Genomic DNA, 55,630 nt, shown 5'->3' on the forward strand with positions numbered 1-55,630 from the left:
TATGGAGTCTGATGAATACTTCCCCGATTCCTATACGCTTACCATGCTCGCGTATTCTCACAGTTGGCGCACACCGGAAAACATTAAAATGCTTGCCAATTCACTCAATCGAATAAACCAAATAATGAAGCCGGACAACACAATGAGCATAAGAATTAATGGTAAGTTTGTAGGCCCGTGCTTTGCTCTTAACAGACCATTCCTACCATTCCGTGTTGATACGGTGGATAATATCCTATATCGCCGGTGGCTGACAGAGATTGCCATGCTCGGCGTGGGCGAAAGCGTTGGAATTATACGCCAGTCCGTGGTTAATGTGGAGCAAGCGCTTGACGATGGCGGAATACTGAGAACATTCTTCGATTTACCCAAATATAAACGCAAGTTAGCAAAAAACATTGAGTATCCTACTGCATATGCTGACGTAAGGCTTGAGCCGGACTACAACCGCAAGTATGCTTTAGAGTGTGATTTGACATTCTGGGCAATACAATTTCTGACGCTTGTTGAAGAAGGAAACCAAAAGCTTGTTACTCAGAAATAGTGTACTTTCTTTTCCGGGTTGTGCCAAATGTACTGAGGGCAGAGGTGACTACAGTACACTCTCCAGCAGTGTTGAAAACGTATTGACTATGTGGTCAATGATTTTATATAATTGTAATAGGCATTGACTACATGGTCAAAAGAGGGAGAGGATACTATGAATGCAATAGAAGTAACCGGACTTTCCAAGCACTATGGAAATTCAAGAGGTATTATTGATGTAAATCTGGAGGTAAAGGAGGGGGAGGTTTTTGGTTTTATCGGACCAAATGGTGCGGGTAAATCCACAACCATCAGGACTTTATTAAACCTTATTCATGCTGAAAAAGGTGAAGCGAGGATTTTTGGACTGGACTGCTTTGCCCAGAGCAGGAAAATAAAGGAGCAGGTCGGCTATCTGCCTTCAGAAGTTCATTACTATGACGATATGAAAGTAAGAGAGCTTTTAAAGTATTCTTCAGGCTATTACAAGAAGGATTGTTCGGAAAGGATAGACCAGCTCTGTACCGCACTGGAGCTCAATGTTGACAAAAAGCTTGAGGAGCTGTCCTTTGGAAATAAAAAGAAAGTAGGTATTGTTCAGGCTTTGCTGCATCAACCCAGGCTGCTTATTCTGGATGAGCCGACCAGCGGCCTTGATCCGCTGATGCAGAACAAATTTTTTGAAATATTGAGGGAGGAGAACCGTAAGGGAGTAACCATATTTTTCTCCTCGCACATCCTGACCGAGGTTCAGAGAATGTGTGACAGGGTGGCAATAATTAAGGAAGGCAGAATTTTGAAGACCGAATCCATTGATACATTGAGGTCGACTACCTACAAGAGAATTAAGATTGAATTCGTGAAGCTGGAAAATACTGCGTTTGAAGGATTCCCGGGGGTAGTGGACAGAACGGATTCTGAAAACGGCATGGAGTTTTTATATAACGGGCCCATTGAGGCAATTGTTAAAAAACTGTATGAATATGAGCTGAGAAATCTATGGGTAGAGGAACCGCAGCTTGAAGAGATTTTCATGCACTATTATCAATAATAAATTCGTCTTCAAAGGAGGTCGTCATATGCTCTTATATAAGAGAGAAATAATCAGGAACGGAAAATCGACAATGCTCTGGACAGCTATTCTGCTGTTGTATAACATCTCCATGCTCCTGCTTTACCCTTCAATGACCGGAGCAATGAAGGATAAGATGAACTTAATGCTTCAGGCCTTTCCCAAAGAAATGATTATTGCTATGGGTCTGGACAAGGTCAGTATTACTGAACTGTTGGGCTTTTACAATACATACTGCTATCTCCTTGTTACCATTCTGGGAGGAATATTTGCCATGCTGCAAGGTATTTCAGTGCTGTCAAAAGAGGAGGATGAGAAGACCATCGAGTTTTTGTTGTCAAAACCCATTACCAGGAACAGGATTATATTTGAAAAGGTAAGTGCAGTTTTGACCAATATTCTCATTTTGAATATAGTTGTAAGCATGATATCCTATGTGGCAATAGAACTTGTCAGCAGTGAGGCATACAGCCTGAAGGCCCTGTTACTGCTTTTCCTTGGGCCCGTTCTGATGCAGGTTACTTTTGCGGCAGTGGGTTTGCTGATTTCGATATTTATAGTAAAGGCGAGGATTAACATACCTGTGGGTGTGGGAATAGTGCTCGGCTTGTATTTTATAAGTATCTTGGCAACAGTTTCTGAAAAAGCGGACTTTCTTAAATATGTAACACCTTTCAAATATGTGGATGGCGCGGACATAATCAACAGCAAAGCCATTGAGCCCGTATATCTTGCCATAATGACAGCGGTAACTTTAGCATGTACATTTATAACCCGCCTGATATATAATAAAAAGGATATAGTTGCCTGAGCACCAGACAAAAGAACAAATTAAAAGGTATAGTATAAGGAGAGAGTTAATTTTGAATCCTGCTTTTGAAAATCTGAACGCGGAAAAGAAAACCAATATCATACGCGCCTGCTTGGAGGAGTTTGCCCAAAACGGCTATGAAAGGGCCTCCACCAATAGTATGGTGAGCAGGGCAGGAATATCAAAAGGCTTGCTTTTTCATTATTTCGGCAGCAAGAAGGACCTGTATCTGTACTTGCTGGACTACGCCATTGAGCATTTTATCGGCAGGTTTTATGATAATGATGTCAAAGCTTCCTCGGATTTATTCGAAAGGATAATGAAGCGGGGGATTGTCAAAATGAAAATAGCAAGTGAGCAGCCCTTTATGTATAAGCTGGTTATGGAGGCTTTTATGGACACTCCCGGTGGAATGGAGGAGGAAATGAAAGCAAGGTATGATAAAATTTACAGCCAGCATATGCCGGCAGTTTTTGAGGATATAGATTTTTCCCTGTTCAGGGAGGATATAGATAAGCAAAAGGCCATGGAATTTATGCTTTTAAGCTTTGACGGAATTTACAACAGGTATATGAAACAGGCTAAGGAAAAAGCTTTGGACTTAAGCCTTGAGGAAGTAGATAAAATTGTGAGTGAATATTATATATTTATTGATATGATAAAGTACGGGATATATAAGAAGAATTAAAAGGGTCAAGCTGTTAAGGAGGTAAAAATGAAATCCTATAGAAAAGAACTGCACTTTAATACTCCCGGCCGCAGAGCCTATGTAAACATTACTTCCCAGGTTCAAAAGTGTATTGATGAGAGCGGTATAAGTGAAGGTATGGTCCTGGTAAATGCCATGAATATTACTGCCAGCGTATTTATAAACGATGATGAAGCCGGTCTCCATCAGGATTTTGAGAAATGGCTGGAAGCCCTTGCTCCTGAAAAGCCTTACAGCCAATACAGGCACAACGGTTTTGAGGACAATGCTGATGCTCACCTGAAACGGCAGATTATGGGGCGTGAAGCAGTAGTTGCGGTAACCGGCGGCAAGCTGGATTTTGGCACCTGGGAGCAGTTGTTCTATGGAGAATTTGATGGAAAAAGAGACAAACGAGTGCTTGTAAAAATAATTGGAGAATAGTTTCTGGCTTTATTTATGAAAATTATATTCATTTTATTATCAGAGGGTATTCGGTGACGAAGGGAAACGGAAAAATATATGAAGATCTGTGTGATTCATGGCAGTCCCAGAAAGGGAAACACATACAAGGCGACAAAAATTATGATGGCTCATATGGAAGGAATGGGTGAAGTTGAATTCAGCGAATTCTTTCTCCCCAAAGCAATGCCGGTGTTCTGCTGCGGATGTTACAACTGCTTTGACAAGGGGGAGGAAATGTGTCCGCATGCGCAGTATACCCAACCTGTGGAGCAGGCTATCAAAGCAGCGGATGCTGTCATAATAACCTCTCCTGTTTATGTACTGGCCGAAAACGGCGCTGTCAAAACGCTGCTGGATCACTATGGATATATGTTCATACCTCACCGGCCAATGGAAGAGATGTTTTCAAAAGTCGGAATGATTATTTCTACAACTGCCGGTGCCGGCACCGGAAAGGCCATTAAGGCCATTTATAACAGTTTGAATTTCTGGGGAGTAAAAAGAATTTTTAAATTGGGGCTTACTATTTTTGCCAAGGACTGGGAGGATATGAAGCCCTTAAAGCAGCAGAAATTTGAAAAAATCATTAAAAAAAAGGCAGAAAGGTTTCATGCCTGTATAGTCAAAAGAGAAAAGCTACATACCAGATTGTTTACAAGGTTCATGTTTTTTATTATTCGAAAATCCTTAAGCAGCTATAAAGACGGGCATCCGGATAAAAAATACTGGCTGCAGAAGGGCTGGCTGAACGGCCGGAACAGGCCGTTTCAGCATTGAGGGCGAGTTTTCCGGAAAACTGAAAGCACAGTTGCTTTCAGTTTTTTTAAGGTATTTTTTATATAAAAGATTTGAAAAATTATGTCCAATAAATGTAAAGTATGATATTATCTAAAACATAGAAATTAAAAATTATTTTATTAATGGAGAAGAATATGGAAAACCAAGAGTTGGATACTGTAGTTGAGAATACTGTAGTTGAGAATACTGTAGTTGAGAATACTGTAGCTGAGGATGCTGTAGCTGAGGATGCTGTAGCTGAGGATGCTGTAGCTGAGGATAATGAAAATGCCGGTATCAATGAACCGGCGGATATTTTGGCAGAAGGCCGGAACCCCGATTTTAATCCATATGGAAGGGTATATGAAAATAATTTGCCAAATCAGTATCCGGCAACCAACCTTGATGGTCCTGCAGGATTGGGAGGCTGGTTGGTGCTGGTGGCTATCGGAAGAATTCTTGGGCCATTGATGCTGCTGAATGCTATTTACCAGGTCTTCTCCATATATTTCAAAAGCGACTTACTGGCACAGCTTTCAAGCCCGGATAACAAGCTGTACAGTGCATTGTGGAAGCCCATGATTTTTTTTGAGCTTATAGGCAATATATTGCTGCTCGGTCTATCTGTACTGCTTATAATTCTTTTTTTTCAAAAGAAAAAACAATTTCCCAAAGCATATATAGGTATGATGCTTATAAATGTATTAATTATGCTTATTGATTTAATATTACTTTACCAGATACAGAGGACATTGACTGTAGATCTGAATATAACAGCAACTTCACAGCTTATTACAGCCATTATTACCAGTGCAATCTGGATACCCTATATGCTTATATCAAAAAGGGTCAAAAATACCTTTACAAGGTAAGCTGCCTGTAATTATTACCGGCTTCATACCTGGCAAGGAGAGTATATGAGTAAGAAATACGGTAAACACAATTCATTAAAGCTTGTTTTGCTGCTATTTGCAATGGCATTTACAATGAGTGCCTGCTCGGTGGATAATAATTATGCGCTTGACAAAACGCAACCGCCGGCAGCGCACACACCGGCAGCGAAATCTACAGCTCCCGGTACAACGGCTGAGGAAGAGTCTCTTGATACCCAAGCCGGAAGCATGAGCATGGAAGAAGCAGTCCAAATAATCAGGGAAGCTGGTAACACTGAGGTTATTAAAACCTGGGAGCAGTATGAATCCGCAAAGATTCCCCTTATTGCCGCCCTTCCTGAGAGAAATCTATACCTTTACGGATTGAAGGATAAAGTAGGAGTTATTCTTTACTATAATGGCGCCGGGCATTTTTATGAATGGAATTATCTGACTCCCAGGTTCATTTTGCCTGGTCTGAAGATAACAGATTTTGACGGCGACGGTAAAGAGGAGCTGGGAGTTATTCTTTATGTGGGTTCCGGAACCGGCCTTTCAGTTGAAGAACTGCATATGGTGAAGATTTCCGAGACGGAAGTGGTTTCTGATAATCCCAAGGATAAGAATTACCTTGTGCCCAATAAAGAATATTTTAAGGATTATTGCTATTCTGATTATTCGGAGCAGCTTAAAGAGCAGGTTAAGCTCAAAACCCATGTTGAAGGGGCAGCACTCTGGGCAGATGTCACTGCCGGACAGAAGGCAAGTTCTTTTGAACTTGAGAATCCAACCGATGATATTGATAATGAAAATATAGTTTTCGGAAATATTGTCCGATTTGAATTCAAGGACAAGAAAATCACCGCACAGTTTGCTCTGGGAGCCATTAGAAAATCCTACGCATCTCCTGATTTTATAGGAGAGCTGAACACAGAGGTCGTGTTTAAAGCCGGGAATTTTAAACTTGAAAATATAACGTTTCAGCAATAGCTAGAAATTTGCAGTTATTCTGTATTACTCACTTAGGCCGTAATATATTTATTTGAAGCATGTCAGGCATAGAATTTGAAGTTAACTGGCCGGAAGGAGATAAGGCATATGCATGATACTTATGAAAAGTATGAAGCATTAATAAGTAAAATTGCTGTTTTCGCCCATGAAAGAGAGGACATAAGAGCTGTGATTGTCCAAGGATCGAGAGCCAGAGAGGATATGCCTGCCGATGACTGGCCGGATTTGGATGTCAGTATAATTACAACCGCCCCAGAATTTTATATTTCAAATGAGACCTGGCTGTCCCAGTTGGGAGGTTACTGGTTGACTTTTACTGAAAATACTGCTGTGGGGGGCGGCAAAGAGCGCAGGGTTCTTTTTGAGGATGGCCTGGATGTGGATTTTGCCGTAATACCATATGAATTTGTACGCCATATTATGCTGAACGGAATTCCAGAGGATGTAAAGTATTCTTTGGGACGGGGCTTCAGGATTTTAATTGATAAGGATGGGGCTTTTAAGGACTTTCCCGGAACGGACATGAAGCCGGCACTGCCTGAGCCGCCATCCGGCCGGGAGTACCTGGAGTTTGTAAATGATTTTATTTACCATTATGTCTGGACATTAAAGAAGCTGAACAGAAAAGAAATCTGGGCAGCCATCGGTTGTTCCGACGGATACTTGAAGGTAAGACTGCTTAAGCTCATTGAGTGGCATTCCCGGGCTTTCAACGGAAGAGGATACGATACCTGGCATGCCGGACGTTTTATTGAAAAATGGGCAGATCCAAGAGTGGCAGAGGGGTTGAAACATTCCTTCGGGCATTTTGATCAGAAGGATATTTTTCGTAGCTTGAAAGAAACTTACAAGCTTTTTAGAATGTTGGCCATAGAAGTGGCGCAGAAGCTTGATTATGATTATCCCTATGAGAATGAGCAAAAAGTCTTGCTGTGGTCGGGGGAAAAGCTGGAGAAGCTCCAATAACCGCCAATTACCTGGCAAAGTGAGGAAGCAGGTTTTCCGCTGTTTTTAATGGATAGTCCGGAAGGCCGGGTAACTTGTACTGCATGGAGTTCCTATTGTAAAAAGAATGGCAGGGAGGTATAAAATGTTTTATTTCCAGGCAACTGATGACATTCAATTAAGAGTTCTTGAACTTAAAAATGCCAAGGAGCTGTACCGCCTGATTGATGATAACCGTTTGTTTTTGAGGGAATGGCTGCCGTGGGTCGGGTCAACGACTGGTGTGGAGGTTATAAAACAGTTTATCAAATCCTCAAAGAAACAGATGACGGATAACAACGGATTTCAGGCAGGCATCTATTACAGGGGTGAAATTGCAGGCTGTATAGGGCTTCACAGCATTGACTGGAGTAATAGGAAAACTACCATAGGATATTGGCTGGCCTCGGATTTTCAGGGCAAGGGAATAATGACACAGTCCTGCAAAGCCATAATAAATTATGTTATTAAGGATCTGGGCTTGAACCGGGTGGAAATAAGGGCTGCAGAACTAAATTCAAAGAGCAGGGCCATTGCACAAAGGCTTGGATTTACACAGGAGGGCATATGCAGACAGGTGGAATGGCTGTATGATCATTATGTAGACCATGTCATTTATGCCGTGCTGTCAGAAGAATGGAAAAACCAACAATAAGGAGGCTGGAAGTATGGTTGATTGGAGTCCCGTAGTGGGGGCATTGGGTTTTACCGCATTAATTGCGGTAATGGTAATAGCAAACAAGGTAATTAAATATAAACTGGAACTGGCGAGAATAAATGCTGAAACAACCATAAAGGCCGAAGAAATACGGGCAAATAACCAATTGGAAATAGAGATGCTTTTAAGGCAGGAAAATCATGGCCGGAAGAGCAGGTTTCAGGAGGAAGCCAATTCTGAGGAAACGCCGGACAGGATAAGAAGAAGGGTGTAACCAAAAGGAGAATTAAATGTTACCAAAGGCGATTCTTTTGGATTTGGACGATACTATAATTTCATACAATGGTGCTGCTGATGCGGCGTGGCAAATATCCTGCAGCAATTTTGTCAGTGCTTTAGAACCTTCTTTTGATGAAGCTGCGCTGCTTGACAGCGTATATAAGGCAAGAAACTGGTATTGGGGAGACCCGGACAGGCATAGAACAGGCAGGATGGATTTGCAGCAGGCTAGAAGGGATGTAGTAAGAATAGCTTTGGAAGATTTGGATTATTTCCATGCGGAAAGCACCCTGCAAATGGCGGACGGCTATAGCAGGCTTCAGGAGGAATTGATATGCATGTTCCCTCAATCGGAGGAAACACTGGAAAAATTAAAAAGCATGGGTATAAAAATGGTTCTCGTTACAAATGGAACGACTGAAAAGCAGAGAGGCAAAATTGCAAGATTCAATCTCTCACGCTTTTTTGAATTTTGTCTTGTGGAGGGTGAGGTCGGTTTTGGAAAGCCTGACACCAGAGTATTCCAACTGGCACTTGAAAGATTGGATTTATCTCCCCGGCAGGTTTGGATGGTGGGAGATAATCTGGTATGGGATGTAGAAGCACCGCAGAAGCTTGGAATCCATTCAATCTGGAACGATTACCGGAAAGAGGGCCTTCCCGCCGGAACCAGGGTAAAGCCGGATAGAATAATACATTCCATAGCCGAACTTTTGGAATAATCCGGGTAAGGATTTGGAGCAGACATAAGCTGTTGTTATATTGTAATTACTATTGATTATAAAAAGAACAAATGTTCTGATTTTTATTGTGTTAGTGCAATTCTTGGTATATAATGGGGTTAACAGCAATACTTTGAATCCCGGTGATATTTATCGCCGGGAAATATAATAAAGCAGCGCTTTGACTCTATTTATTCAGCATATGTATTGGGGAGGGTAGATATATGGCGGTTGTGAAAATCGTAAAAGTGGATTTTGTACCAAAATGCCCATACTGTGAAAGGGAGCTTGAAGAGATAGGGAGCCTGAGTACAGGTGTTTTGTCGGTTACCAAGGTACTTGTGTGTCCACATTGCCGGAAGATTTTGGGTTCCGTATATAAAGGCTGAGGTTTTATGGTGCCAGTGCATTGGCATAGGGTTATAAGGCTTGAAGGAAGGTTGCCATGAAGGTTGGAATTGTTGGGGGTATCGGACCGGAATCCACGGTTGATTACTATAAAAGCATTATTATGGAATACCAAAGAAAATTCCATGATGACAATTATCCCCGGATTGTCATTGACAGTGTGAATATGAAGGAAATGCTGTCATATGTGCGGGCAAGGGATTGGGATTCGTTGACAGACATGCTGGTAAAATCAGTGGGGTATCTGTCAGCGTCCGGAGCTGATTTTGCTGTCATAGCATCAAACACACCACATGTGGTGTTTGACAGGGTGAGCAGCAAGGTGGGGCTTCAGATGCTCAGCATTGTTGAAGAAACCTGTAAAAAGGCCAGGCTGCTGGGCTGGAAAAGGCTTGGACTATTCGGCACCGGATTTACCATGAAGGAAAATTTTTATAGTGCAGCATTTGCTGCCGCGGGAATGGATATAGTTTTACCCAACATTGATGAACAGGAATACATACACAAAAAATTGTTCAGTGAGATAGAATTTGGTGTTATAAAAAATGAAACCAAGTACGGGCTTTTGTCAATAGCCGGCAGGATGTGCGAGGAAGATGGGATTGATGGTCTGATTCTGGGATGTACCGAGCTTCCCCTTATATTAAAGGACGGAGAAGGAAGTGTTCCTTTCCTGAACACTGCTCAGATACATGTAGAAAGCATTGTAGAGAAACTGGCGCAGTTACGGGATGGAGCAAAATTATGATAAGTGTTGCAAAGGATTGGAATTCAAAGCAGTCCAGATTAAGGGAAATAATACTGAAACCTGATGCTTTCCCTGAAACAATAGCTTTAATACTTGAGATGCATAGCCTGGTACATACCTCCCAAATGTCGGGAACAGACGTTATAACATATGAAGACCAGTTGTGGGAAGGACTTGAACCTGGGACATTCCGCTCCCAGATTAAAAATTCGGGTTCCACTATTGCATGGAATTTATGGCATCTCACCAGAATTGAAGACATTACTGCAAATATTCTTATGGCGGAAGAGAGCCAGGTAATTAACGGTGACAATTGGCTGCAAAAAATGAAAGCCTCGGTATGCGATACCGGAAACGCCATGAGTGACCGCGAGATAGCTGATTTCAGCTCTAAAATAGATATGGCTGAGCTGAGAAACTACAGAATAGAGGTCGGAAGTAAAACAAGGGATATAATAAATTCACTCAGGCCTGAAAAAATGAAAATGAAGGTTAAAGCTGAAGGTATAGAGAGGATTTTGCTTGAAGGTGGAGTTACTGAGGCCGAAGGATCCAGGTGGCTATTGGATTTCTGGAGTAAAAAGAACATTGCCGGCATAATACTTATGCCCATTACAAGGCATCAGGTAGTACATTTGAATGACAGCTTAAGGCTTAAAAGCAAACTTTCAGACCGATAAAGTTTAAGTTGGATAGATGACAGCAAAAGGAAGACTGCATATGAGGATGCAGTCTTCCTTTTGTCATAAAGCCCCCATATATTTTTATAAGCTGATTTCCACGTATATTTAAGGATTATTTAATAATTTAAACGCTATACTTGTCTCATAAGCCAGGAAAGGAAGTTGAACAGTGTTTATAAAAATATTAAAAAAAGATATCAAAAGAAAGAAGGCAATGAATATAATACTATCCTTGTTTATGATAGTAGCCAGCATGTTGATTGCCAGCAGTACAAGCCTGCTTTATACTACTACAACTGCCTTGCAGCATTTTAAGCAGGTTTCAGAAACCTCGGACAACTTGATAGTTACATTTTCAAGTCCTGAAAATGACAGGAGGATGCTGGAGTGGGGCAGAAAATGCCGCAAGGTGAAAGAAATAAGCTCAGAGGATATGATACTTGCCCTGGCCGAGAAAATAACCATTCCGTCGGAGGGCAGGAAGCTTGAGGACGGGGCGACTCTGACAGTGGCAAAGATTCCTGTAAAAAACAATCTTGTTTTTAATGAAAAGGAGGAGCTGTTTGAGCTGAAGGCAGGAGAGGCAGCCTTACCAAACATTATAAGGGAAAGTGCCGGACTGAAAATAGGGGATACGGTTAAAATCAGTATCGGTGATGTTGAAAAAGAACTTCTGGTCAAGCACTTTTTGAAGGACGTTTTATTCGGCTCAGGCCTGATGGGATTGAAAAGAATAATAGTCAGTGATGAGGATTATGATGATTTCCATGGAACAGAAGATAAAAGCATAATCAAGCTGTGGTCCGTTATGAAGACTGAAACGGCAACCTATGAGGAGGTCGAAAAAGAATTCAGCAAAACCTCCATTTCTTCAATATCCACCTTTAACAGTAAAACTATTTCGTATACATACATTATGGATTTGACAACCGCAGCCATCATGAGCATTTTAAGCATTTTTCTGATATTTATATCCTTTCTTATCTTAAGGTTTACCATCAGATTTACCATTGAGGAAGACTATAAGGAAATAGGGATTATGAAGGCAGTGGGGCTGAAAAACAGGGCAATCAAAAACATATATCTGGTCAAATATTTTGCAATAGCCCTTCTGGGAGGCAGCCTGGGCTTTGTAGCAAGCATACCTTTTTCAGGGTTTTTAAAAGATAATATATCGCAGAATATTATGATGACAACCGGTATATTAAATTATTTTCTGGCAGGCTTAAGCTCGGTCCTGGTTATTGCGGCAACGCTTCTTTTCTGTTATTTATGTACCGGAAGAATAAACAAAATGACTGCAATCGATGCAATCAGGCAGGGAAGCATCGGTGAAAGATTTTCCGCCTCAAGAAAATTGAAGCTTCATAACACGGGATATATAAGCACTCCCGTCTTCATGGCAGTAAGTGACCTTGTTACCGGTTTCAGGAAATTCATTGTATTGATGCTGACTTTTATAATGGGCACCTTAATCATCATTGTACCCATAAACGATATTAACACCTTGGCCTCGGACGATGTAGTGACCTTGTTCGGGCTTGCCCATTCGGATTTCAACCTGAGACCTGACGGTTATGGTGTCAGCTATAGGGAAGCAGGCGTTGAAAGACTTATGGACTATACATATTCCATTGAAATGGAAATGGAGAAGAAAGGATTTGATACAGACATACATCCTGAGATTATGTTCATGACCAAGATATATGCCGGCAATCCGGACGATAGCAGGAATATACTGGGCATGCAGGCTTATGGCTATCCAACCGGCAATTATGCATACCTTAAGGGTACTCCTCCAAAGCTGGAAAATGAATTGGCCTTAACTGAAAAAACAGCCGGTTATTTCGGCATAGGCATTGGAGACAGTGTTAACTGTATTGAGAAGAATGGGACAAAAAAGTATATTGTAACTGCATTGTTTCAATCCATGAACAATCTTGGCCATTCAGTTCGTTTTTCAGAAGAACATATTATGGACATGCAGGACAGCAGTGCATTTACACTTTTTGGAGAGTTTAAAGACAAAGAAAACAAAACCGGACAGTTTAACGCCTTAAAGGAAAAGTTCCCGGAGCTTAAGATAAGAAACAGCAGAGAGTATGTTGACAGTTTTATGGGGAATATTTCCGGTCAGATTGACATTATTAAAGCCATTATTCTGATTGTTGTGTTAAGCATTAACTTTCTGATTACCTGTCTTCTGGTGAGAATGCTTTTGACAAAGGAAACGGCAGATGTGGCACTCCTGAAAGCTCTTGGCTTTAAGAACGGGGATATAAGGAAATGGCAGGCTGTACGAATTATGATAATTCTGGTTGTATCGGTTATACTGGGCACACTGCTTGCAAATCTCACAGGGAGTTATTTGTCTTCCGGTATATTTAACTTTATGGGAGCTACGCATATCAAATTAAACATTGAACCGCTGCAGGTGTATCTGTTGTACCCGATAATTATTTTGGCAGTCACCATGACAGCAGTTCTGATAAGCCTTGGACAGGTAAGAAGCACAAATATCTGGGAAATAAACAACCAGGAATAGCGGCAGGTGCAAATATGAAAGGAATGAAAAGGCATGAATAAAATATTGAATGTAAATAACCTTTGTAAAACTTATATTGTAAATAAGAGGCAGAACAATGTACTGCGAAATGTAAATTTTGAAATGAACCAGGGCGAGTTCATCTCCATAATGGGGCCTTCCGGCTCGGGGAAATCCACACTGCTGTACACAGTGAGCGGAATGGACCGCTTGACGGCGGGACGGGTTATATTTTGCGGCAGGGATATAAGCAGCCTGAGCCCTGATAAAATGTCGGAGCTGAGGTTGAATGAGATGGGCTTCATATTCCAGCAAATGCATATGTTGAGAAATCTGTCCGCCTATGATAATATCATTGTATCAGCTTACAGCTCTGCTGCAGGAAAGACAGGACAGCAGCGAAAAATAATAAATGAGTATGCTGAGGAATTGATGAGAAAGCTTGATATTATTGACATTGCAAATAATGATATAACCGAGGTGTCCGGGGGACAGCTTCAGAGAGCCTGCATCTGCAGAGCGCTGATCAACAGGCCTAAAATGATATTTGCCGATGAGCCCACAGGTGCTTTGAACTCAAAGGCCTCCAATGAAGTCATGTCCCAATTGAACAAGATTAACCGTGAAGGCACCTCCATACTGCTTGTTACCCATGATGTAAAGGTAGCCGCCAAGACAGACAAGGTACTTTACATAGTCGACGGCAATATACAGGGTGAACTCCTGTTGGGTAAATATTCGGATGTGAACACCCATAAGGAGCGGGAGAGAAAATTAAACGGCTGGCTTATGGATATGGGATGGTGACCTATGGTAGATTTGCTTATAATAGAGGATAATCCGGAACTTGGAACCATTCTTTGCGATTTTCTCGCAAGGGATGGTTATTCCTTATATCTGGCCAAAAGTGGCGAAGAGGGTATGGAATTTATAAGGGAAAATACGGTCAGACTGGTTTTGCTTGATGTAATGCTACCGGGTATGGATGGGTTTGGAGTATGCCAGCTTATAAGGGCTCAGGGCAATATCCCAATAATAATCATAAGTGCCAGAGTAGATAAAAGAGATAAAATCGCAGGCCTGGAACTGGGGGCTGACGACTACGTGGAAAAGCCTTTTGATATTGATGTGCTGTCAGCAAAGATAGCCGCCCAGATTCGGAGGAATTACGAATTTAAAGATAAGAGCAGAGTGCTTTCAGACGGCGATATTACAATAGATTTAAATGCTACCGCCGTATATTTCAGAAATAAACCCTTGGTCATGACCGTGAAAGAATATGAATTAATGCTTCTGTTTCTCAACAACAAAGGAAAGACCCTGAGAAAGGAATGGCTTTTTGACAAGGTATGGGGGACGGACAGCTTTAGCGAGCCGTCAACTTTAACAGTACATATAAACAAACTGAGGGAGAAGATTGAAGCAACGCCCAAAAATCCAAAAAAAATTATAACTGTGTGGGGAGTGGGCTATAAGTATGAGGCACTATAACAGGATTATAGGGGTAATAACGGTCCTTTGGCTGATACTGACAGTGGTATTCACAGTTACCTTATATTCTTCCGGCAATGGTGAAAACAGAAAGGATTACAGGATTGATATAAACAGAATTAATGCCATGCTCTCAAAAGGCGTTCATATTGATAGTATTGATATTAAACAGTTCGCGTATGTAAGCAGGATTGAAGAATTGAAATTGCCATGTTCCGATAAGGAATTAACTGAGTTTTTTGATGGAAGCGGTATTGGCAGAAATGCCGGTTATGCTGTGCAGCCTGTCTTTTTCGGTAAAAGGCCTGTAGCCGGCGGTACCGGATCAGAAAGTGCTTTGGAAGGAGGGACAGAAAACAGCCGCATTTCAGGATATCTGCGTTTTACATATTCCTCGGCCGGAGGTAATCATTTTTTAACAAGGACAATTGTTTTTGCCGATTTGTGCCTGCTGATGATTTTTTTGACGGTTATGACATTATTGATTTATATCAGGCGTTCTATTTTAAAGCCATTTAATGAAATGGTTGAATTGCCGTATGAGCTGTCAAAAGGTCACCTGAGAACTGAGTTAAAGGAAAATAAAAACCGGTTCTTCGGAAAATTCCTCTGGGGGCTGAACCTGCTGAGAGAGAACCTTGAACAGCATAAAAAGCGGGAATTACAGTTGGAAAAAGAAAAAAGGACTCTGATACTTTCCATTTCCCATGATATAAAAACTCCTCTGAGTACCATAAAGCTGTATTCCAAAGCTATTTATGACAATCTCTATGCCACTGCGCAAAAGAAAGCTATGGCTGCAAGGCATATTGAAGAAAAAGCCGGTCAGATAGAAAAATTTGTGGGTGAAATAATACAGGCTTCCACCCGGGACATTCTGGATATTGAGGTGAATTCGGGCGAATTCTATTTGAGCAGGCTTATAGCTCAAATTGAAAAAACATATGCAGATAAGCTTCAGCTTATAAAGACAGCTTTTATTATCTCAAGGTTTGAGGATGTCCTGCTGAAAGGGGATATTGAAAGGTTAGTAGAGGTATTTGAAAATATAATAGAAAATGCCATGAAATATGGGGATGGAAATTCCATTAAAATCGGCTTTTCAGACGAGGACTTCTGCAAGCTGATAACTGTAACAAATTCAGGGAACCCCATTCCGGCTACTGAATTCATACATATGTTCGAAGGTTTCTGGAGGGGGGCCAATTCCCACGACAAGAACGGAAGCGGCCTGGGGTTATATATCTGCAAGAAGATAATGAAAAAAATGGATGGGGATATCTTTGCTGAAAGTACTGCAGATACCATGAGTTTTACCGTAGTTGTCAGGTGCTGTTAGTAAAAAAAGGGGGGACTTTAATGATAATGTTCTGGAACAGGAGAGAGGTATTTATGGGCAGTGATATGGAAAAATTTTCACAGGTACGGTCAATATTGTCCGGAAAGAATATAAAATATCAATATAAGGCTGTAAACAGCCTTGGGTCTTCAAACAGAGGGCATTCCGGAGCTTTTGGAATAAATACGGCCAATTCCTTCCTGTACTATGTATATGTGCACAGGAAGGATTATTTACTGGCAAGTGAATTACTGCACAGGTGATAGTCAGACGAAAACAACTTTAAATCTGGAAATGGGGAAAATATGAACACCGAAAAATTCAACGGAAAAGCAAAAATATATGAAAAATACAGGCCGGCATACCCTGAAGCTCTCATGGATTATCTATACGGAGATATGGGTTTTAATAAATCCAGCACCATTGCCGATGTTGGTGCCGGTACCGGAATATTTACAAGGCAGCTTCTGGAAAAGGGCAGCAGGGTATTGGGGGTTGAACCCAACAAGGATATGAGAACAAGTGCCGAAAGCTGGTTGAAGGCATTTGACAATTTTATTCCGGTTGACGGAACGGCAGAGGCTACAAAACTTGAAAACAATAGTGTGGATTTTGTAACTGTTGCCCAGGCTTTTCACTGGTTTGATGCTGCTGCCTTCAGAAAGGAGTGCGTCAGAATTTTAAAACCTGCCGGGCAGGTAATTCTGGTGTGGAACAGCAGGGTGGCATATGCGGCAGTCGTTGTTGAAAATGCTGCTGTATGTAAACGATTCTGTCCTGATTTTAAAGGGTTTTCAGGTGGAATTGATGAAAAACCTTCGGATTTTTCACTGTTTTATAAAAACGGCTTATATGAGACCAAAAAAATTGACTATAATATTTCATATGATTTGGATGGCTTCATCGGCAGAAATCTTTCGGCCTCATATGCGCCTGATAGTAAAAATGTCTGTTATCATGAATTCATAAACAGCTTGACCGAGCTTTTTTATAAATATGCCCATAAGGGTGAACTGGTCGTTCCCAATATTACCCGGTGCTATGCAGGAGAAGTCTAGTACAACATTCGATAAATAGGGTGCATAAATTTGAAGGAGATTTTTTGGAAATACAAGGCGGAGGAGTGCGGAATAATTGCTTTATTCCAATCGACGACAACGATGTAGTTCAAAAAAATATACCCAAATTATGTGCCAGGATTTACCGAATGTCGTACTATTTGCAGTCAGAGTTACTCACACTGCCTGATTGACTCCTGTTATATGGATAAAATGGGTCTTGTAGGCATTTTTTGCCCAGGGCAGGTTCCAGGAGTCAAAGGAGTGGGTGGCGATTACAGGCTCATACCTCTGTGAACCGCTGTTATATACCTTTCCAACTATTATTGCCGAATGTTTTAACCCAAGAGCTGCAGTAAATTCATACTGGATAATATCCCCGGGAACGACAAACTGACCTACTTCAGCGGAATAGGCCATATCGCCTGTTATTACCTTTTCCATTCCCTTGGGCCCGAATTCCTTCTTGCTGTGATTTCCGGTGAGAACTGAGTTCAGCCCCCTGGCTGTTGCCCAGGTCCAGGAATAGCTGTCGCTCTTTGTGCCGGTATTGCCTTTTCTTATATAATACCATTGAAAAATTCCCTGGGTATCATTTCCGGCACCTCCGGCTCTCATACACTGGGAAATGAAATTTGTGCAATCTCCTCCTTCCCATTCCTGATCTCCCAGATTCACAAATTCAACCGAGTAATTTTTCCAGTACTTTTGAGCCCAATTGCATGCGTCATCCCTGTTATATATTGTTCTGGATTCTGATTCTATCGCCTGTGACTTGGGTATCAGTTGTATCCTGCCAGGACGGCTTGCCTTGGCTCTTTCCAGGGAAGCCACCGCCTCTTTCTTCAATTGATCCACAGTATTTGACATCTTATCATAAGCTGCATTTATGGATTCTTCAGAAGAACCGCGGTCGGTTTCGAATTTGTCACTGGATATAATCCAGTGGTTGTTTTCCTTGCCAAGGCAGAGCTGATGGTTTTCCGAAATCACTCCTACGACAGGGCTGCCCGAGGAGTTTTGTGCATTCCAGTGCAGACGGGCAGTTAAAAGTGCGGTTATTTTTACAGAACCGTCCCGGATTTCAGTATTTAACACCTTTACCGTGGGAAACACCTTTTGAATGGTGTAGTTGTTGCTGGAGTAGGCTACGAGAAAATCCTGCAAAAGCTGCTGCTTGGTAAATAAGAGGTATTTCCTTTGCTCCATGTTCTGATTGGAGTAATACTTGTCCAGGGAATCTACATTTCTTGTTATCAGGGAGTTCATTTTTTCACACAAATACTCTTTTACAAAACCGTCGGGGGATGAAAGACCCTCCGGCCGAGCAGCTATGCTGAAGGCTGAAGTAAAAATTAAAAACATGACAATACCCGGTATTAATATTTTTTTTGTCATATAAACCTCCTCATTTACTGAATGTTGTACTAGTGGTCTGTAACACCTAAAAGTCACACATTCCCGACGGTTAAATTCCTACAGAATTTCGTTGTCGTTCTTGCCAATACATACAGTATTGCCTTCGTCCTCCGCCTTATCCTGCAGAAATTTTCCACGCCGGCAATATACGTTTTAGATGTTACAGACCACTAGCCTATTATTAACTCAGGGGGAGTTTTCCTGACCTCTCTCTTCTTTTTCCTGTTTTTGATTATGGAAATTATCAATATAGCAATGGGGATCAGAAGCTGGGGAAAGATTGAAAGGGTGGCATCTCCCATGCTTTTTGCCCAATGGTACAATTCCACTGCGTCGGGAAAAAACCAGAAGCCCAGCACTATGGGAATCATTGCAAAAGCTGCTATCAGCGGCTTGCAATTCTCTATGCCAACTATCTCCGAGGTTATTTTTGCACAGCCATATATACAAAGTGTTGCTTTCACGCCGCCGCCAATCAGCAGGTTCATATCAACAAGAGGGTCAATGCTTATTCCTGGGATCATCTGAGCTGCCACATGTGAAGGGTATCTGATATAATCTGTCAAAGCAGGGCCTATTAACTGTATGTTTCTGGTGGAAGTGGTAAACATGATTGTAAAAATCACGGCTATTGCCCAATAGGTGGCCTTAAAACGGCCCTTGGCACTGGTGGTATAGGGAAGTACCATAATAAAAATCACAAAATCGCCATAAACATTGCTGATCAGGTCAATGCTGCTCCTTATTACGGGACCCACCTCCAGAAGCATGGGTTTGAAGCCTGTAAAGTCAGAGGCATCCAGCAAAGACAGCGTCACCACCATTACTGCGGCCGGAAGCAGCGGCACCAATACCTCACAGGTTTTGCCAATAACAGACAGGCCGCTTCTTGCGGCGTAAACAGCGCATATTATAAGCAGTGATACCAGAACAATCATAGGTGTCTCGGGATAACTTACAGCAATCATAAATTCACCGAAGGTCCGGGCATTGTAGGTGGATAAATACAGGAAATATAAGATATATACAATGCAAAACAGCTTTCCGCCTATCTTTCCAAAACAATACTCCAGTATTTCTACCAGATTTCTGCCATTATTTATTTTGGAGATATATAGATACAGGGTTATCAGAAGAGTGCCGCCCAGGGTGCCAAGCAGTACTGAAAGCCAGGCGTCTCTTTTGGCAGCCATGGCGGGGTTGGCAATGGAAGTGCTCCCGTAACAAAAGCCTATAACTATAATGGCCAACTGATAATTTGAAATTTTTGCATCTCTTTTCATTCCTGACCCTCCAGTCCCAAGTATTTTAAGGCGCTCATCAAGGCTTTCAGCGGATTTGGCGGCTGAAGCTCAAGGTTAATAAGGATTGCCAGCAATAAAACAAAGCCGGTTATGGAAAAATAAATTATCATTACTTTGACTCGTGATTTTGAATTAATCAGTTCCTTCAGACATATTAAAACTACCATTGCTATTCCGATAATTATTTTAAGTATTGTTACCACTCCATGCTATTTAATCTGGATGTTCTTGCTGATAAGGCCTGTTCTTAGTATCTTTGCCTCCACCTCCACCTTTACCTTTATATTAGGATAGATATCATCATTCCACTTGTCAGAAACGCTTTTCCAATAATCGGGATATTCGTCAAATACATGCATGCCAAAGCCGAAAATATCGCTCTTGAATTCCTGCTGGCTCTTTTTTATAGCATTTTCACAATCTTTTTTTATAGCCTTTTCAAGATTTTCACGGGTACAGCGGCAAAAGTCCAAAATGTTTTTTTCCTGGATAGCCTGCTGTTCTCCAATATTTCCCGAAACTTTGAGTTTAATGGTAATTTCGATTTTTTTATCAGTGGACAGCCCGACTTTTAATTTTGCCGAAGATTTCATGAGCTCCACACCGATGAGCTTCTCAGGCTTTTCGTTATGTGGAACTTCTATTATGGAGCTTTTAATGCGGTTTGTAATAAAACAATAGCCCCTTGTTTCATACTTGTCGAAATAGCCTGTCAGCTTGTCATTGTGAAAAATAGCCAGACCTTCGGTTATAGTTGATTTATCCTCCTTCAGGATGGTGCCTATGGAGAGCTCCCTTCCTTCAGAGGCCAGTTCACGGGCCATTTCCAGGAGATTGATTTCTTTTGTAAAGCCTCTGGCGTCGGAGTTCTTTATGGTATCTCTTATGAAAGCTCCCGGTACCTTGGACAGTTCATACTCCTGCTGTACTATTTCCTTTGCAGATGTTCCCTTTGCAACTATAACCAGAGATTTGAACTGGGTTTCATGATCCCTGAGTATAAAGTCTATATAGTCCTGCACTCCTGAACGTGCCAGTTCCTCACTGATGACTATGACCTGGGAGGAGCTGTAAAAAATTTTCCTGTTCACTTTGGACAACATTCCGCGCAAGGCTGCAAAAATCGTTTTGTCCACATGAGAAACCACAACATAGCTCTTTTTGCCACCGCCCCCACCGGCGCTGCCGGCACCTGAAGAACTTACATCCGTGGGTTTTATTATTTGTGCGGTAACCTCAATCTTGTCTCCCTTTTTATCAATTCCCAGGGCTGTAAGTATGGAGAGCTCGGTCAAATCCCTGTTATTCCAGCACCCGGTACAGTTTATCATGACAGCAGCCATCAGGATCAATACCGCCAGCTTCCTAGCCATCTTGTTCCCCCCTGTTCCTGTGGGGTTTTCCTGTGGTACGGTGATAATCACGCCCCTTTGCAAGAGAAGCCGGCCGTGTGTACATTTTCCATATGGGAGTGATAATAAGAGCGTCCTTCATACCGGACGTACGCAATGGTGCAAATGGAGAGAGATAAGGTACTCCGAAGGACTTCTTATTGCACAGGTATATGGTAACCATAAAGGTGACAAAGCCGATTCCCATCAGCCCCATGATATTTGCGGCTATTAATATGATCAATCTGGTTACTGCGCCGCTTTTCATAAGAGGAGGTACAATAAAGCTGCAAATTCCCGAAAGGGCTGCTATAATTACCAGGGGCGCGGAGGCTATACCGGCACTTACCGCAGCATCTCCCAGCACTATTGCGCCCACTATGCTTACTGCCTGTCCGATAGCCCTGGGCATACGAAGACCGGCTTCCCTCAGTATCTCAAAGGTAACTACCATTATAAGTGCCTCCAGAAACGCTGAAAAGGGTATGCCCTCACGGGTGGCTGCCATGGTCAGCATCAGCTTGAAGGGAATTATTGTCTGGTGAAATGCCGTTACTGCCACATATAGGCCGGGCAGATAAACTGAAATAAAAAATGAGAAAACCCTAAGAAGTCTCATAAGAGACGCAAAATAATATTCACCAAAGTAGTCCTCCTGCGCCTGAAAGCTTTCTATCATCATATATGGCACCGTCAGAACTGTGGGGGTGCCGTCCACCAGAATTGCAACTCTGCCCTCCAGTATTTTTGCTGCAACCTTGTCAGGCTTTTCGCTGTTACCCACAACGGGGAACAGGGGATATCTTCCGTCCTGTATAAACTGCTCCAGGTAACCGCTGGCTATAACTGCATCAATATTTATTTGTTCCAGCCGGTCTTTTACTTCCTGCACAACCTCCTGGGAAACTATCCCTTCAACATAGCAGATAATAATATCTGTATTGGTTTTTCTGCCAATACGCATGCTCTCAATTTTGAATTTTGTATTTTTTATCCTTCTTCTGAGCAGAACAGTATTAGTTCTGAGATTTTCAGAAAAGCCCTCTCTGGAGCCCTTAAGGCTGGTCTCCGTATCAGGTTCTCCCACCGGCCTTTTTTCGGGGGCCTTCAGCCCCAGCTTGAAGGCAGTGTGCTCTCCGTCAATATATACTGCCACATCTCCTGACAGAATACCGCTGACAGAGTCGGAAAAGGAGGTCAGGTCTTTTAAATCACTTATACTCAGAATTTTGTTTTTTAAATGGATTATTAATTCATTTTCCTTAATATCAGCTTTGAAATTTACTATGGGCTCTATGATATTTTCCGCCAGGATGGCCTTGTCAAAATATCCGTCAATACATGCGATAATAACCCTTTTCCCGGTGTTTCCCAGGACAATCTCGCGAACTACAAAATCGCTGCACAATGAAAACTCCTCGTTCAGTCTTTTTTTTACTTCTTCGATTGCCTCCGGGATTTCATCTTCCTTTTTACTTTTTTTAGCTGAAGCTTTTTCGCTTTTTTTTTCACTTGCAGCCTGATTTTTTATTTTATTATCATAAGTTTTTAAGCTCTTAAAAGTAGTCTTTTTCTTAATAAAGTTAAACATACCATCACCTTGGTTAAATTATCTCCAAAGAAATTGTTGTTATGCTGGGTATAAAATGTAAGCATTTTGGAAAATAATTGATAATGGCATAAAAAAATTTTTTTAAACCGGGAGTGCTTCAATAAATGGGTAAAGAAGACGATACAAATATGAAAAACAGCAATAACGTAATGTTAAAAACCCTATTAATTATGTCTCTTGTTGCAACAGCAGTTTTGTCGTTCTTTTGTTTAAGAAGCAATAACATTGTGGAGCTTTACAGGGAAAAATACAACAGTGAATGTGTATCTGCCATGATGATAATGAAATCAAACCATTCTCTGGCAGAAAACAGCAATTCCTATAAAAATCAAAGTCAAAAACTCAGTGTTGAAAATAATGATTTGAAAAAGCAGAATGAAAAATTTAAAAGGGAAATGGAAGCTCTGAAGGAAAAAAATCAACAGCTTGAAGCTGCAAAAAAGGCGTTGACGGGTGACAACCTGGAACTGCAAAAATCTTTAAAAAAGGCTGCTTCTGTAGGAGTTACACCCCAGTCCTACAAATATTATACCGAAGATGCACTAAAAACTACTATTACCAAGGGTAAATACCTGGGTAAATTCCTGGGCACAGCGTACACTCCTTCAAGTGAGGAATGCGGCAATGACAGGGGGATAACCAGTTCAGGACTGCCCATAGTACCAGGGGTGTCAATAGCTGTAGACAAGTCCCATTGGCCCTATGGAACCGTGTTTTACATCAAGGGACTTGGATATACCGTGGCAATGGATACGGGAAGTGCCATCAAGGGGAAGAAGCGATTTGATTTTGCTGTCTTTGATAAGAAGTTTGCCTATGAATTGGGAGAAGAATATTATGATGTTTATTTAGTAAAGCTTGGCAATGGAAAGATTGATGAATCTATATTGTCATAATCCGGTATAACCTCAGCATATAATAGAATATAATTAAAATCAGTTAAAAACGAGGAAATATTGACCAATTTAAAAAAATAGTATATAATATGAATATAAATTTAACTTAATATTATAATCGCTGAGTTACGGCATTTTGCCGTAAGCGGGGGAACCATAAATTGGGGTGAATCCTGAATATTCAGGTAGGGTTAGTCTCGACCAATCCGAATCCGTCAGCTAACTTCGTAAGCGTTGGGGAGAAAGTGAATCTTTATGACTTATGCTTCTTTTCAATGCTGCAGTTTTCTACTGTAGCTTTTTTATTTCGTTCAGTATTACAGAAATAAACCCTATTCATTTTCTTCAGTTAAATTTAATCATCTACTAACCACTATAGTTAAAGGGAGGGGTCTTTTTATGATTAAAGTTTGCATCTCAGGACTGGGACGCACTGGAAAAGAGATAGCCAAGGCCATACTGAACCAAAAGGAAATCCAGCTTGTATCGGTTGTATGCAGTCCTTCAAGCAAGTTGAAGAATCTGGAGCTGGGTAAGGTTCTGGGTATGGATAATACAGGCATAATTATCAGGGGCTCGGATAACCTGGAAGAAATAATTTTCAGAAACAAGCCCGATGTGGTAATAGACTTTTCCAATCCCAAGTCAGCGTTAAAAAATGCAGTTATATTTTCAAAGTACCGGGTAAATCTTGTGGTAGGAACTACAGGTTTTTCTTCCTACGATCTTAAAAGGCTCTTTATACTGTCCAGAAAATATAAAAATGGGATAGTTTATGCACCCAATATAACCCTGGGCGTAAATGTGCTTATGCTGCTGACAAACCTGACGGCAAGCCTTCTGAGCGGCTATGATTTTCAGATTACCGAGGTACATCATAAAAACAAACTGGATTCTCCGTCAGGTACAGCAAAAAAGATAGCTCATGAGATACAGGGAGGGCTTAAAAACACAGGCATCAGTATTTCAGCGTCCGATGTTCCCATAAATTCCGTAAGGGCCGGAGGAGTCATAGGCCGCCACGAGGTAATGATCGTAGGAGAAGACGATAAAATCGAAATAAGCCACGAGTCCTTTTCAAGAAAAGCTTTTGCCCTGGGCGCAATCCAGGCTGCCAAATTCATACACAAAAGGTCCGGTTATTATGAAATGAGAGATGTACTTGATCTTGACAGGGTACTGAAAACCTACATTGAAAGTAATGACAGGCTCAAGAAAAGAAGCATGGAATTAAAGCAAAAATCTGTTTAAAAAAGAATAAATCTGGCTGGTAGATATCTCATGTCGTATCAATCATCCTAAAAAAATGAGGCACCCTATTTTGATATGCTCCCTTTATGAGAGACAGTGAAATAACAAACACTGTTTATCATGAAGGGAGTATATCATTTTTCAGGGTGCCCCATTTTTTTTATCAGTCTGAATAAAAATCTTATTATATAATAAAACATCAGTAGAAATTCAATAATAATCAATATTGAAACGATAATCACCAGGTCTCGGTTTTCATCCAGTATTGTCTTGATTTTTGATTTGTAATCCTGGGGAGCTACAACTTCTCTGTTTGAATACAGGTCTACGTCAATTTCCGTACCATCCTCCAGTATGTATTTGAGGACACCTGCAACAACATCGGTTTTCAGAGGAAGGACCAGCTTCTCATTTTTTATAAAGCCGATATCCTTGATAAAGCTGCGACCTATGGGATAAGTATAAAAAACATCAATTTTGCTTATGAGATTCACATCCATATCCTGCACGTTGATTGTTCTTAAGGGAATGCCCTTGGAAACAAGCAGGCCATTGTAAAAGTTGGTAAAGCCATAGTCGAACAGGCTGGTGGTCTGGGACAGGGCACTGTCTTCATCCTTGTCGAAAACCACTGCCAAAAGCCGGCGGCCGTCCCTGGAGGCGGTAGTAACAGCTATTACACCCTGTTTGGGATTTGTACCTATCTTTCCGCCGTCAATGCCGTTATAACTCCAGAATAGCTTATTCTGATTGGTGAGAATGGAGGAATCCTTGCCGTCAATCCACGCAGTTCCTCTTGAACCGAAAATAGTGTTGAAAACCGGGTTGGCTATTGCAGATTTGATCAGCTTTGCAATATCGCTGACAGAAGTATACTGCTTTTCGTCATACAGGCCGGTGGGGTTGACAAAATACGTATCGTGGAGCCCCAGCTTTTTGGCGGCCTCATTCATATAGCCTACAAATTTGTTTACGTCCCCGTCGCCTGCATATTCGGCCAGCGCTATGGCTGCATCGTTTCCAGGAGTGAGCATGACTCCGTAAAGCAGGTCTTCCACGGTGTAAAGGTTACCCACTGTAAGATTTAAAGAGGCCCCGTTTATACCCGCGGCATTCTTGCTTATGGTGACTTTGGAGTTCAACTGGGTACGGTCTATGGTGATAAGTGCTGTCATCAGCTTGCACATTATAGAGGGAGACAGGCTGATATTGGCTTCTTTTTTATATAAAATCTGCCCCCTCATAGTATCCATAAGAATTGCGGAATTGGCAGAGAGCCCTTCTTCAGGGGTCCAGGCTAATACCGGTACATGGTTAAAGGCTATAAAGATTGTAAGCAATAAAAAGGAAACAAGCTTCTGATGTAGTTTCTTCATCTATTTCCAAACCTCATAGTTTCTAGAATTTTTCTTATGTAAAAGTATCTGAAAGTATCTATATATAATGATAGATTATTAACTATTTTTTCACAAGGTAGAATTTATTATTAAATAATTAAATTACCATTACAAAAATTTGTCAGATTTGTACTATGTATATAAAAATACGTTAATTACCATAATACTCTTAAAAAGTATAAAAATTTTTGAAGGCAGAGGGAGTATACATTGGGCTTTTTAAATTATCTTATTTTCAAGGAGCATAACAAGACAGAGGAATTTGTCCTCAGAGAGAACAAAAGACGTGACTGCGACACGGTTCATAACGCTGCGTCCCTGGATGTGTTTGAAAAAGAGGCTCTGGAGGATGACTTTACAGACTGTACGGTCAGTGATGAAATTCTTAAAAAGAAAATATCGGGTGATCTGGGCTTTAATATTAATGTAATAAAGAAAATATATAAAATCCCTGGCAATAGCGACCTGGTGAGCAGGCAATTCAATATTACCGTGGCCGACAAGGTTCTCAAGGGGTTTATTGTTTTTATTGACGGGCTTACCGACAGGGTCAGTATCAGCAATAACATCCTGCAGCCGTTGATGCTGCTTTCAAATATTGATATCAGGGAAGACGTAAAAAACCTGGGAGAATTCATATATAACAGACTTCTGCCCTTTAATCAGATTAAAAAGGTGGATAATTACAAGGAATTGGTGGGTAATATTAATTTCGGAGGCTGCGGGATTTTCATAGACGGCCTGGATTATGCCTTTGCTGCCGATGTAAAGTCCTGGGAGCACAGAACGGTGTCCTCACCAAATTCGGAGACCGTTATCCGGGGGCCCCAGGAGGCCTTTAATGAACAATTGAGGGCCAATACGGCATTAATCAGGAAGATTCTGAAGGACAAGGATCTCATGGTGGAGGGTACCACTGTGGGCAAACGGAGCAATACCCCCTGTGCAATATTGTATATACGGGATATTGCAAATGATTCGCTGGTGCACGAGGTTATAAGAAGAGTCAAAGGCATCAAGGTGGACTATATATTTGATACCGGTGAGCTGGAACAGCTTATTGAAGATAATACCGTTCTGGCAGCCCCGCAGATCATTGCCACTGAAAGGCCGGACAGGGTAGCTATGATGCTGGCACAGGGAAATATTGCCGTGGTCATGGACGGAAGCCCCTTTGTCCTGGTAATGCCGGCAACCATAACAGAATTTCTTCATACTACTGAGGATACAAATATCAGATATCCCTACGTGAATTTTATAAGAATAATCAGGATAATCGGAGTACTGATTGCGCTGCTGCTGCCCGGACTGTATATTGCCGTGACTAATTTCCACCAGGAAATGATACCCACAAATCTGTTGTTTGCCATAGAGGCTTCAAGAGAAAATGTTCCCTTTCCGTCGGTAGTTGAAATACTTATTATGGAATTTTCCTTTGAACTCATAAGGGAGGCGGGTATCAGAGTTCCCGGGGCAATCGGCTCCACCATAGGCATAGTGGGAGGCCTGATACTGGGACAGGCTGCCGTATCGGCAAATCTGGTAAGCCCCATTATGATAATAATAGTTGCAATAACAGCACTGGGCTCCTTTTCAATTCCCAGTTTCTCCATGTCCTTTTCAATCAGGCTTATACGGTTTGCCTACATCATATTGGGAGCAACGGCAGGTTTCCTGGGAATAGCTCTGGGACTGCTGGTGAATTCTCTTATGCTGGCGGCCTCAAAGTCCTTTGGTGTACCTTTTCTGACACCCTTCGGACCCATAACCAATGGAAAGTATTCGGATAAGCTGTCCAGAAAGCCCATTTGGAAGCAGGAGAACAGGCCTGACTATTTGAATCCCAAGGATATTAAAAGCCAGCCCAGGATCAGCAGGAGCTGGACTGTGAAAAATAACGAGTCAGAGGGTGATGAGGATGAAGACTAGAATAAGCTTTGGTACATGGGAAGCCATAACTGTATTGGTAAACTTGATATTTGTCCAGGTGCTTTTGTCGTATCCCCAGGACATGGCCGCCTTTGGAGGCAGTGCCGGGTGGATGATACCTGTGGTTTCCACCTTGCTGATTTTAATATATTTTTCAATAATTGTTGCTTTATATAAGAATATAGGAAGCATGGATTTACTGGATATCAGTCAAAAGGTGGGCGGAAAGGTATTCATGGTGATTATGGGCTTCCTGACTGCAGGTTTTTTGTTTTTTGAGCTGTCTACAGGGCTTGGGGGATTTTCTCAAGTGCTTAAAATGATTTCTTTGGACAAATCCCCTCTGGGCTTTGTTGAAATACTGTTTTTGTTGGGAATAATATGCTGCGCCTATTTTGGAATAGAGGCGGTGGTGAGGATAAATGCTTTTTTGCTCCCGGCGGCAATAGTTGGCTTCCTGCTTATAACCATAGGTGTCATACCCCAGTTCAAAATAAATAATTTGCTGCCAATTCTGGGCAATGGCTATATGCCCGTTGTCAGAGGGGGCCTGTATAAGCTGTCGGCTTTTTCGTCCATGATAATACTGTTTTTTTTGGTACCCTTTTTTAAAAGCAGGTATATAAAGAGAGTGGGATACATGACCATCCTGATTTCCGGACTGCTTTTATTCTGGGCAACGCTGTCCTTCCTGCTTTTATACCCCTACCAGATATCAGCAGAGAACAAGGTGCCGGTATTTCAGATGGCCAAGCATATAGAATTCGGCAATTTCATTCAACGTATTGAATCGGTATTCGTACTTGTTTGTTCCATATCCTCTCTGCTTTATTTGGGAGTAATTTTTACCTTTATAATCCACATAATTAAAAAAACTCTGAGCTTGAAAAAATCCAGGCCCATAATTCTTCCTGTAGCCATTCTGGCCTTAACCCTGTCCGACAAGCTCAAGGGAATGAAAATAGACCTGGTGAATTCAAGACTCTCAGACCTTATATGGCTTGTGGGCCTGGGCTTGCCCCTTGTTATTCTCATACCGGGAGCCCTTAAGAAAGCAGGAAGAAGAATTGAAGAAGGAGGCGGGGGAAATGAATAAGGCAGGCAGGTTTGCAGCAGTGTTTCTATGCCTGGCACTTTGCACCGGTATGCTGGCGGGCTGCTATGACAACAGGGAAATTGAAGACCTGGCATATGTTATTGCAATCGGTATTGATGAGGCGGATGGAAACAACTTCAATCTGACCTTCCAGACTGCAGTACCCCAGGCTATTACCGGAGGAGGGGGAGAGGGCACCGAGATTACCTCCTACAAGACGGACAATTTTCTGTCAGGCTTGAAAAAGTCCAGTCAATACCTCACCAGGACAATCAACCTTTCACATACGAAGATAATCGTTGTCTCGGAAGCAATAGCCAAGAAGGGGATTACTGCTTTCGTCAACGGTTTGCAGCAGGGTATGCAGATAAGGCAGGACATCAATATAATAGTTGCTGCCGAGGGGGCAAAGAAATATCTTGAATCTATACAGCCAAAGCTGACGTCAAATCCCTCAAGGTATTATGAACTTTTATTCAAATCCTATGAATCGGATTTTCTGGTGCCCAATGCCAGGCTGCAGGACTATCTGTACAGGTCAAAGAATCAGGGAGCACAGCCCATAGCCATATATACAGCCGTTGACAACAGCATTGCAGAAAGCAGTAAGCCCGAAGGCGGCGGAGGAGGCAAGAAAGACTCAGGCGGCGGAGAGAAAAAATCCGGCGGGGGTTCTGAAAAGGAAGGCGGAGGAGGGGAAGGCGACCAAAAGAAAATGTCTTTGGAAGGCCTTGCAGTCTTCAAGCAGGATAAGATGGTAGGACGTCTCAATGCCAGGGAGGCATCCGTATTTGCTTTAATGACCGGTTCAAACAATATAAACCTGGATATTGAAGACCCCCTTGATCAAAAATTTAAAGTACTGAGCATCTTAAAAAGAGAGAAGACCTCAAAAACAGAAGTGAGTATCCAGAATGGAAAGCCTCAAGTAAACATTGAACTGAACCTTGATATAAATGTCCAGTCGGTTCAGAGTGACAACGATTATGATGAACCTGAAAAGGCGGAGAAATTGAGCGCTGCATACAAGGTACAGCTTGAGAAGGAGATTCAGAGCCTCCTCAGAAAGCTGACCTATGATTACAAAACCGATATATTCGGCTACGGCGAGCTGGCAAAAGTAAATTATACAACGATAGACAGATGGGAAAAAATCAAATGGCCTGATATTTTCCCGGAAAGCAAATATAACCTGAAGCTGGAGGCTGAAGTAATAAGACACGGATAGCAGGGAAACGGAGATGTATATATATGATATTCAAGATTGTTATGCTGCTCATTGCAGCGTGGATAAGCATCTATACTTTTAGCTTCGGCGTATGGACCTGGAATAAAAAGAACAGGTTCGGGGCCTTTGTTGTCATGCTTATTGCCCTGGCTGCAACGGTCACGCCGTTTATGTATTTGTTTTTAAAATAGACTAAAGGCACTGTGGGAATGTCAATAATTAATATGTATATCCAACATACAATTTCAAAGCCATGGCAAGCTGGTTTTACAGCCTGTCATGGCTTTGCCTCCTTAATTGAGCTCAATAAAGGAGGGCCAATCACAGGTCTTTGCACCGGTACCGGCATATGTACAGGACAGCTATGGCTGACAAAGGACGAGTTTTTTGAATGAAGGAGTAATATGGGCGACAGTAAATTGTGGAGATACTATGATGTTATTAAATTCCTGTCTCTGATCAACGGGGAACTTTATTTTGCCAGAGCGGACAAATTCAAGGATAAATACGAGGGCGCTATTCCGAGGCAGAATTATCTGCATTTTGCAGAATTGTACCGGGGTAGGACAGGCCTGGAAGACTATAATGCGGATATGCAGGCGGATAATACAACTGATAATAAAGCTGATATCAAAAGAGAATTTCTGGAAGAATTCAGCAAGAGAAAGAAAAAGGTTGCTATCAGTTGCTGGCATTTGAATGAAAGCGAATCGGCAGCCATGTGGGAGGTTTATTCCAGGGCCGGACAGGGCATAGCCGTATGCACTGCCCTTAACAAGCTTCAAAGAATAAATAAGCCCTCCGGGTATGAAATGGAAATGCTTAAAATAGACTATATTGACTTTGAAAATGACTTTCATGAGGGCTATATTGACAACGAGCTGCTTCCTTTTAAAATCAAACGAAAAGAGTTCGAGTATGAACATGAATTCAGAATCCTGCTTTATAAAAATAATCTGGAATATCTCCCGGAAGAGGGCATTAAAATACCCGTGGACACGTGGGAGCTCATAGAGGATATAATAGCTTCTCCTGAAATGAAGGAATATGAAGTCTCTGAAGTTCAAAGGCTCCTTGACCGGATAAACCGTGAGAGGGGTACCGGCTTTAATATAAGAAGGTCCCGGCTCTATGAAAATTTGCGGTATTGAGCCGGATTCCGCTTGCCGGATGCCCTCCTGGAAGGAGAGTTTTCTTTTTATTTGTCTTTGCATTTATTATTTCGGGTGATAAAATAATAACATATTACGGATTATGAAAATTATGGAATATAAGATTTGTTGATTCACAGAGGTGATATTTATGGACAATTTATACCATAGGGTACTGGAAGGTAAGGTGGCAGTTATAACAGGTGCAGGGCGGGGCATAGGCAAGGCGGTAGCCCTTGCCTATGCCGGGGCCGGGGCTGCGGTTGTGTGTGCCGCCCGCAGTCAGGAAGAGCTTGCTGAAACAGTCAGGGCCATAACCCTGGCGGGTGGGCAAGCCCTTGCCGTCAAAACAGACGTGACGGATGAAAATGAGGTAAACAGCCTGTTTGAAAAGGCTGCGGGACATTTCGGAGGCATTGACATTCTGCTGGTAAACGCAGGGGCAAACTATGAGCGTGAAACTGTTGAAAACAGCCGGAGTGACGGCTGGATAGCTACTGTCCAACTGAATTTGTTCGGTGCCTATTACTGTATGCATGCTGCAATTCCATACTTAAAACAGAGAGGGGCAGGGAAAATCATAACGGTGGGCTCCGGCCTGGGGCACCGGGGGTTTCCCGGCAGTTCGGCATACTCCTGCTCAAAAGCGGGGCTCTGGATGCTCACACGCATTCTGGCACAGGAGCTGCTGGAATACAGCATAAGTGTAAACGAGCTGATACCGGGGCCGGTTAATACTTCCATAGACGACAATGCCGGGGAGGGAAAAAGTATAGTCAAAGCCATTGAAAGCGAGTGGCAGAAGCAGCCCGAGGATGTGGTGCCCATGGCTTTATTTCTGGCCGGACAGCCTGATAGGGGTCCCACGGCCCAGAGCTTCAGTCTCATGAGAAGGGATGTCTAGTGTCCTTATATTTGTTTTATGAAGTAAGCTCTCTGCAGATTACAAAATTATAGACAGTTGAAGGTATCGTGCTATAATATGTAATATCATAGTAAAAATGGAGGGGAAGTTATAATATGACAGATGAAAAGAAAACCTTAAGCGTGCTTGTGGACAGCAATGATAATATAAAATATAAATCTGCTCTGCCGGATTTCGGCAATGTGGTACATAAGGCTGTAGACATCAGTACGGAAATATTGCAGGCCAATATAGACAATACATTGAAGCAGGTGTTTTCAATTCTCGAAAAATCCCAGCTTGAGTCGGAGACTCACGAAATAAATGAGGTTGGTTTTAACCTTTCAATAAATTCATCGGGTGAGGTTTCTATTGCTTCGGTTGTTAAAGGAAATCTCAGCGGGCAGGCCGGGTTATCGTTTAAAATAACCAGAAAATAGCCTCAAATTGGTGGGGAATGACTATTGTAAAGCCGTATAACCAGGAGTGTTGCAGATTTGGGGTGGATTATGGATGACAGTGTAAAGAAAGCTACCGGATATTTGGGTTTTTTGCAGGAACAATACAGCTTGAACAGCCAAAGAGGGAAAGCCCTGAAGGATATCCGGGATAACAAGGATAGCTTATTAAAGTCAGTTCAATATGTGGTTGAGGGGCAGTTGAAAGCCATGGAATTGAGCCCGGAGGAGGCGGAACAGTTAAAACCCCGGTTTCTTCAGGCGGTCATGGAGGATATCAATAATATACCTACTGATTATGAAGATCCTTTTTGTTATAGAATAATGAAAGACATTGAACAGGAAATATTTGAGGCTGCAGGTGAGCTGGGCATAAAAATTCCGGATAAAAGACCTGTCATAGGTACCTTGCCTACCCACAGAGTGAATGCCGGAGTAATACCTGTACCTGATTGTGAGGAACTTATAATTGCCTTTGAATCTCAGATTTTTAATTTTGCCAACCTGGCAAGTAAGGTTGCGGCAAGAGCCTTAAGCATTAAGAATAGCACTTCTGAACAACTGCAGTTTTCTGTTGATATTGAGGATATTAAAAAGAACCTTGAACAGAACCCTGAGATTGCGGGCAGATTCCGTGAATTGATAATAGCTTATTTTATTGATGGCTATACGGGATATGCACCTCAATATTTTCTTGATGGAAATTATCTCGGTATTGCAAGCATTCTGAGGCATTCCTTTGAATTGTTTGTCATGGGCCATGAGTATGGGCATATAGTTTGCGGACACCTTGACGACAGCAGTAAAAGAGTAAGGAACATGCTTGGTGAGATAGAGTATGATGAAATCCAGTTTGATGATTGGGAGCAGGAGATTGAAGCTGATAATATTGGAACGAGCCTGATGCTTCACGTCATGCGCAAAGGCGGGTATGATTTGTCTTTAAGCTATATGGGAGTTGATTTTTTCTTCAGCATCATGGACATTGTTGAAAACGGATTCTCTCTGATGCTTACCGGGGAGGAAACAATCATTCCATCGGATTCCCATCCGCCTTCAGTTCTAAGACGTGAAGTGGTAAGGCAGTCAATCAGAAACTCAGTACCGGAAGAAGAGGCTGAAAGTGCCATATTCCTTGGTACTCAGATAGAGCAGATTCTCAAAATCCTCTGGGATAAGACCAAGGGAGTACTGCTGGAGTACTTTGAAGCAAAGCAGGCATAGGTTCAGTTGAAAGAGCAGCGGCCCATCATGGTTCCAGCCGCAACTGAACAGGGTAATTGATATAGATAATAAATAAAGGAAAAATAAAAAAGAGCATTTGGACAATTTAAGTCCTGGTGCTCTTTCTCAATAATGTGCCGGTAAATTCCGTCAGAGCATTTATTTTGCAGAAAATCGATTTGCTTAATGGCTAATTGGGCCCGCCGGAATTAGGAGTGTTGAAGCTGGTAGGGTTCGGATTATCTGCATTAAAATATTGATCTCCCGGCGTGGAGAGATTGAAATATAGTTTTGAATCCTTTGTTACGCCCCAATCTTTCAAAGAACCGGTATCCTGAATCTTGTTAAAGGCCTCTCTGAACATCGTGTTGTGTGCTTCTTCACGGTTTAAAAGAAAATCAATAGTCTGCCTTACACCCTTATCGGGTATTTGCCTGTAAAGATATTCATATACAACTTTGGCCCGTTGCTCCGCGGCTATATTTGACAGGATATCTGCTGCAAGATCTCCGGTTTCCTCTATATATGCCGCTGTCCAGTACTGCCCTGATGCACTTGTAAGCGCCGGAGTAAGGCCTGTGGAAACATGTGCCTGAATGTTTCCTATTGTGGCATTTTTTGCATCCAGGACATGGCCGTTCAGCAGATTCACAGTGGTGGCCACCATTTCCATATGGCTTAATTCCTCTGCTGCAATATCCAGAAACAGGTCTTTTATCTGAGGGTCTTTGATCCGAAAACTTTGTGACAGATATTGCATTGCTGCTTTCAGTTCCCCGTGAGGCCCGCCAAGCTGCTCTTGCATCATTGCCGCATAAGCCGGGTTAGGGCCGTCTACTTTTACTTCCTGAAGAAGTGCCTTATCATGTTTGAACATTTTTTCAGCTCCTTTATTTTTAATCATAACAAATCTAGCTTCCGCATTTTTTTGAAAAATATCCTTTTATATTCGGATGCTTTGCATATAAATGTATACCAGGTTTCGAGACGGACTATTTGACAGATAATCCCATGCGCTGGTATTATCATTTCATAGGGAAAAATTAGATTGCTTTATTTTTATACATCATGGAGGCAGTAAAGCATATGAAACAAATTATGAATTTACTGATCCTGCTTTCTATACTTGGTTTAGCATTAAGCGGATGCGGCAGTACTGCAAGGCAACAAGCCGCTGCTGATACTACGCAGCATCTGGGGAAGGCAGTCAAGGACACTCCACGTCAGATAGGGCAAAAGGGGCAAATATCTGCCAGTATCATTGGTTATTCCTTTGATAAATCGTATGAAAAAGCAGACCTTATAGCAGAGGTGGAAATATCAGAGTGGCTTGAGGAAATGAACGAACCTATTGAGAAGACAGTATTCAGGGCCTCTGTGAAAAAGATTTTAAAGAACAGCGAGAGCAATAGCCCGGAGGAAATAAATCTATTACAGGACGGTAATTCTGACTATACTTTTAATAATTATCCCTTGTTTAAAAACGGCGATAAACTACTGCTGTTTCTGAAAAAGGCAGTGGGTGAGAAATTTGAAAATACATACTGGATATTAGGGGGGACTACGGGGGTATTCAGGCTTATTCACACTGATGAGCAGGCTTACGCCGTCAAGCAGGTTGGTGATTGCCCTGAGTTATCAGAGGCAAAGGCAACAGAAAATGATGACATTGCTGAAATCAGAAAAATACTTAATGAGAGTTACTCCTTTGAATTATCAAAAATATCGTCAATTCCGGAAATATACAATTTAGATATGGTGGAGAGTCTGATAAAAGAACATAAGTGAGGAAAAAGTAAAGAAAAGGTAAGATACGGAAAGGTCACAACTAGGGGTAATTTATTGGTTGCGGGGATTGTTTGTTTAGGGTAATCTGAAGAAGAATATTTATATTTTTGGAGGTCAGGTTTATGGAGCAAGTGGTTGTAGGATTTTTTCTCCCTTTGATTTTTGTTTTTGGCATAAACGGGGGAATAGGAGCTATTGCGGTAAGTATGGCCGGCAAAAGAGGACTGAGAACAGCACCGGCGTTTTTTGCAGGCTTTTTTGGTTCGTTTTTAGCCTTATTTTTTATAGCAATGTTTCCAATACGGCAAAATTATTGATTAAGTGTAAGGTAGAGCCTTAGGGCTCTTTTTCTTTGGGGTGAGAAATTAGGCAGTGGAGAGGTTCCCGATAGTGAGGATAGGCCTCTGGTGACTAACGCTCCTGATACTAGTAGAATTGATTAATATGTAACTTATGATTATTATAGTATATAATTTGTATTGTCTATTTTTTTAGGAGATATTTAAATGAAAAGCAAAACACGCAATTTGGTAATGATCGGTATTAGTACATTTGCTATAGTAGCACTTGCTATTGTGGATATTTCTGAAAATGGTAAATTAACCACCGGCTTTATAGGGGTGGTAGCCTTAGTGGCAGGTGCAATAATTATACCGGCAGCTTTTGAAGTAATTAAGAGTAAAAAGCTGTAGAAAGTGCAGATATATAATAAATTGGTATTTGTCTGATAAAAATATTTATTTGAAGGTATGGGACTTTAATATGAAAAAAATATCGAAAGATTTATTTATACTCATTTTTCCACTGGCTGTTTGTGCAATACTGTATCCTATTCTACCGGACCAGATTCCGAGATCGTTTCATATAAATGGAACAAAATCATACATGGCGAAGGAGTTCATTTTTCTTTTCGGATTGATACCGTATATTATATATCTTAGAAAGAAGAAATGATGATGACTCCGGCGAAATTACTCATTTGAAATCCTCCCCGATAACTATTATTTAATACAAATAGTTACTGGGGGTGAGTGAGATATAATTTGCGAGCCCATAAGACAGATTAAGATATTATTACTTTTCATGTTAACTTCCACAAAAAAATGACCTTTTATGTTATTATATGATTACATAAATTTACCTTATTTATATAATCAGGTGGTCAGGGGGGTTGTTTTTATGCGACTAAAGACAATTAGCAAAGTCGTTATTTCAATTTTTTTCATTATATTATTTATAAGTATTGGAGCAGGATTTACCTATGCAAAAGAAGCAGCAACCTTAACCGTTACTGCAAATATCCTGAATCTGAGAGAAGCCCCAAATACGTCTTCCAGAATAATCAGCCAGCTGACCAAAGGCAGTGAACTGAAGGTTATCAGCAGTTCGGCAGGTTGGTATAAGATTACCGTAAGCGGAAAGACCGGCTGGGTATCAGAAAATTATGTCTCTGAAAAAAGCTCTATAAATAAAAAGGTGAACAATTTAGATAACGGAAAAAACAGTACGAAAAACAGTGATGGAAATAATAGTAATGTAGTCAATTCTTCTGACATTACTAAAAATGATTCAATTCAAGAAGCTATCATAACCGGAAATAATGTTAACGTCAGAAAAGGGCCTGGAACCAATAATAGTGCTATCAAACAGGTGAACAAAGGCCAGAAAGGTACTATTCTTGATAAATCAGGAGAATGGTTCAAAGTCAAATTCAAAGATATGACCGGATGGGTAAGCGGTACCTACGTATCCATTTACCTTGAGGGCAATGATAAGTCTAAAACAGGAACTAATTCTGATTCACAAAATAAAAGTGAAACAAGCAAATCCGACAAAACTGCCAAAACAGCGTCTGAAAGCCAGACTGAGAAAATCGGTGAATCCGGCAAAATCATTAAAGCTGATGAAAATAATATAACAACAGGCTCCGGCATCACGACCGAATCTGGTATAAAAGCTAAAACTGAAACAGGAAATGAAGTTAATGCTGACATAACTGCAATAATAGATTTTGCTAAAACCCTTCTGGGCGTAAAATATACATACGGGGGAACTACTCCTGAGATGGGTTTTGATTGCTCGGGCTTTGTAAAATATGTATTTGATAATTTTAATATTAAGCTTAACCGAGTATCTGCAGATCAGGCTAAACAAGGTTTTGAAGTAGCCATAGATGAATTGTTGCCGGGCGATCTTGTGTTTTTTGATACAAATGGAGGAATTAGTGATATTTCGCATGTTGGCTTGTACATAGGTGCAGGTGAATTTATAAATTCTGTTACAGGTGCAGGCAACGGAAAAGTTGTTATTGACAGTATGAACACTGCTTATTGGCAGCCAAGGTTTATGACAGCAAGAAGAATTATAGAAAAATAAGCTGTCATACTTTTTATATTCTCACAGCCTTAAGAATAAAAATAAGGAAAATCCTGATAAGCTTAGTAGCATCTTAGGTAATAATAAAAAGACTAGGACTAATAAAAAAGCATAGTTTATTAATGCTTATTGCTAACAGTTAACGTATAATTAGTTTATGTTTTTCCCCAATTTTCCCCCAACATACTAAAATCCAATTATTTTAAGAGGTAAATATACAAGCTTAGAGCGTCCAAGCTTTTGTTACATTTGCATTTTAAGGACTTGCCGTATTCATCGGCTATGCCGTGCATACTAATGACGTCGCCTAAAAATATGCATTCAGCATATTTTTTAACGGCTCGTGCCCTCTCGGGTTCAAGTCCTTCAGGGGTTTTAACCCCGCCGGGAGGCTAGGGGGGACTACGGGGGGACTTAGTCCCGCCCGTAAGGCGCTTCGCGTCTTTTTTTAAACATAAAAAAGACGCCTGTGTTTTCCGCAGAAAACACAAGCGCCTTAATGGCAGGGGAGACAGGACTTGCCGTATGCGTCGGCTGCGCCTCGCATACTAATGACGTCGCCCACCAAAACCTGACGGTTTCGGTGCCGGGCTCCTACACTCGCCTGAAAATATGCATTCAGCATATTTTCTTAACGGCTCGTGCCCTGCCGGGTTCAAGTCCAGACATGAAAATACAAAAAACGCCTTGTACAAATGTACAAGACGTTTCTTATGGCAGGGGAGACAGGACTTGAACCCGCAGCCGACGGTTTTGGAGAATGTTTGTCAGCTTCTTGTATTATAATGTGTGCACCTGAAATATGCTTAAATAGGCTATTTGTTATCTTATTGCATATTGGATTATGAGGTATTACAATGCGTTATTTTGATGGGTGTGTCAACAAATTGTCAACAAAAATAATGCTATTAAATATGTTTCAGCCTGAACCTTTTCGTCGTCCTTTGAGGTTGCTCGACTAGTATACTTTCCAAAGCTGCCGCAGGTCTTTTGTCTATATAATTTGCAGCGTGAGAATAGGTATCAAGGGTTGTTGATTTACGGCTGTGTCCTGCCCATTTGCTCACTGTTGCTATGTCAAGGCCAGCTCTTAAAAGTATTGTTAAATTAGTATGTCTTAATCCGTGAAAATTTAAATCCGGCAGAAGATATTTTTCCTTATTTTTTTCAGATATATCCTCGTTATTCATAATTTTGATATTTTGACTCTTTATAAATTTAGGGAGCCATTTTGAGGGCGTATATGGATGCATCGGTAGCCCGTTGTTCTGGGTGAACAGCCTGTTGCTTTCAATCCATTTATTTTTGACTTGCATTTTGTATATGTTCTGCCAGTTTTTGTAGGATTTTAAAAGATTCATAACGAATTTTGGTAAATAAAATTCTCTCTTTGATTCTTCTGTTTTAAGTTCATTTTTAGTAAAAGTACCTTCTCCGGGGATATACTGACTTGCTCTCCTCAAGGTAACGATATAATTTTCAAAATCAATGTCAGTCCACTCAAGCCCCATAAGTTCTTCTTCTCTGACTCCGGTGAAAATTGTCAAAACTATTATTACTTTAAATTTAAAAGGAGCATCATCCAAAGCTTTTATAAGCATTTTTGCATGATGTATATTATAACTCCTTGCCTCTTTCTTTTTTACACCGGGTCGGTCTATACGCATAGCAGGGTTCTCTTTTATTAAGTTCCATTTTACAGCTTTACCAAACATTGAAGATATCAAGGAATGATGATGAAGAATTGTCTGCTCATCTAACCCTTGCTCAGATTGTATTAAATCAAATATCTCCTCAATCTTTATATTTAAAGCTTTTGAAATCCTTTCAGCAACTGCTTTGGTGGTATTATTGAAAGAAATGATATTCTTAAGGGTCCTAGGATTTATTCCTGACTTTATTATTAATTCTTTTGATGAAAGATTTTCTTTTTCAAGTAATTTTTCAAAATCAGGTTTAATCTTGAACTTGAAATCAAGTCTAATTCCGGATTCGCGAAGATTATTATAAAAGTCAAGGAGGATGTCTGGTTTGAGAATAAAGTCACCAAGTGTAATATGGCCGAGAGCAGGATTTATTCTCATGTCTAACATTTCATAATATCGATGCTTTGTTTTTTTACCAAGCTCGATTTCAGCATATTTTGTCTTCCAGCTATCCGATAGTGTTTTAAAAGTAGTATTAAGACCTCTGGATATATTATTATTTTTAACTTCAGCGTAAAATAAGGCTAATTGAGCTTCTCCATAGTCTTCTTGCTGTTTTTCGGTTTTGCCTTCAATAGGGACGGTTTTAGTAAATCGCTCTCTTTTACCCCAGAGACCCTTCCCATTACTAATAGTTAATAAAAGGCTATCGCCCCTTCTTTGTATACTGCCTGGCATATTAATTCTCTCCAATCTATAATTATTCTCAATCGTTATCCTTTTGAATACGACTGGTCCTAAAGTACTAATTAATTCTCTGAGTAATCTTTCTTTTTGTATTTAGACTTAAGATAATCTACATAATTCCGCAACTCTGCCTGAGCCTCTGGAGGCAATTCATCATACCAATCATCGGAACGGTGAGTAGCAAAGGTTACGAAGTTGTTTTTCAATGCAAGTGACCCATTTTCTCCTTCTTCATAATCAAACAAACTTATCTGATTTCTAATTTTAATTTCAATTTGACTACTACCGTAAGCTATCGATGCTTCACCTGTATATTTATCAAGGTTAGTTACATGACCAGCAATAACAATAAACTCTCTATAATCAGCTCCAAGACTTGAAGCCATGAGTTTTAACATTTCCAAAGGTATTGCTCCATCATGTTTGTCATTTTCTATAATATTAATTATTTCACGGGAGACCCCTGATTTTATAGACAATTCCTCTATAGATATTTTTTTATCTACTCTAAGTTTTTTTATATAAGATCCCAAAGTTCCAGTCCATCCGAAAAGTTGCTTTATATAAATATCGTTTTCATTACGTCCTAACAAATAGTCCATAGTCACATTGAAAAAATCAGCTATTTTCTCGAACAGGCTTTGGTCAATTTTATTTTTATATCCATTTTCTAGCTTAGAAATTACTGGTTGGGATGAACCTACTGAGTCAGCTAAGGTCTTAGCTGATATGCCCATTGATTCTCGAAGTTCCTTTATTCTGTTTTTTCTTATTTCCATGAATTTACCCCTTTACGTTTATTCCATTTTAGAATAATTGAAATTCAAAGTAAAGTCAAGGTATTTGAAGAAAATTAATGGCAATTTATGTTATTGATATATATATATTCCAATATGGAATTGCAGTGAAACAAATATTAGTCTATTATAGAATAAAAAAGAGGTGACACAATGACAACAGCGGAAAAAATTAAGTCTTTAAGAGAAATCAAGGGTTATTCTCAAATAAATTTCGCAAAGAAAACTAAGGTATTTACGCAGTCACAAATTTGCAAAATAGAAAATGGCAACAGAAAAATAACTGATACAGATCTTTCCGTATTGGCTCAAGCGCTCGGGGTTTCTATTACAGAATTAATCGGAGACGTGTGTTCAAAGAAGAAAATAATTTAATCAATAAATGATTTTAAGCACGAATTGATTATCAAAAAAAGAGGTGATTATTTAGTGAACGGATTAAAAATAATTCGCAATAACGGCCAGCTTGTAACCGACAGCAGAGATGTTGCGGAAATGACAGAAGAAAGACACGACAATTTGATAAGAAGGATAGAAAATTATATCTCTGTTCTTAACAAAGGCGAAAACTCAATATTGAGGAATGGCCTTAAATCAGCTTCTACAGACTTTTTCATTCTAAGTGAATATGAATCTGGAAAGCCATCAAGAAAATACCCTTGCTATCTTCTCACCCGAAAAGGCTGCGATATGGTGGCGAACAAAATGACTGGTGAAAAGGGAGTTCTGTTCACGGCAGCATATGTCACTAAGTTTGAAGAAATGGAGAGAAATGCACCATCAGACAGCTACATGATTTCAGACCCAATCGAAAGAGCAAAGCGCTGGATACAAGAGCAAGAAGATAAGAAGCTTCTCCAGGCAGAAAATAAGCTCCTGTCGCAACAAAATCTAACGTGGGCGAACCGCAAAGTCTTAGAAGCAATTATAACGGCTTACGGAGCCTCAATAAATATTCCAGAGATAAATGGCTTTCGGGAGGCGTGGCGGGATTTTAAAAAGGAACTGCTTTATGCTCACAGCATCAATCTTAATGCTCGCATTTCAAAGTGGATGGAATCATCTGGCAAAAAGACTAAGCCCAATACTTTGGCTATGATACATGATGAAGAGTTGACAAGGTGCATAAGTACCGCTGTGGCGTTATGTAAAATACACGGTGTTGATATTTCAGAAATTATTAATAAGCACGAAAAGGCGTAGGAGGTATTTGAAATGTTAATCGGCAAAGAAGGACAAGTTCTTGATATAAAAGAAACGGTACAGTTTTTCGACGGACACATCTCAGAATGGATGATTCGCCAAATGGTTGCTTCCGGTGAAATACCCCATTTCCGTATGGGTAATAAGAAACTTTTATTTGACGCAGATAAGTTGAAATTGTGGTGGGAAAATAAATTAAATCAATCTGTTCAACCTTCACAAGGCGGTGGCAAAGAAAAATCAGAACTTTGTGGAACTCTGAGAAAAATTAAAATTTAATTTCTTATAGGAAGTATTTATTATATAATGTTTGTGATTATTATTAATTGGAGAATGTAATGAAAATTATTGAAAAGTTTTCTTTCTGTAGCGCAAATTATCTTACTCTGAAGCTTAAGCACAACCACCAAAAAAGATCAGTGCTTTATTTTGGATTTCAAGCGATATATGGAGATTTGATTAAGTTAATAATTATGGCACTTATTTCTGGAATGGTCGGTTCTTTCTGGACAACCATGCTGATAGCATTTTCGTTTGCCTATTTGCGAAAAAATGCCGGCGGAATTCATATGAAATCAGAGTGGGGATGTATTTTATTTACAACGGGTATATGTGTTATCCCCGGGACTATCGTTAATAGTTTTTCTATCACTTCTTTTTCTTTAACAATCTTCTTTATGATAATGGTACTTATATTTTGTTTGGTGTGTTTATATAAATATTCTCCAATGAGCTCTAATATCGGTGATATACCTAATAAATCTAAAATTGCAAAGTTCAAAAAGAAATCAATAATATCTCTTGTTTCCTTGTATCTTTTAGCAATAGGCTTTATATTTTTCGGTCAGTACAAAAGTTCAATTTCAATTGTAGCTGGATGTATGCTTGAAGTTTTTACAATCTTGCCGTATAAACGAAAAAAGACAATCAAATTGCATTGACTGCCTAAGAAATATTTGATATGATAAATTCGACAAGAAATAATATTTTATTGCAACTTTCTCCGTAAAGTTGCTATTTTTTTGTGTTTTTTACTTTTTATTGTCTTTTAGTGCCTTAGGGGTCTTTGGCTGATGGCCCCAAAGAAAGCTGAAATCATTTGCTTTCTTTGCAGCTATCTCAGAAACTTTCGAATCGATAGCAGATAATATTTTTGAGGTTTTATCCATTGTCATTTACTCCTTTCTAAATGAAATTTAGATACACTGGTTATAACCTTAATGTAATTATATAGTATCACAAAATTTAATAGTCCACTACCAAAACAACACAAACCAAGGAAAATTTTTGTAGTGTAATCAAATGATGTAAAATATGTAATGTAAATTTTCGTAAGATTTACCTCTATAAAAAATAGAATGAAAATTACAGTGATAAATCCGAAGAGCCTTATCTTATATTGCTTGAATTTTTGGATAACAAAAGTAAAGTTCCAAAATGAAGCTATCGCTACAATTTGAATTAATCTTTCAGGCAAAAAGCATAAGAACCTTTTTAATTCAGGGGAATTAAGTAAATTCGCTTCTTGTCCATTATAAAAATAGCGAATGCATAAAGGCACATATAATGATTCAAAGCTAATGATTAAGAGAGAAAATGCTGCAACTCCTAATATTGATTTTAGCCAGGTTGTCTTATAAATATACTTCAATATAATAGAGTATACAACCATAGAAACAATAGATGTGATATTCATATTTGGTATAAAATATCCGACAATCGCACTTATGAATGATACCACAACTGCCGAGACAAGCATTTTAACAAAGTTAGCAATAAATTTACTAGAATCACATTTAAATGGCACTGCATTACTTTCCCCTAGGATTATAAGGGAGAACATAAAGCAGAGAAAATACTGCGGGGTCGATAATATAAATACGTTTAAAACACTAAAGCCTTCCATAACAAACCTCCGTAAATTTGTTTTAATTTAATGACAAGAAAAAAATTAAAGTTTACGTGCAATAATAATATCTTCCAGTGGTATCCCGGAGTCTTTTATTTTTATTGCAATATTCAGATATTCTCTGTTATCTGTATCTGCAGCAAATTTCATAATTTTGTTCTGTTCTATACTATCTTCTGTATATGAATTTGAACCAAGCAACTTACTTACATTCACGCCAGACAGGCTAGCTATTTGATATATGATTTTTACATCAGGGATTATACCCTCTTCTATGTTTTTTACTTCTTTAACTTTCAAATCATTGTATAACGCAAATTCTTTTTGAGATAATTTCATACTTTCCCTTAAATTTTTTATTGATGCAGCGACATAATTTGCGTTTATGGAACTTAATATTTCATTGATATCTTCAATATCACAACCTAATAGATAATCAATACTGACTTTAAAAATCCTCCTTAATTTTTTTAAATTTTCAACACTCGGATATCTTCTATCTCCAGCCAATAATTTACTTATTGCTGAGGGAGTAACCTCCAATTCATTAGCTAAATCGGCTGGTTTCATTCCGAATTTATCCATTAACAATGCAAGCCTTTGAGAAAACATTCCAATTCCTCCACTAAACATACTATTAAATATAATAATAGACTGGCAGTCAACATATGTCAAGATAAATGGAATAAAAGTCTAAGAAAACGAGGAAAAATTGAGTAATAGTCACAAAATAGCTATAAAAGTGAATATTAGTCAACTATTATACTTGATAATAATTGACTGGCAGTATAATATGGTAATGAAAGGAAGTGATGGAAGTGAGAAAGATAAAGGCTGATAAGCTGAATATTTTAGGAAGACTCAGAGAAGATGTTGGGCTTAAGAGGGAAGAAGTTGAGGCGCATATAAAGAAACTTGAAATTCCCGATTTAAGCTGTTCGACTTCATACTTGTGTAAATTGGAAAAGCTCGGCACTGATAAAAAGCCATCATTAGAGTTAGCCATAGAATTGTGTAAAATGTACAAATGCAGACTTGAGGATATATATCCAAATCTCAAGGATAAACTTAAGGGCCTTAAGGTTTGCTAAAAATAAACACTGGGGGGTGAAGCTTTTGGAAGAAATCACTGCGAATGGAAAAGGACGTATAACTTGGGATGCAAAGACCACTGCCATCTATTTGGGAATTTCATACGGGTTACTGCTAAAGCTGGTAAGGCAAAAGAAAATTCCCTTTGTATCAGTTGGGAGAATTATACCATAACAAGTAATGAAAGGAAGTGGGGTCATGCACAATAAAATACGGCGCAGTGACATATTCTATGCAGACCTCAATCCGTATATTGGTTCGGAGCAGGGAGGAGTCAGGCCGGTACTAATTCTTCAGAATGATATTGGCAATAAATACAGTTCCACGGTCATTGTTGCTGCTATCACTTCCCAGATAGACAAAACAAAACTCCCCACACATGTTAAGGTTGATGGCTATGGATTGCGTGAAGGCTCACTTATCTGTCTGGAACAGTTGAGGACAATTGATAAATGTAGACTCCGAGAGTACAAAGGGCATCTTGATAACGAGCAAATGGCCAGGGTTGAGAGTGCAATAAATATTAGCCTTGGAATGCAGCAAAACCAAAAGGAGGGACAAGCAGTGTCAGATTTAATGGTTAAGCAAGTTGAGTTTAATGGAGATATCCTTCTCGCTGTAAAGGATAATGAGACAAATAAGATTCATGTTGCAGTCTATTATGTGTGTCGCGGACTTGGGCTTTCGGATGGTCAGATGAAAAATGAACGCGTAAGAATTCAAGATGATATTGTTCTATCAAAAGGGGGACGAAAAATCATCCTCCCTACAAATGGCGGTTCTCAAGAGGCTTTATGCATAGAAATAGATTATCTCCCATTATGGCTTGCAAAAATCAACGCAAATATTATTCAAGACAAAGCGGTTCAGGACAAGCTTATTGAGTACCAACTAGAAGCTAAAGATGTACTTGCAACTGCTTTTCTCGGACAAACTCAACCACAATTCAATATTCCACAAACTTTACCTGAAGCTCTTAGGCTTGCTGCTGACCTGGCAGAGGAAAACGCAAAACTTCTTCCTAAGGCAAATTCGTTTGATACATTTATAAATTCAGAAGGTAACCTCACCATTGAGGAAACCGCCAAAACATTAAACATAAAGGGTATTGGGAGAAATAAATTATTTCAGGTCTTAGCGATAGAGAAAATTCTTTTCAAGAAAGGCGACAGCTACGAAGCCTACCAAAATTATATAAACAGTGGTTACTTCATACATAAGCAAAACCCAATTAAAAAAGGAGATGTAATTGAGCAAAGAACCCAGGTGTTTGTTACTCCAAAAGGACTTGATTGGCTTAGCAAAAAAATGAAAGAAAGAAGTTATATGGCTTGAACAGGGCAGAATTATAGGTTCTTGCGGGTTTGTCCTTAACAGCCCGATACCAACCCCGGGGAGGTGGTTGACATGAGAAGTTAATAACATCTTTAAGACTTAACACGAAAGCTAAAGAAAGGAGGAACTATGGGAGCAATTTTTGGATTCAACTGGTTTGATTTACTGCAGATGATTTTAATCAATTATTCAAATTGGCTGCAATGCAGAGCTATTATAACCGAACCAATCAATCAATCAGAAGTATCCGGATACCCAACCGGGTTCACTTAGATAATGTGGCCACGCCGATTCACTTTCAGATCGAATTTAAAAATTAACAATTAGTCCAACGGCGGTCGGACGGATACTGCCCGCCGTTTACCTGGAGGACCGCCCGAAAGGGATAAACGCAACGTCGGTTGAGATAAGCAGCGAGAAAAGGATTCCGGAAGTGCAGGAGCCTGATACCCCTTACAAGAAGCTTTGCAGGTTGTAAGGTGAAAGTGAAGTGTATGGGATAACGGTAGACAGCTGACTGCCCATTAAATATGCGGCTGCTGAGGTAGCCAACCCTCAATCCTCCACCAACGCTCAGGACGTTCCCTGTGTCGAGAATAGAGCCATGATTAAACGAGTGCAGCGCACAGCGTTTAAACCGTTGCACGGAACAATGGTGACAGCCGGGAAAGATCGGCAAATAACCGGAAAGACTGCAACATGAATAAGCGGCCATGTGTGCAAAGTGGGATAAACCAATCTCAATAATTGTTGCAGTTTACCGGCCCCATGGAGAAATAGCACAACGGACAGTGCGGGGAGTGTACACTATAAACCTTGACCTTTGATGTGAGTTCGATTCTCACTTTCTCCGCAAAGCCTTCTGTGTAAGAGGTTGGTTACCTCATAAAACAACAACGGCGCACAGAGTCAAAACCATACGTGCTGGCTGTATGTCATTCGGTGGAATAGCGAAAAGGCAGGTAAGCGCCTAAAGCTTACAGATGCTCCATTTGCAGTTGATTGCATCACCAACTCAGCAACGCCGTCCGCCAGAACGCATCTGGCCCAAGCCGAAAGGTTAATAAAATTTTAGGAGGTGCATTATGGCAAAGTTAAATGTTGAGGTCGAAGTAGATTGGTTAGATGAAAGTGAGTCACTGGACGATGTTATAAAATCTGAGGTTCTTCATAAAGTTTCGAAAATGATTGAGGATAGGCTAACAGCAAAAGCCTTGGAAAAATTTGAGTCGAAAGTCGTTGAGTGTGCCGAGCAGATTGAAACAAGAGTGGTTGAACTTTCAAACAAAGTTATTGATGATTTTGTTTTAACCCAAAGATTTCCTCAGCCAAAAAACTCATACGACGACAACCCCGAAACGAAAACTATTCAAGAAATTTTTATAAGTAAGCTGGATAGTTGTTTGACTCGTAGTGTAGATGAAAATGGCAATTATACAACTTCGTCTTATTCTTCCAAGGGAACGAGGCTAGAATGGCTCACGGGGAAACTTGCTGAAAAATATGCAGATGAATTGGTAAAGAAACATGTTAAGGACGTTAAAGGGCATATCGAAAAGTATATTCTTGACAAAGTTAAGGGCGAAATTCTTGTTCAATTATCGGATTCTGTTCTCAGCAAAATCGATTTTTCTAAGATTAAATAAGCCCGCCTGAGCATATCAGGCCCAAACCCAAAAGCAAGAGTAAGCTACACGGGTATTCTTAATTATTTTATTATGTGGGGCCAGATGGCTGCAGCATGCTGGCCCCGAAACCACAAATCTAAACCAAAATTTAAAATTTGGAGGTAATTCTTATGCAAAAGACATTTAATGATGATGGTACGATTACCATCAATATGACGGAACATGAGTATTTTAACAGTGTTTTCGGCAACAAGCAATATGTCCAAGCTTCTGTTAATTCAACCCCGATCAACACGGTTCCTGCAAATACAGACCTCGAAACTCTCGTTACAAATCTTCTCAATAGTATTGGTATGCCCCGCAACATCAAAGGTTTTCACTATGTACGGCAAGCAATATCTTTGGCGGTAGAAAACCCAGACATCGTCGATGGAATGACAAAAGAGCTATACCCGGCTATAGCTAAATCATTTCAGGCAGAACCTTCCCGCGCAGAAAGAGCAATCCGGCACGCCATAGAGGTTGCCTGGGACAGAGGGAATGAACCTGCGCTAAGCTCTTTGTTTGGGTATTCAATCAGCCAGTACAAGGGGAAGTCCACCAATTCAGAATTTATCGCTCTTATGGCAGACAATCTCAGACTTCAGCTTAAGGAGGGAGGCAGAGGAAATGACGGCGAAGTGCAGTAAGTGTGGCGCTCAGTGGAAAGTGAGCATACATAAAGATTTGGATTCCCCGTTTGTTTGCCCAAGATGTTCAAGTAAAACGAAATTCAAAACTACACTTTTCTTTGCCGGCTTAATTGCCTCTTGCTTGATAATACCAAAGCTCAACTGTATTGCAAATGATGCACGAGGATATCAGGCCGTGGGAGGTGAGATATTTATACCGCTGCTTTATCTTCTGGTCGCAGCACTAATTCGTGAGATTGGGGGGTTTTTATGAACAAGCTAAGCGCATTGCATCTGGCGTACTCAATAATTACCGACAGGAGAAATGAAAACAGATACTGTATGTCTCAGATAAGAAACAAAGAGACGCTGCAAATTGAGGCTACTTACCATGATGCAGTAAAAGTTATAGAGGAATTGCGCGAAAAAGAAAGACAAAAAGAAAACGCCCAATAATAAGGCGATAATCAAAATTTCCTACAAAAATTATATCGTGAAAGGCAGGACTTGTAAATGATATTTGAAAAGTTGAAAAAGCTCATTTATGAGCAACTGGGTGTGGATGAGGATGAAGTAATAATGGAATCGTCCTTTGGAGATGACCTTGGATTTGATGATCTGGATATGGTTGAACTGATTATGAATGCAGAGGAAGAATTTGATATTGAAATTGATGCTGCTGGACCAGACTTCAATACAGTTGGTGAAATGGTCAGCTATATTCAGAAAAAGCTGGAATAGGAGGCTGATATGAAACACGAATGTGATGGTTTAAAAACGGTAACTCAGGCGATACAAAAGCAATTCTCTGATTACGAAAATATCGAGCCACCGATTGAATTATTTTCTGGACAGATTTACTTGAATTTCACAGCGGACAAGCCATTCAGAGGGAAGAAGAAGCAGGTTGAAATACCGGTGCTGCTTTCAAAATGTCCGTTCTGTGGAGAGAAATATACGAGCAAGGAGGTAGCAACATGAAAATTGAAGCGAAACCGTATAGGTTAACCACAGCAGAGCTTGAAGCAATTGTTCAAAGTGATTGCAAAGTCACATTTGACAATAAAGGGTTAGGACTCTGGGACAAAAATGGAAGTGTGGTTGCAGAGCTCTACGCGAATACCGAAGATGCAGAACAGCTTGTAAAGCAAATTAATTTATATGACGAACTGGCCAGAACCATAGCTAGGAATCTCACTGCCTGGGACACATCGAGAGACAAAAAAGAAAGCTTGTTGCCAGAAGTTTATCTAACAAATAGGTGGCTTTATAAACAGATAACCGGCGAAGAATACAACTTTACGAAAGCTTGTCAGAAGTTTCATATCGGGCCTGAGTGGTCTTAAGGAGGGGAGAACGTGAAATATTGTTCAAAATGCAAGAAAGTCTATCCGAGTGGAATTGATTGTGAATGTCTTGAAAACAACTATTCGGACAGTTACTTAAGTAAATACAATGCAGAAATGAAAGCAGTTGATTGTGAACCGATTTGCAGGTGCGGATCATCAGAGAGTTTAAAGTACCATCCGCTCCATCAATGGAATTCAATAGGATTAAAAGATGACCCTGCATACTGCACTTGTGCTGAATGTGACAAGAAATTGGAAGCCAGAATCGTCCGGGAAAAGTCAATGAAATATCTCGTATTCGATAGCTGCCAGGACGAAACCAAACTTTGTGATGATACAGACGAGGTTGAGGAATTTCTTGAATATTATGCAAATGATTCTGAATTTGAGTCTGGGCCCTTAAATGATGTACTGATATTGAAGTTGGAGCCTTTTGACGGGAACTTAAAGGAGTCCGATTTCAAGCCTCAGAGAGATTATAAAGACGGCGAATTCACAAACCGTCCAGAGCCGAATACTCACATTGTAGTTTGGGACGGAGATATATACAGAGTTGAGGATGTTATTGTTCCAGAACTGGAATATGACGGAGGGAGGTCGATTAGCTGGTGAGTGAAGTAAAGATAATTCGTAATGATAGAGGGGTAGATTTCAGGCGCATTGAGAAGTTTTTGGAGTTGTTTCAAGAAAGATGTCGCAAGAAAGCTCAGGTATTTACGCAGCAAGAATCTGAGTTAAAGAAAAAACGTGAAACTGAAGCTTTTGCTTATTTTGGCATTGATTCTGAAATTGAAGAAATTAAGCGAATAGATGCTGAAATTAAAAAATTCAAGGAGTTGAGAAGCCAGCACGAAGAAAAAGTCCGCGATTATACACAGGGAAAGGATAAGGAAAAACGATACAACAGCTATGATTCAATAAGAGAAGGAAGCCCGATTCAGGTGTTTATTGATGTCGGAATCGCTGATGTCAGTAAAAATAAAGATGAGATTTGGGCCTTGAATCAGCAGCTTTCAAACGAACTCTGGTATGCCAGGAACTTGGAGCAGGCTATTGAGATTATGCAGGCCTTTCAAAGCAAACTTGATTCAATTAGTTTGGATGGTGATGGTAATGCTTAAAGAAGGTAAATATTGCGAAATCCTCAATGAAGATGCTTTAGCGCTAGCGTTGTTAAAAGTATACGGCAACAAAAGTCATAACCTTAAAATCATAGCTACAGACTTTAAAACAGGTGAGTTTAAATGCGTTGAATTACATTCTGATGGTGAAGTCAAAAGTCTATATCAATTTCTTAAAAAACACTTTGAGGGCGAAGATGGAGAGCGGTTTTCACATAAAGATTACCTTGAATTTGTAGCTGCTATGAAATCTGAGAATTGCACAGAGAACGAAATTCCTTCTGAGGTGCAATGGCGGAAAGAACTTGAAGCAGAGTTTGGGGATGGTGATTGAAGATGGGTAAATTTCAGGAATATATAGACCAAGCAATTGCAGACCTGAAGAAAAAATATGGTCAGGACGTGGAGTATCTGGTCAACGAGCACGAAAATGGGTTCGCTGTAATTACGGTGGAGGGTTTCAATAAATTAAAGGCAAGGCAAAAGGGCTTACTGTTGGGGACTTTGAAGGGGGTAAAGTAAAGATGAGCAAAATAAAAAGGCTTGTAACTCGGCAGGCACTGGGAATCGAAGAGTCAGCCTACAATTTTGGAAAAGTTAATGTGATTTCTGGTGGAAATGCTCGGGGGAAAACAAGCATTCTTGAGATAATCGAAAAGGGTTACTACAACACCGATAGACGAGATAAGTTTGTTCGTACTGGTGCAGATAAGGCCTACATAGAACTTGAGACAGATGATGGAATGAGGGTTGAAAGGACTATAAACGAGGATGGAACCAGTAGCGTAAAAGTCACCAGGGATGGTATTCCGGTCCGGGCACCGCAGACATTTCTTGACCAGTTATTCGGAGTAACTAAGGAGCGTAAAGATGTATTCGCTTTTAATCCGGTGGACTTTATGGACAAGTCACCAAAGGAACAAAGTAAGATTCTTCTTTCCATGATGCCAATATCCGTAAGCCAGAAGGATATGAATGAATGGTTTGAGGGTAATGTGCCGCCGGTTAACCCCAATATGCACGGATTATTAGTGCTGAAAGAATTGGAAAAGTACTGGTATGATGCCCGGCACGAAGCAAATGGGGCCGTCAGAGCTACGTCTGCGGAAGTTGAAGCTTTGCAGAAGCAGCTTCCTGATAACTATGACGTAACTGAATGGGAAAGTTATTCCTTAATGGAATTGTCAGACAAAATCCGTAAAGGTGAACAGACTAATAATTACCGCAAGCAGGCTCAGGTTCTTATTGATGGATTGGATGATAAGAAAAAGTCCATAAATGATAAATACGATCTGCAGGTTAAAGAGCAGGAAGAACTTCGGGATTTTAAAGTTCAGAGAGCGCAAAAGTCCATTGATGATCAGAAACAGGTTATCAAAGATGAAATTGAGAGCATAAAAGTCGATATTAATTCTCATAGATCCGAAATTGAAAGGCTTAGAGCTTTAATCTTTGATGAAGAGACTGCGATTAAGAATTGTGAAACCAAAATCCAGCTCAATCAGAAAGACCTTGATAATTTTGATAATTCCATACTTGCTACGAAAACTGAATCCATAGCAAACGAAATGAATATTGCAGTTAATGCAATTGAAGAGAACCGCCAGAAGGAAATTGAAGCAGCCGAGAAACGCGCAAAAGATGCTGAAAATTATCTTGTCGAGAATCTAGAAATAGAGATTATGCCTCTTGAAGAACAATATTCACAAGCTGAGAAAATGAAAGGTTTTGTTGAGATGGCTCACAACCTTCAGAACGTCCAAACCCGCCTTGAAAATGAAACGGCTGTGGCTGAGAAATACGACAGATTTGTTGAACTATGCCGTAAGAAACCTGCTGAGCTACTGAAATCCATCAAGCTTCCTGTTGAAGGTCTTTCAATTGGAACAATCAAGAACGGCGATAAAGAGGAAAACATTGTCCTTTTTGAAGGCCAGACACTTAAGCAGCACAATACAGCCAAGCAGATCACTACCTGTATAAACATCGCCAAAGCCTATGCAAAAGATACGCCACTGAAACTTATTTGTGTGGATAGAATTGAATCGCTTGATGAAGATGCTAGAGAAGAATTCTTCCGTCAGATTGAGTCTGATGATGAGTATCAGTATTTCGTTACCTTGGTAACTCGTGGGGAAATGAAAGTTGAATCGAAAGGGCAGGTAGGGTAATGAATACAGAATCAATAACAAGAAATATTAATATTCTTTCTGATGTCAGAACTCTCTCAAACGAGCAGTGGCTTACAGTCAGAAAGACTGGAATCGGCGGTAGTGAAATAGCCGCGCTGTTCGGTAAAAGCAATTATGCAAGTCCACTATCCATCTACATGGATAAAATGTCGGATGAAATCAGAGATGAATCCTCTGAAAATGAATTTTTAGAATGGGGGAAGACTCTGGAACCATTAATCAGAGAAAAGTTCCCAGCAAAATTCAAAAAAACTACTGGTATCGATATAGAGGTTCGGGAATTTCCATACATAATGCAGTCGCTTGATTGTCAATTCATGCTTGCCAACATTGATGGACTTGTTGCTCCGCAGCAGGATTATAAATTCAACGTTCAGGTGTCTGATGGTGAATGGGAAGAATGCTTCATACCTGCTGGATTAACCGGAATCCTTGAAATAAAAACAGGCAGCGGCTTTACGGCGAAGAACTGGAAGGAAAATTCACTACCGGACAATTATTTTTTACAGACGCAGAGCTACCTTGGAATTACCGGCTTATCGTACGCATTTGTTGTTGCCTTAATAGACAAGCATCTGCTGTGGCGGTACATTCCGAGAGATGATGAAATCATCACAATTATAAAAGAAAGGGTTCATGAGTTTTGGACTGAAAACATTTTGAAGAAAGTTCCACCGGCTCCGATAGGTAGCGATATTGATACCGGCATCCTGAAATCAATGTATCCTCAGGAGCTAAAGGACAAAGCGCTGAATCTTGACCATATGGCAGACAAGAGAATTCGTTACAAGCAGCTTGCCGAAGAAATCAAGAATCTGCAAAAAGAGCAGGACACAATCAAACAGGAATTCATGTCTGTTCTTGGCGATGCAGAAGTGGGATTCTGCGGTGACAAGAAGGTATCTTGGAAAATGCAGGCTGGCAGTACATATACGGTTACCAGACAGCCGCAAAGGATTTTACGAATAGGATAGGTGCTCTTATGAAAAAAGGTTCAAAGGTTAAGTGCATAAGCACAGACAGAGATCAAAGCCAATGGGGCGGGAATGATTCTGCAGAAGAATATTTAACCATTGGCGATATATACACATTATCACGTGACCCGGAGGTTCATTCATGGCACACAAAGCTATACCTTGAGGAAGTTCCAGGAAAGAAATTCAATTCGGTGCAATTTAAAGAGGTACCTATTGAAAAAAATCCACTTTGCATGAGCTGCGGTAGAAAACAAACAAATCATCCTGATAGCCCTTATTGTCAGGAATGTGAAGATAGGATTGACCGCCCCAAAGAGTGGTTTAGCAGGAGAGCTTAAAAATAGATTGGAGGATTAACTAATATGGCACAAGCAGGTAAAGGAAATGAAGAATTAAAGAATCA

The 55,630-nt window shown here is 40.4% G+C and carries 68 protein-coding genes, 1 tRNA gene, 2 pseudogenes and 1 riboswitch (2 of these 72 cut by a window edge); of the genes and pseudogenes, 59 read left to right on the forward strand and 12 right to left on the reverse strand.

Annotated features, from left to right (window positions below; genetic code table 11):
- The 21 genes from CLHUN_RS00505 to CLHUN_RS00600 form a co-directional block, all read left to right on the forward strand.
- Window positions 1–544: the end of a hypothetical protein gene (locus tag CLHUN_RS00505; RefSeq protein ID WP_080062607.1), read on the forward strand. It extends 605 nt beyond the left edge of the window; the window shows 544 of its 1,149 coding nt (coding positions 606–1,149); its start codon lies off the left edge, out of view; it ends in the stop codon at window positions 542–544.
- A 156-nt stretch (window positions 545–700) separates the two neighbouring features.
- The gene (locus tag CLHUN_RS00510; protein WP_080062608.1) at window positions 701–1,576 is read left to right on the forward strand and encodes an ABC transporter ATP-binding protein; all 876 of its coding nucleotides are present in this window, start codon (window positions 701–703) and stop codon (window positions 1,574–1,576) included.
- Window positions 1,577–1,604: 28 nt separating this feature from the next.
- Window positions 1,605–2,408: an ABC transporter permease subunit gene (locus CLHUN_RS00515; RefSeq protein ID WP_080062609.1), complete on the forward strand. Its 804-nt coding sequence runs from the start codon at window positions 1,605–1,607 to the stop codon at window positions 2,406–2,408.
- Window positions 2,409–2,460: 52 nt separating this feature from the next.
- Entirely contained in the window at window positions 2,461–3,096 is a 636-nt protein-coding gene (locus CLHUN_RS00520) for a TetR/AcrR family transcriptional regulator (RefSeq protein ID WP_165755603.1), read from the forward strand.
- A 27-nt stretch (window positions 3,097–3,123) separates the two neighbouring features.
- Window positions 3,124–3,540: a secondary thiamine-phosphate synthase enzyme YjbQ gene (locus CLHUN_RS00525; protein ID WP_080062611.1), complete on the forward strand. Its 417-nt coding sequence runs from the start codon at window positions 3,124–3,126 to the stop codon at window positions 3,538–3,540.
- Window positions 3,541–3,618: 78 nt separating this feature from the next.
- Window positions 3,619–4,338: a flavodoxin family protein gene (locus CLHUN_RS00530; RefSeq protein ID WP_080062612.1), complete on the forward strand. Its 720-nt coding sequence runs from the start codon at window positions 3,619–3,621 to the stop codon at window positions 4,336–4,338.
- 155 nt (window positions 4,339–4,493) lie between these two features.
- The gene (locus CLHUN_RS00535; protein WP_165755604.1) at window positions 4,494–5,210 is read left to right on the forward strand and encodes a DUF2569 domain-containing protein; all 717 of its coding nucleotides are present in this window, start codon (window positions 4,494–4,496) and stop codon (window positions 5,208–5,210) included.
- A 45-nt stretch (window positions 5,211–5,255) separates the two neighbouring features.
- Window positions 5,256–6,200, forward strand: a complete 945-nt coding sequence (locus CLHUN_RS00540) for a hypothetical protein (RefSeq protein WP_080062614.1) — start codon at window positions 5,256–5,258, stop codon at window positions 6,198–6,200.
- Between the two features lie 108 nt (window positions 6,201–6,308).
- Complete coding sequence (locus CLHUN_RS00545) at window positions 6,309–7,187, forward strand: aminoglycoside 6-adenylyltransferase (protein WP_080062615.1); 879 nt, start codon at window positions 6,309–6,311, stop codon at window positions 7,185–7,187.
- Between the two features lie 124 nt (window positions 7,188–7,311).
- Window positions 7,312–7,860 carry a GNAT family N-acetyltransferase gene (locus CLHUN_RS00550; protein WP_080062616.1) on the forward strand — a complete coding sequence of 183 codons (549 nt, stop codon included), beginning with the start codon at window positions 7,312–7,314 and terminating at the stop codon, window positions 7,858–7,860.
- A 13-nt stretch (window positions 7,861–7,873) separates the two neighbouring features.
- Window positions 7,874–8,137 (forward strand): hypothetical protein, encoded by a 264-nt coding sequence (locus CLHUN_RS00555; RefSeq protein WP_080062617.1) that lies wholly within the window; start codon window positions 7,874–7,876, stop codon window positions 8,135–8,137.
- A gap of 16 nt (window positions 8,138–8,153) precedes the next feature.
- Window positions 8,154–8,864, forward strand: coding sequence for an HAD family hydrolase (locus tag CLHUN_RS00560; protein ID WP_080062618.1), 711 nt, complete (start codon window positions 8,154–8,156; stop codon window positions 8,862–8,864).
- Window positions 8,865–9,088: 224 nt separating this feature from the next.
- The gene (locus tag CLHUN_RS21945; RefSeq protein ID WP_165755605.1) at window positions 9,089–9,253 is read left to right on the forward strand and encodes a hypothetical protein; all 165 of its coding nucleotides are present in this window, start codon (window positions 9,089–9,091) and stop codon (window positions 9,251–9,253) included.
- A 56-nt stretch (window positions 9,254–9,309) separates the two neighbouring features.
- A complete protein-coding gene (locus CLHUN_RS00565) occupies window positions 9,310–10,020 on the forward strand; it encodes an aspartate/glutamate racemase family protein (protein WP_080062619.1) in 711 nt (236 codons plus the stop codon).
- Window positions 10,017–10,700, forward strand: a complete 684-nt coding sequence (locus CLHUN_RS00570; RefSeq protein WP_080062620.1) for a DinB family protein — start codon at window positions 10,017–10,019, stop codon at window positions 10,698–10,700. Before CLHUN_RS00565 ends, CLHUN_RS00570 begins: the two co-directional genes overlap by 4 nt.
- Window positions 10,701–10,872: 172 nt before the next feature.
- Window positions 10,873–13,248 carry an ABC transporter permease gene (locus CLHUN_RS00575; protein WP_080062621.1) on the forward strand — a complete coding sequence of 792 codons (2,376 nt, stop codon included), beginning with the start codon at window positions 10,873–10,875 and terminating at the stop codon, window positions 13,246–13,248.
- 33 nt (window positions 13,249–13,281) lie between these two features.
- Window positions 13,282–14,055: an ABC transporter ATP-binding protein gene (locus CLHUN_RS00580; RefSeq protein WP_080062622.1), complete on the forward strand. Its 774-nt coding sequence runs from the start codon at window positions 13,282–13,284 to the stop codon at window positions 14,053–14,055.
- Between the two features lie 3 nt (window positions 14,056–14,058).
- A complete protein-coding gene (locus CLHUN_RS00585; RefSeq protein WP_080062623.1) occupies window positions 14,059–14,739 on the forward strand; it encodes a response regulator transcription factor in 681 nt (226 codons plus the stop codon).
- Entirely contained in the window at window positions 14,726–16,078 is a 1,353-nt protein-coding gene (locus tag CLHUN_RS00590; protein WP_080062624.1) for a sensor histidine kinase, read from the forward strand. The genes CLHUN_RS00585 and CLHUN_RS00590 overlap by 14 nt, the downstream gene beginning before the upstream one ends.
- Window positions 16,079–16,098: 20 nt before the next feature.
- Window positions 16,099–16,341 carry a hypothetical protein gene (locus CLHUN_RS00595; protein ID WP_080062625.1) on the forward strand — a complete coding sequence of 81 codons (243 nt, stop codon included), beginning with the start codon at window positions 16,099–16,101 and terminating at the stop codon, window positions 16,339–16,341.
- Window positions 16,342–16,383: 42 nt separating this feature from the next.
- The gene (locus tag CLHUN_RS00600; RefSeq protein WP_080062626.1) at window positions 16,384–17,136 is read left to right on the forward strand and encodes a class I SAM-dependent methyltransferase; all 753 of its coding nucleotides are present in this window, start codon (window positions 16,384–16,386) and stop codon (window positions 17,134–17,136) included.
- A gap of 177 nt (window positions 17,137–17,313) precedes the next feature.
- Here the strand turns inward: CLHUN_RS00600 and CLHUN_RS00605 are convergent, their stop codons facing one another.
- From CLHUN_RS00605 to CLHUN_RS00625, 5 genes are all read right to left on the reverse strand, one after another.
- A complete protein-coding gene (locus CLHUN_RS00605) occupies window positions 17,314–18,534 on the reverse strand; it encodes an amidase domain-containing protein (protein ID WP_080062627.1) in 1,221 nt (406 codons plus the stop codon).
- Window positions 18,535–18,725: 191 nt separating this feature from the next.
- Window positions 18,726–19,838: a GerAB/ArcD/ProY family transporter gene (locus tag CLHUN_RS00610; protein WP_080062628.1), complete on the reverse strand. Its 1,113-nt coding sequence runs from the start codon at window positions 19,836–19,838 to the stop codon at window positions 18,726–18,728.
- Complete coding sequence (locus CLHUN_RS00615; protein ID WP_080062629.1) at window positions 19,835–20,026, reverse strand: hypothetical protein; 192 nt, start codon at window positions 20,024–20,026, stop codon at window positions 19,835–19,837. Before CLHUN_RS00615 ends, CLHUN_RS00610 begins: the two co-directional genes overlap by 4 nt.
- 42 nt (window positions 20,027–20,068) lie before the next feature.
- The gene (locus CLHUN_RS00620) at window positions 20,069–21,232 is read right to left on the reverse strand and encodes a Ger(x)C family spore germination protein (RefSeq protein ID WP_080062630.1); all 1,164 of its coding nucleotides are present in this window, start codon (window positions 21,230–21,232) and stop codon (window positions 20,069–20,071) included.
- A complete protein-coding gene (locus CLHUN_RS00625; protein ID WP_080062631.1) occupies window positions 21,225–22,841 on the reverse strand; it encodes a spore germination protein in 1,617 nt (538 codons plus the stop codon). The genes CLHUN_RS00620 and CLHUN_RS00625 overlap by 8 nt, the downstream gene beginning before the upstream one ends.
- A 125-nt stretch (window positions 22,842–22,966) precedes the next feature.
- Between CLHUN_RS00625 and CLHUN_RS00630 the strand changes: the two genes are divergently transcribed.
- Together CLHUN_RS00630 and dapB are read left to right on the forward strand one after the other, a co-directional pair.
- Window positions 22,967–23,758, forward strand: a complete 792-nt coding sequence (locus CLHUN_RS00630; RefSeq protein WP_080062632.1) for a 3D domain-containing protein — start codon at window positions 22,967–22,969, stop codon at window positions 23,756–23,758.
- A gap of 109 nt (window positions 23,759–23,867) precedes the next feature.
- A riboswitch (cyclic di-AMP (ydaO/yuaA leader) is annotated at window positions 23,868–24,007 on the forward strand.
- Between the two features lie 153 nt (window positions 24,008–24,160).
- Window positions 24,161–25,009 (forward strand): 4-hydroxy-tetrahydrodipicolinate reductase, encoded by an 849-nt coding sequence (gene dapB, locus CLHUN_RS00635; protein ID WP_080062787.1) that lies wholly within the window; start codon window positions 24,161–24,163, stop codon window positions 25,007–25,009.
- Window positions 25,010–25,143: 134 nt separating this feature from the next.
- Here the strand turns inward: dapB and CLHUN_RS00640 are convergent, their stop codons facing one another.
- Complete coding sequence (locus CLHUN_RS00640; RefSeq protein WP_080062633.1) at window positions 25,144–26,385, reverse strand: D-alanyl-D-alanine carboxypeptidase family protein; 1,242 nt, start codon at window positions 26,383–26,385, stop codon at window positions 25,144–25,146.
- Between the two features lie 231 nt (window positions 26,386–26,616).
- Between CLHUN_RS00640 and CLHUN_RS00645 the strand changes: the two genes are divergently transcribed.
- From CLHUN_RS00645 to CLHUN_RS00680, 8 genes are all read left to right on the forward strand, one after another.
- Window positions 26,617–28,335, forward strand: coding sequence for a spore germination protein (locus CLHUN_RS00645; RefSeq protein WP_080062634.1), 1,719 nt, complete (start codon window positions 26,617–26,619; stop codon window positions 28,333–28,335).
- On the forward strand, window positions 28,325–29,431 hold the full coding sequence (locus CLHUN_RS00650) for a GerAB/ArcD/ProY family transporter (RefSeq protein ID WP_080062635.1): 1,107 nt from the start codon (window positions 28,325–28,327) through the stop codon (window positions 29,429–29,431). The genes CLHUN_RS00645 and CLHUN_RS00650 overlap by 11 nt, the downstream gene beginning before the upstream one ends.
- Window positions 29,424–30,659, forward strand: a complete 1,236-nt coding sequence (locus CLHUN_RS00655) for a Ger(x)C family spore germination protein (RefSeq protein WP_080062636.1) — start codon at window positions 29,424–29,426, stop codon at window positions 30,657–30,659. Before CLHUN_RS00650 ends, CLHUN_RS00655 begins: the two co-directional genes overlap by 8 nt.
- A 23-nt stretch (window positions 30,660–30,682) precedes the next feature.
- Window positions 30,683–30,850 carry a hypothetical protein gene (locus tag CLHUN_RS21950; protein ID WP_165755607.1) on the forward strand — a complete coding sequence of 56 codons (168 nt, stop codon included), beginning with the start codon at window positions 30,683–30,685 and terminating at the stop codon, window positions 30,848–30,850.
- A gap of 213 nt (window positions 30,851–31,063) precedes the next feature.
- Window positions 31,064–31,810: a DUF2971 domain-containing protein gene (locus CLHUN_RS00665; protein ID WP_080062638.1), complete on the forward strand. Its 747-nt coding sequence runs from the start codon at window positions 31,064–31,066 to the stop codon at window positions 31,808–31,810.
- Window positions 31,811–31,961: 151 nt separating this feature from the next.
- Complete coding sequence (locus tag CLHUN_RS00670) at window positions 31,962–32,714, forward strand: SDR family NAD(P)-dependent oxidoreductase (protein ID WP_080062639.1); 753 nt, start codon at window positions 31,962–31,964, stop codon at window positions 32,712–32,714.
- Window positions 32,715–32,830: 116 nt separating this feature from the next.
- Window positions 32,831–33,154 carry a Pepco domain-containing protein gene (locus CLHUN_RS00675; RefSeq protein ID WP_080062640.1) on the forward strand — a complete coding sequence of 108 codons (324 nt, stop codon included), beginning with the start codon at window positions 32,831–32,833 and terminating at the stop codon, window positions 33,152–33,154.
- Window positions 33,155–33,223: 69 nt separating this feature from the next.
- Window positions 33,224–34,396: a M48 family metalloprotease gene (locus CLHUN_RS00680; protein WP_080062641.1), complete on the forward strand. Its 1,173-nt coding sequence runs from the start codon at window positions 33,224–33,226 to the stop codon at window positions 34,394–34,396.
- A gap of 190 nt (window positions 34,397–34,586) precedes the next feature.
- Here the strand turns inward: CLHUN_RS00680 and CLHUN_RS00685 are convergent, their stop codons facing one another.
- Window positions 34,587–35,273, reverse strand: coding sequence for a manganese catalase family protein (locus CLHUN_RS00685; protein WP_080062788.1), 687 nt, complete (start codon window positions 35,271–35,273; stop codon window positions 34,587–34,589).
- 209 nt (window positions 35,274–35,482) lie between these two features.
- On the opposite strand from CLHUN_RS00685, the gene CLHUN_RS00690 reads away from it, so the two are divergent.
- The 4 genes from CLHUN_RS00690 (at window position 35,483) to CLHUN_RS00710 (ending at window position 38,560) form a co-directional block, all read left to right on the forward strand.
- Complete coding sequence (locus CLHUN_RS00690) at window positions 35,483–36,184, forward strand: hypothetical protein (protein WP_080062642.1); 702 nt, start codon at window positions 35,483–35,485, stop codon at window positions 36,182–36,184.
- Window positions 36,185–36,306: 122 nt separating this feature from the next.
- The gene (locus CLHUN_RS00695; protein ID WP_080062643.1) at window positions 36,307–36,501 is read left to right on the forward strand and encodes a hypothetical protein; all 195 of its coding nucleotides are present in this window, start codon (window positions 36,307–36,309) and stop codon (window positions 36,499–36,501) included.
- Between the two features lie 189 nt (window positions 36,502–36,690).
- Complete coding sequence (locus CLHUN_RS00700; RefSeq protein ID WP_080062644.1) at window positions 36,691–36,876, forward strand: hypothetical protein; 186 nt, start codon at window positions 36,691–36,693, stop codon at window positions 36,874–36,876.
- A 487-nt stretch (window positions 36,877–37,363) separates the two neighbouring features.
- On the forward strand, window positions 37,364–38,560 hold the full coding sequence (locus CLHUN_RS00710) for a C40 family peptidase (RefSeq protein ID WP_165755609.1): 1,197 nt from the start codon (window positions 37,364–37,366) through the stop codon (window positions 38,558–38,560).
- Between the two features lie 908 nt (window positions 38,561–39,468).
- Here the strand turns inward: CLHUN_RS00710 and CLHUN_RS00715 are convergent.
- A complete protein-coding gene (locus CLHUN_RS00715; RefSeq protein ID WP_080062647.1) occupies window positions 39,469–40,944 on the reverse strand; it encodes a tyrosine-type recombinase/integrase in 1,476 nt (491 codons plus the stop codon).
- Between the two features lie 71 nt (window positions 40,945–41,015).
- Window positions 41,016–41,732 (reverse strand): helix-turn-helix domain-containing protein, encoded by a 717-nt coding sequence (locus tag CLHUN_RS00720; protein WP_080062648.1) that lies wholly within the window; start codon window positions 41,730–41,732, stop codon window positions 41,016–41,018.
- Window positions 41,733–41,903: 171 nt separating this feature from the next.
- Here CLHUN_RS00720 and CLHUN_RS00725 point away from each other — a divergent pair, with 171 nt between their 5' ends.
- Genes CLHUN_RS00725 through CLHUN_RS00740 form a run of 4 tightly spaced genes read left to right on the forward strand, consistent with a single transcriptional unit; the run spans window position 41,904 to window position 43,894 of the window.
- Window positions 41,904–42,125: a helix-turn-helix domain-containing protein gene (locus CLHUN_RS00725; protein WP_080062649.1), complete on the forward strand. Its 222-nt coding sequence runs from the start codon at window positions 41,904–41,906 to the stop codon at window positions 42,123–42,125.
- A gap of 54 nt (window positions 42,126–42,179) precedes the next feature.
- Entirely contained in the window at window positions 42,180–42,953 is a 774-nt protein-coding gene (locus CLHUN_RS00730; protein ID WP_080062650.1) for a Rha family transcriptional regulator, read from the forward strand.
- Window positions 42,954–42,965: 12 nt separating this feature from the next.
- Window positions 42,966–43,232 (forward strand): MerR family transcriptional regulator, encoded by a 267-nt coding sequence (locus CLHUN_RS00735; RefSeq protein ID WP_080062651.1) that lies wholly within the window; start codon window positions 42,966–42,968, stop codon window positions 43,230–43,232.
- Window positions 43,233–43,291: 59 nt separating this feature from the next.
- Window positions 43,292–43,894 (forward strand): accessory gene regulator ArgB-like protein, encoded by a 603-nt coding sequence (locus tag CLHUN_RS00740; RefSeq protein ID WP_080062652.1) that lies wholly within the window; start codon window positions 43,292–43,294, stop codon window positions 43,892–43,894.
- A gap of 90 nt (window positions 43,895–43,984) precedes the next feature.
- Here CLHUN_RS00740 and CLHUN_RS00745 read toward each other — a convergent pair whose 3' ends face one another.
- From CLHUN_RS00745 to CLHUN_RS00755, 3 genes are read right to left on the reverse strand one after another with little or no spacing between them, the layout of a single operon-like run.
- Window positions 43,985–44,122: a cyclic lactone autoinducer peptide gene (locus CLHUN_RS00745; protein WP_117387010.1), complete on the reverse strand. Its 138-nt coding sequence runs from the start codon at window positions 44,120–44,122 to the stop codon at window positions 43,985–43,987.
- A 2-nt stretch (window positions 44,123–44,124) separates the two neighbouring features.
- Window positions 44,125–44,859 carry a hypothetical protein gene (locus CLHUN_RS00750; RefSeq protein WP_080062654.1) on the reverse strand — a complete coding sequence of 245 codons (735 nt, stop codon included), beginning with the start codon at window positions 44,857–44,859 and terminating at the stop codon, window positions 44,125–44,127.
- A gap of 45 nt (window positions 44,860–44,904) precedes the next feature.
- Window positions 44,905–45,474 (reverse strand): helix-turn-helix transcriptional regulator, encoded by a 570-nt coding sequence (locus CLHUN_RS00755; protein WP_165755610.1) that lies wholly within the window; start codon window positions 45,472–45,474, stop codon window positions 44,905–44,907.
- 206 nt (window positions 45,475–45,680) lie between these two features.
- On the opposite strand from CLHUN_RS00755, the gene CLHUN_RS00760 reads away from it, so the two are divergent.
- From CLHUN_RS00760 to CLHUN_RS00840, 20 genes and pseudogenes are all read left to right on the forward strand, one after another.
- Complete coding sequence (locus CLHUN_RS00760) at window positions 45,681–45,953, forward strand: helix-turn-helix domain-containing protein (RefSeq protein ID WP_080062656.1); 273 nt, start codon at window positions 45,681–45,683, stop codon at window positions 45,951–45,953.
- Between the two features lie 25 nt (window positions 45,954–45,978).
- The gene (locus CLHUN_RS21955) at window positions 45,979–46,128 is read left to right on the forward strand and encodes a MerR family transcriptional regulator (protein ID WP_165755611.1); all 150 of its coding nucleotides are present in this window, start codon (window positions 45,979–45,981) and stop codon (window positions 46,126–46,128) included.
- 24 nt (window positions 46,129–46,152) lie between these two features.
- Window positions 46,153–46,497, forward strand: a pseudogene (locus tag CLHUN_RS22440) (type II toxin-antitoxin system PemK/MazF family toxin); the annotation flags it as partial.
- A 54-nt stretch (window positions 46,498–46,551) separates the two neighbouring features.
- A pseudogene (locus tag CLHUN_RS22825) lies at window positions 46,552–47,289 on the forward strand (phage antirepressor KilAC domain-containing protein); the annotation flags it as partial.
- A 129-nt stretch (window positions 47,290–47,418) separates the two neighbouring features.
- A complete protein-coding gene (locus CLHUN_RS21960) occupies window positions 47,419–47,562 on the forward strand; it encodes a hypothetical protein (protein WP_165755612.1) in 144 nt (47 codons plus the stop codon).
- 497 nt (window positions 47,563–48,059) lie between these two features.
- A tRNA-OTHER gene (locus CLHUN_RS21965) sits at window positions 48,060–48,142 on the forward strand.
- A gap of 232 nt (window positions 48,143–48,374) precedes the next feature.
- A complete protein-coding gene (locus tag CLHUN_RS00770; protein ID WP_080062658.1) occupies window positions 48,375–48,935 on the forward strand; it encodes a hypothetical protein in 561 nt (186 codons plus the stop codon).
- Between the two features lie 152 nt (window positions 48,936–49,087).
- A complete protein-coding gene (locus CLHUN_RS00775; protein WP_080062659.1) occupies window positions 49,088–49,606 on the forward strand; it encodes a sporulation initiation factor Spo0A C-terminal domain-containing protein in 519 nt (172 codons plus the stop codon).
- Between the two features lie 252 nt (window positions 49,607–49,858).
- Entirely contained in the window at window positions 49,859–50,044 is a 186-nt protein-coding gene (locus CLHUN_RS00785) for a hypothetical protein (protein ID WP_080062661.1), read from the forward strand.
- 57 nt (window positions 50,045–50,101) lie between these two features.
- Entirely contained in the window at window positions 50,102–50,329 is a 228-nt protein-coding gene (acpP, locus tag CLHUN_RS00790) for an acyl carrier protein (RefSeq protein ID WP_080062662.1), read from the forward strand.
- 9 nt (window positions 50,330–50,338) lie between these two features.
- Window positions 50,339–50,569, forward strand: coding sequence for a hypothetical protein (locus CLHUN_RS00795; RefSeq protein WP_080062663.1), 231 nt, complete (start codon window positions 50,339–50,341; stop codon window positions 50,567–50,569).
- Entirely contained in the window at window positions 50,566–50,934 is a 369-nt protein-coding gene (locus CLHUN_RS00800; RefSeq protein WP_080062664.1) for a hypothetical protein, read from the forward strand. The genes CLHUN_RS00795 and CLHUN_RS00800 overlap by 4 nt, the downstream gene beginning before the upstream one ends.
- Window positions 50,935–50,946: 12 nt before the next feature.
- Window positions 50,947–51,549 (forward strand): hypothetical protein, encoded by a 603-nt coding sequence (locus tag CLHUN_RS00805; protein WP_080062665.1) that lies wholly within the window; start codon window positions 50,947–50,949, stop codon window positions 51,547–51,549.
- Entirely contained in the window at window positions 51,546–52,058 is a 513-nt protein-coding gene (locus CLHUN_RS00810; protein WP_080062666.1) for a hypothetical protein, read from the forward strand. Before CLHUN_RS00805 ends, CLHUN_RS00810 begins: the two co-directional genes overlap by 4 nt.
- Window positions 52,051–52,392, forward strand: coding sequence for a hypothetical protein (locus CLHUN_RS00815; RefSeq protein WP_080062667.1), 342 nt, complete (start codon window positions 52,051–52,053; stop codon window positions 52,390–52,392). Before CLHUN_RS00810 ends, CLHUN_RS00815 begins: the two co-directional genes overlap by 8 nt.
- A 2-nt stretch (window positions 52,393–52,394) precedes the next feature.
- Entirely contained in the window at window positions 52,395–52,580 is a 186-nt protein-coding gene (locus CLHUN_RS00820; protein WP_080062668.1) for a hypothetical protein, read from the forward strand.
- 2 nt (window positions 52,581–52,582) lie between these two features.
- Window positions 52,583–54,229 (forward strand): SMC family protein, encoded by a 1,647-nt coding sequence (locus CLHUN_RS00825; RefSeq protein WP_080062669.1) that lies wholly within the window; start codon window positions 52,583–52,585, stop codon window positions 54,227–54,229.
- Window positions 54,229–55,224 (forward strand): YqaJ viral recombinase family nuclease, encoded by a 996-nt coding sequence (locus CLHUN_RS00830; protein WP_080062670.1) that lies wholly within the window; start codon window positions 54,229–54,231, stop codon window positions 55,222–55,224. Before CLHUN_RS00825 ends, CLHUN_RS00830 begins: the two co-directional genes overlap by 1 nt.
- An 8-nt stretch (window positions 55,225–55,232) precedes the next feature.
- Complete coding sequence (locus CLHUN_RS00835) at window positions 55,233–55,565, forward strand: hypothetical protein (protein WP_080062671.1); 333 nt, start codon at window positions 55,233–55,235, stop codon at window positions 55,563–55,565.
- Between the two features lie 24 nt (window positions 55,566–55,589).
- Window positions 55,590–55,630, forward strand: partial view of a recombinase RecT gene (locus tag CLHUN_RS00840; protein ID WP_080062672.1) — the 5' end (the start) only. It continues 796 nt past the right edge of the window; only the first 41 of its 837 coding nucleotides appear in the window; it begins with the start codon at window positions 55,590–55,592; its stop codon lies beyond the right edge, outside the window.

Source organism: Ruminiclostridium hungatei (assembly GCF_002051585.1).
In the GTDB taxonomy this organism is placed as follows: Bacteria; Bacillota; Clostridia; order Acetivibrionales; family DSM-1351; genus Ruminiclostridium; species Ruminiclostridium hungatei.

Excerpts from the sequence above, each read along its gene's own strand:
- CLHUN_RS00510 (WP_080062608.1), top strand. The coding sequence starts at position 701 with ATGAATGCAATAGAAGTAACCGGACTTTCCAAGCACTATGGAAATTCA.
- CLHUN_RS00515 (WP_080062609.1), top strand. The coding sequence starts at position 1,605 with ATGCTCTTATATAAGAGAGAAATAATCAGGAACGGAAAATCGACAATG.
- CLHUN_RS00525 (WP_080062611.1), top strand. The coding sequence starts at position 3,124 with ATGAAATCCTATAGAAAAGAACTGCACTTTAATACTCCCGGCCGCAGA.
- CLHUN_RS00530 (WP_080062612.1), top strand. The coding sequence starts at position 3,619 with ATGAAGATCTGTGTGATTCATGGCAGTCCCAGAAAGGGAAACACATAC.
- CLHUN_RS00535 (WP_165755604.1), top strand. The coding sequence starts at position 4,494 with ATGGAAAACCAAGAGTTGGATACTGTAGTTGAGAATACTGTAGTTGAG.
- CLHUN_RS00540 (WP_080062614.1), top strand. The coding sequence starts at position 5,256 with ATGAGTAAGAAATACGGTAAACACAATTCATTAAAGCTTGTTTTGCTG.
- CLHUN_RS00545 (WP_080062615.1), top strand. The coding sequence starts at position 6,309 with ATGCATGATACTTATGAAAAGTATGAAGCATTAATAAGTAAAATTGCT.
- CLHUN_RS00550 (WP_080062616.1), top strand. The coding sequence starts at position 7,312 with ATGTTTTATTTCCAGGCAACTGATGACATTCAATTAAGAGTTCTTGAA.
- CLHUN_RS00555 (WP_080062617.1), top strand. The coding sequence starts at position 7,874 with ATGGTTGATTGGAGTCCCGTAGTGGGGGCATTGGGTTTTACCGCATTA.
- CLHUN_RS00560 (WP_080062618.1), top strand. The coding sequence starts at position 8,154 with ATGTTACCAAAGGCGATTCTTTTGGATTTGGACGATACTATAATTTCA.
- CLHUN_RS21945 (WP_165755605.1), top strand. The coding sequence starts at position 9,089 with ATGGCGGTTGTGAAAATCGTAAAAGTGGATTTTGTACCAAAATGCCCA.
- CLHUN_RS00565 (WP_080062619.1), top strand. The coding sequence starts at position 9,310 with ATGAAGGTTGGAATTGTTGGGGGTATCGGACCGGAATCCACGGTTGAT.
- CLHUN_RS00570 (WP_080062620.1), top strand. The coding sequence starts at position 10,017 with ATGATAAGTGTTGCAAAGGATTGGAATTCAAAGCAGTCCAGATTAAGG.
- CLHUN_RS00580 (WP_080062622.1), top strand. The coding sequence starts at position 13,282 with ATGAATAAAATATTGAATGTAAATAACCTTTGTAAAACTTATATTGTA.
- CLHUN_RS00585 (WP_080062623.1), top strand. The coding sequence starts at position 14,059 with ATGGTAGATTTGCTTATAATAGAGGATAATCCGGAACTTGGAACCATT.
- CLHUN_RS00590 (WP_080062624.1), top strand. The coding sequence starts at position 14,726 with ATGAGGCACTATAACAGGATTATAGGGGTAATAACGGTCCTTTGGCTG.
- CLHUN_RS00595 (WP_080062625.1), top strand. The coding sequence starts at position 16,099 with ATGATAATGTTCTGGAACAGGAGAGAGGTATTTATGGGCAGTGATATG.
- CLHUN_RS00600 (WP_080062626.1), top strand. The coding sequence starts at position 16,384 with ATGAACACCGAAAAATTCAACGGAAAAGCAAAAATATATGAAAAATAC.
- CLHUN_RS00605 (WP_080062627.1), bottom strand. The coding sequence starts at position 18,534 with ATGACAAAAAAAATATTAATACCGGGTATTGTCATGTTTTTAATTTTT.
- CLHUN_RS00610 (WP_080062628.1), bottom strand. The coding sequence starts at position 19,838 with ATGAAAAGAGATGCAAAAATTTCAAATTATCAGTTGGCCATTATAGTT.
- CLHUN_RS00615 (WP_080062629.1), bottom strand. The coding sequence starts at position 20,026 with ATGGTAGTTTTAATATGTCTGAAGGAACTGATTAATTCAAAATCACGA.
- CLHUN_RS00620 (WP_080062630.1), bottom strand. The coding sequence starts at position 21,232 with ATGGCTAGGAAGCTGGCGGTATTGATCCTGATGGCTGCTGTCATGATA.
- CLHUN_RS00625 (WP_080062631.1), bottom strand. The coding sequence starts at position 22,841 with ATGTTTAACTTTATTAAGAAAAAGACTACTTTTAAGAGCTTAAAAACT.
- CLHUN_RS00630 (WP_080062632.1), top strand. The coding sequence starts at position 22,967 with ATGGGTAAAGAAGACGATACAAATATGAAAAACAGCAATAACGTAATG.
- CLHUN_RS00640 (WP_080062633.1), bottom strand. The coding sequence starts at position 26,385 with ATGAAGAAACTACATCAGAAGCTTGTTTCCTTTTTATTGCTTACAATC.
- CLHUN_RS00650 (WP_080062635.1), top strand. The coding sequence starts at position 28,325 with ATGAAGACTAGAATAAGCTTTGGTACATGGGAAGCCATAACTGTATTG.
- CLHUN_RS00655 (WP_080062636.1), top strand. The coding sequence starts at position 29,424 with ATGAATAAGGCAGGCAGGTTTGCAGCAGTGTTTCTATGCCTGGCACTT.
- CLHUN_RS21950 (WP_165755607.1), top strand. The coding sequence starts at position 30,683 with ATGATATTCAAGATTGTTATGCTGCTCATTGCAGCGTGGATAAGCATC.
- CLHUN_RS00665 (WP_080062638.1), top strand. The coding sequence starts at position 31,064 with ATGGGCGACAGTAAATTGTGGAGATACTATGATGTTATTAAATTCCTG.
- CLHUN_RS00670 (WP_080062639.1), top strand. The coding sequence starts at position 31,962 with ATGGACAATTTATACCATAGGGTACTGGAAGGTAAGGTGGCAGTTATA.
- CLHUN_RS00675 (WP_080062640.1), top strand. The coding sequence starts at position 32,831 with ATGACAGATGAAAAGAAAACCTTAAGCGTGCTTGTGGACAGCAATGAT.
- CLHUN_RS00680 (WP_080062641.1), top strand. The coding sequence starts at position 33,224 with ATGGATGACAGTGTAAAGAAAGCTACCGGATATTTGGGTTTTTTGCAG.
- CLHUN_RS00685 (WP_080062788.1), bottom strand. The coding sequence starts at position 35,273 with ATGTTCAAACATGATAAGGCACTTCTTCAGGAAGTAAAAGTAGACGGC.
- CLHUN_RS00690 (WP_080062642.1), top strand. The coding sequence starts at position 35,483 with ATGAAACAAATTATGAATTTACTGATCCTGCTTTCTATACTTGGTTTA.
- CLHUN_RS00695 (WP_080062643.1), top strand. The coding sequence starts at position 36,307 with ATGGAGCAAGTGGTTGTAGGATTTTTTCTCCCTTTGATTTTTGTTTTT.
- CLHUN_RS00700 (WP_080062644.1), top strand. The coding sequence starts at position 36,691 with ATGAAAAGCAAAACACGCAATTTGGTAATGATCGGTATTAGTACATTT.
- CLHUN_RS00710 (WP_165755609.1), top strand. The coding sequence starts at position 37,364 with ATGCGACTAAAGACAATTAGCAAAGTCGTTATTTCAATTTTTTTCATT.
- CLHUN_RS00715 (WP_080062647.1), bottom strand. The coding sequence starts at position 40,944 with ATGCCAGGCAGTATACAAAGAAGGGGCGATAGCCTTTTATTAACTATT.
- CLHUN_RS00720 (WP_080062648.1), bottom strand. The coding sequence starts at position 41,732 with ATGGAAATAAGAAAAAACAGAATAAAGGAACTTCGAGAATCAATGGGC.
- CLHUN_RS00725 (WP_080062649.1), top strand. The coding sequence starts at position 41,904 with ATGACAACAGCGGAAAAAATTAAGTCTTTAAGAGAAATCAAGGGTTAT.
- CLHUN_RS00735 (WP_080062651.1), top strand. The coding sequence starts at position 42,966 with ATGTTAATCGGCAAAGAAGGACAAGTTCTTGATATAAAAGAAACGGTA.
- CLHUN_RS00740 (WP_080062652.1), top strand. The coding sequence starts at position 43,292 with ATGAAAATTATTGAAAAGTTTTCTTTCTGTAGCGCAAATTATCTTACT.
- CLHUN_RS00745 (WP_117387010.1), bottom strand. The coding sequence starts at position 44,122 with ATGGATAAAACCTCAAAAATATTATCTGCTATCGATTCGAAAGTTTCT.
- CLHUN_RS00750 (WP_080062654.1), bottom strand. The coding sequence starts at position 44,859 with ATGGAAGGCTTTAGTGTTTTAAACGTATTTATATTATCGACCCCGCAG.
- CLHUN_RS00755 (WP_165755610.1), bottom strand. The coding sequence starts at position 45,474 with ATGTTTTCTCAAAGGCTTGCATTGTTAATGGATAAATTCGGAATGAAA.
- CLHUN_RS21960 (WP_165755612.1), top strand. The coding sequence starts at position 47,419 with ATGGGAGCAATTTTTGGATTCAACTGGTTTGATTTACTGCAGATGATT.
- CLHUN_RS00770 (WP_080062658.1), top strand. The coding sequence starts at position 48,375 with ATGGCAAAGTTAAATGTTGAGGTCGAAGTAGATTGGTTAGATGAAAGT.
- CLHUN_RS00775 (WP_080062659.1), top strand. The coding sequence starts at position 49,088 with ATGCAAAAGACATTTAATGATGATGGTACGATTACCATCAATATGACG.
- CLHUN_RS00785 (WP_080062661.1), top strand. The coding sequence starts at position 49,859 with ATGAACAAGCTAAGCGCATTGCATCTGGCGTACTCAATAATTACCGAC.
- acpP (WP_080062662.1), top strand. The coding sequence starts at position 50,102 with ATGATATTTGAAAAGTTGAAAAAGCTCATTTATGAGCAACTGGGTGTG.
- CLHUN_RS00795 (WP_080062663.1), top strand. The coding sequence starts at position 50,339 with ATGAAACACGAATGTGATGGTTTAAAAACGGTAACTCAGGCGATACAA.
- CLHUN_RS00800 (WP_080062664.1), top strand. The coding sequence starts at position 50,566 with ATGAAAATTGAAGCGAAACCGTATAGGTTAACCACAGCAGAGCTTGAA.
- CLHUN_RS00815 (WP_080062667.1), top strand. The coding sequence starts at position 52,051 with ATGCTTAAAGAAGGTAAATATTGCGAAATCCTCAATGAAGATGCTTTA.
- CLHUN_RS00820 (WP_080062668.1), top strand. The coding sequence starts at position 52,395 with ATGGGTAAATTTCAGGAATATATAGACCAAGCAATTGCAGACCTGAAG.
- CLHUN_RS00825 (WP_080062669.1), top strand. The coding sequence starts at position 52,583 with ATGAGCAAAATAAAAAGGCTTGTAACTCGGCAGGCACTGGGAATCGAA.
- CLHUN_RS00830 (WP_080062670.1), top strand. The coding sequence starts at position 54,229 with ATGAATACAGAATCAATAACAAGAAATATTAATATTCTTTCTGATGTC.
- CLHUN_RS00835 (WP_080062671.1), top strand. The coding sequence starts at position 55,233 with ATGAAAAAAGGTTCAAAGGTTAAGTGCATAAGCACAGACAGAGATCAA.